This window comes from Mesorhizobium sp. WSM4308 (assembly GCF_002294905.1).
Lineage (GTDB): Bacteria > Pseudomonadota > Alphaproteobacteria > Rhizobiales > Rhizobiaceae > Mesorhizobium.
In genome coordinates this window covers 1-55,632 of sequence record NZ_NSFW01000015.1, presented here as the reverse complement: position 1 = coordinate 55,632, position 55,632 = coordinate 1, and the positions used below count along the sequence as shown (strand labels likewise).

General features: G+C 64.9%; 56 protein-coding genes and 1 tRNA gene (1 of these 57 only partly in view). 30 read left to right on the top strand and 27 right to left on the bottom strand.

The annotated features are described in order from the left end of the window. Positions 1-1,605, bottom strand: partial view of a glucan 1,4-alpha-glucosidase gene (locus CK227_RS25455; protein WP_095774737.1) — the 5' portion only. 813 nt of this gene lie to the left of the window's left edge; only the first 1,605 of its 2,418 coding nucleotides appear in the window; the start codon lies at positions 1,603-1,605; its stop codon lies off the left edge, out of view. Between the two features lie 209 nt (positions 1,606-1,814). Here CK227_RS25455 and CK227_RS25450 point away from each other — a divergent pair, with 209 nt between their 5' ends. The 5 genes from CK227_RS25450 (at position 1,815) to CK227_RS25430 (ending at position 8,501) form a co-directional block, all read left to right on the top strand. Continuing rightward, on the top strand, positions 1,815-2,828 hold the full coding sequence (locus CK227_RS25450) for an ABC transporter substrate-binding protein (protein WP_095774873.1): 1,014 nt from the start codon (positions 1,815-1,817) through the stop codon (positions 2,826-2,828). A 49-nt stretch (positions 2,829-2,877) separates the two neighbouring features. Continuing rightward, positions 2,878-4,347 carry a sugar ABC transporter ATP-binding protein gene (locus tag CK227_RS25445; RefSeq protein ID WP_095774736.1) on the top strand — a complete coding sequence of 490 codons (1,470 nt, stop codon included), beginning with the start codon at positions 2,878-2,880 and terminating at the stop codon, positions 4,345-4,347. Between the two features lies 1 nt (position 4,348). Continuing rightward, on the top strand, positions 4,349-5,329 hold the full coding sequence (locus tag CK227_RS25440) for an ABC transporter permease (protein ID WP_179296517.1): 981 nt from the start codon (positions 4,349-4,351) through the stop codon (positions 5,327-5,329). 3 nt (positions 5,330-5,332) lie between these two features. After that, on the top strand, positions 5,333-6,280 hold the full coding sequence (locus tag CK227_RS25435) for an ABC transporter permease (protein WP_095774734.1): 948 nt from the start codon (positions 5,333-5,335) through the stop codon (positions 6,278-6,280). 154 nt (positions 6,281-6,434) lie between these two features. Further along, positions 6,435-8,501: a 3-hydroxyacyl-CoA dehydrogenase NAD-binding domain-containing protein gene (locus CK227_RS25430; protein WP_095774733.1), complete on the top strand. Its 2,067-nt coding sequence runs from the start codon at positions 6,435-6,437 to the stop codon at positions 8,499-8,501. A gap of 37 nt (positions 8,502-8,538) precedes the next feature. On the opposite strand, the gene CK227_RS25425 is transcribed toward CK227_RS25430, so the two are convergent. The 9 genes from CK227_RS25425 to CK227_RS25385 form a co-directional block, all read right to left on the bottom strand. Beyond that, on the bottom strand, positions 8,539-10,047 hold the full coding sequence (locus CK227_RS25425; protein WP_095774872.1) for an aldehyde dehydrogenase family protein: 1,509 nt from the start codon (positions 10,045-10,047) through the stop codon (positions 8,539-8,541). Between the two features lie 20 nt (positions 10,048-10,067). Beyond that, a complete protein-coding gene (locus CK227_RS25420; RefSeq protein ID WP_095774732.1) occupies positions 10,068-10,412 on the bottom strand; it encodes a cupin domain-containing protein in 345 nt (114 codons plus the stop codon). Between the two features lie 22 nt (positions 10,413-10,434). Then, positions 10,435-10,776 carry a cupin domain-containing protein gene (locus tag CK227_RS25415; protein ID WP_095774731.1) on the bottom strand — a complete coding sequence of 114 codons (342 nt, stop codon included), beginning with the start codon at positions 10,774-10,776 and terminating at the stop codon, positions 10,435-10,437. Between the two features lie 23 nt (positions 10,777-10,799). Continuing rightward, entirely contained in the window at positions 10,800-11,150 is a 351-nt protein-coding gene (locus CK227_RS25410) for a cupin domain-containing protein (RefSeq protein ID WP_095774730.1), read from the bottom strand. After that, positions 11,147-12,421: a glycosyltransferase gene (locus CK227_RS25405; protein WP_095774729.1), complete on the bottom strand. Its 1,275-nt coding sequence runs from the start codon at positions 12,419-12,421 to the stop codon at positions 11,147-11,149. Before CK227_RS25405 ends, CK227_RS25410 begins: the two co-directional genes overlap by 4 nt. A 10-nt stretch (positions 12,422-12,431) precedes the next feature. Next, positions 12,432-13,505 (bottom strand): ABC transporter ATP-binding protein, encoded by a 1,074-nt coding sequence (locus CK227_RS25400; protein WP_095774728.1) that lies wholly within the window; start codon positions 13,503-13,505, stop codon positions 12,432-12,434. Further along, the gene (locus tag CK227_RS25395) at positions 13,502-14,296 is read right to left on the bottom strand and encodes an ABC transporter permease (RefSeq protein ID WP_095774727.1); all 795 of its coding nucleotides are present in this window, start codon (positions 14,294-14,296) and stop codon (positions 13,502-13,504) included. Before CK227_RS25395 ends, CK227_RS25400 begins: the two co-directional genes overlap by 4 nt. Beyond that, entirely contained in the window at positions 14,289-15,131 is an 843-nt protein-coding gene (locus tag CK227_RS25390; RefSeq protein ID WP_095774726.1) for an ABC transporter permease, read from the bottom strand. Before CK227_RS25390 ends, CK227_RS25395 begins: the two co-directional genes overlap by 8 nt. A 64-nt stretch (positions 15,132-15,195) precedes the next feature. Next, positions 15,196-16,260: a spermidine/putrescine ABC transporter substrate-binding protein gene (locus CK227_RS25385; RefSeq protein ID WP_095774725.1), complete on the bottom strand. Its 1,065-nt coding sequence runs from the start codon at positions 16,258-16,260 to the stop codon at positions 15,196-15,198. Between the two features lie 234 nt (positions 16,261-16,494). Between CK227_RS25385 and CK227_RS25380 the strand changes: the two genes are divergently transcribed. From CK227_RS25380 to CK227_RS25365, 4 genes are read left to right on the top strand one after another with little or no spacing between them, the layout of a single operon-like run. Continuing rightward, a complete protein-coding gene (locus tag CK227_RS25380) occupies positions 16,495-17,433 on the top strand; it encodes a GntR family transcriptional regulator (RefSeq protein ID WP_095774724.1) in 939 nt (312 codons plus the stop codon). A gap of 10 nt (positions 17,434-17,443) precedes the next feature. Beyond that, the gene (locus CK227_RS25375; RefSeq protein WP_095774723.1) at positions 17,444-18,727 is read left to right on the top strand and encodes a glycosyltransferase; all 1,284 of its coding nucleotides are present in this window, start codon (positions 17,444-17,446) and stop codon (positions 18,725-18,727) included. A 5-nt stretch (positions 18,728-18,732) separates the two neighbouring features. Beyond that, the gene (locus CK227_RS25370; protein WP_095774722.1) at positions 18,733-20,103 is read left to right on the top strand and encodes a glutamine synthetase family protein; all 1,371 of its coding nucleotides are present in this window, start codon (positions 18,733-18,735) and stop codon (positions 20,101-20,103) included. A gap of 2 nt (positions 20,104-20,105) precedes the next feature. Beyond that, on the top strand, positions 20,106-21,404 hold the full coding sequence (locus CK227_RS25365) for an FAD-binding oxidoreductase (RefSeq protein WP_179296516.1): 1,299 nt from the start codon (positions 20,106-20,108) through the stop codon (positions 21,402-21,404). A 41-nt stretch (positions 21,405-21,445) separates the two neighbouring features. Here CK227_RS25365 and CK227_RS25360 read toward each other — a convergent pair whose 3' ends face one another. Then, positions 21,446-22,216: an IclR family transcriptional regulator gene (locus tag CK227_RS25360; protein WP_095774721.1), complete on the bottom strand. Its 771-nt coding sequence runs from the start codon at positions 22,214-22,216 to the stop codon at positions 21,446-21,448. Between the two features lie 117 nt (positions 22,217-22,333). Here CK227_RS25360 and CK227_RS25355 point away from each other — a divergent pair, with 117 nt between their 5' ends. The 7 genes from CK227_RS25355 (at position 22,334) to CK227_RS25325 (ending at position 30,136) form a co-directional block, all read left to right on the top strand. Beyond that, positions 22,334-23,191 carry a CoA transferase subunit A gene (locus CK227_RS25355; protein ID WP_095774720.1) on the top strand — a complete coding sequence of 286 codons (858 nt, stop codon included), beginning with the start codon at positions 22,334-22,336 and terminating at the stop codon, positions 23,189-23,191. After that, entirely contained in the window at positions 23,188-23,985 is a 798-nt protein-coding gene (locus CK227_RS25350; RefSeq protein ID WP_095774719.1) for a CoA-transferase subunit beta, read from the top strand. The genes CK227_RS25355 and CK227_RS25350 overlap by 4 nt, the downstream gene beginning before the upstream one ends. A 1-nt stretch (position 23,986) precedes the next feature. After that, positions 23,987-25,192: a 3-oxoadipyl-CoA thiolase gene (pcaF, locus tag CK227_RS25345; protein WP_095774870.1), complete on the top strand. Its 1,206-nt coding sequence runs from the start codon at positions 23,987-23,989 to the stop codon at positions 25,190-25,192. Positions 25,193-25,346: 154 nt separating this feature from the next. Then, on the top strand, positions 25,347-26,378 hold the full coding sequence (locus tag CK227_RS25340; protein WP_095774718.1) for a BMP family protein: 1,032 nt from the start codon (positions 25,347-25,349) through the stop codon (positions 26,376-26,378). 271 nt (positions 26,379-26,649) lie between these two features. After that, positions 26,650-28,140, top strand: coding sequence for an ABC transporter ATP-binding protein (locus CK227_RS25335; protein ID WP_095774717.1), 1,491 nt, complete (start codon positions 26,650-26,652; stop codon positions 28,138-28,140). Continuing rightward, the gene (locus CK227_RS25330; RefSeq protein WP_095774716.1) at positions 28,140-29,195 is read left to right on the top strand and encodes an ABC transporter permease; all 1,056 of its coding nucleotides are present in this window, start codon (positions 28,140-28,142) and stop codon (positions 29,193-29,195) included. Before CK227_RS25335 ends, CK227_RS25330 begins: the two co-directional genes overlap by 1 nt. Next, entirely contained in the window at positions 29,192-30,136 is a 945-nt protein-coding gene (locus CK227_RS25325) for an ABC transporter permease (protein WP_095774715.1), read from the top strand. Before CK227_RS25330 ends, CK227_RS25325 begins: the two co-directional genes overlap by 4 nt. A gap of 22 nt (positions 30,137-30,158) precedes the next feature. On the opposite strand, the gene CK227_RS25320 is transcribed toward CK227_RS25325, so the two are convergent. Next, the gene (locus tag CK227_RS25320; protein WP_095774714.1) at positions 30,159-30,926 is read right to left on the bottom strand and encodes an SDR family oxidoreductase; all 768 of its coding nucleotides are present in this window, start codon (positions 30,924-30,926) and stop codon (positions 30,159-30,161) included. Positions 30,927-31,217: 291 nt separating this feature from the next. On the opposite strand from CK227_RS25320, the gene CK227_RS25315 reads away from it, so the two are divergent. Together CK227_RS25315 and CK227_RS25310 are read left to right on the top strand one after the other, a co-directional pair. Beyond that, the gene (locus tag CK227_RS25315; protein WP_010912229.1) at positions 31,218-31,373 is read left to right on the top strand and encodes a hypothetical protein; all 156 of its coding nucleotides are present in this window, start codon (positions 31,218-31,220) and stop codon (positions 31,371-31,373) included. A 137-nt stretch (positions 31,374-31,510) separates the two neighbouring features. Then, complete coding sequence (locus tag CK227_RS25310; RefSeq protein WP_095774869.1) at positions 31,511-32,452, top strand: LLM class flavin-dependent oxidoreductase; 942 nt, start codon at positions 31,511-31,513, stop codon at positions 32,450-32,452. 6 nt (positions 32,453-32,458) lie between these two features. Here CK227_RS25310 and CK227_RS25305 read toward each other — a convergent pair whose 3' ends face one another. Then, entirely contained in the window at positions 32,459-33,142 is a 684-nt protein-coding gene (locus CK227_RS25305; protein WP_095774713.1) for an isochorismatase family cysteine hydrolase, read from the bottom strand. A gap of 271 nt (positions 33,143-33,413) precedes the next feature. Here CK227_RS25305 and exbB point away from each other — a divergent pair, with 271 nt between their 5' ends. Genes exbB through CK227_RS25290 form a run of 3 tightly spaced genes read left to right on the top strand, consistent with a single transcriptional unit; the run spans position 33,414 to position 35,804 of the window. Continuing rightward, the gene (gene exbB / locus CK227_RS25300) at positions 33,414-34,382 is read left to right on the top strand and encodes a tonB-system energizer ExbB (RefSeq protein WP_095774868.1); all 969 of its coding nucleotides are present in this window, start codon (positions 33,414-33,416) and stop codon (positions 34,380-34,382) included. Between the two features lie 7 nt (positions 34,383-34,389). Continuing rightward, complete coding sequence (exbD, locus tag CK227_RS25295) at positions 34,390-34,857, top strand: TonB system transport protein ExbD (RefSeq protein ID WP_095774712.1); 468 nt, start codon at positions 34,390-34,392, stop codon at positions 34,855-34,857. Then, entirely contained in the window at positions 34,854-35,804 is a 951-nt protein-coding gene (locus CK227_RS25290; RefSeq protein WP_095774711.1) for an energy transducer TonB, read from the top strand. Before exbD ends, CK227_RS25290 begins: the two co-directional genes overlap by 4 nt. Positions 35,805-35,856: 52 nt before the next feature. Here the strand turns inward: CK227_RS25290 and CK227_RS25285 are convergent, their stop codons facing one another. The 5 genes from CK227_RS25285 to CK227_RS25260 all read right to left on the bottom strand — a co-directional run bounded on the left by CK227_RS25285 (position 35,857) and on the right by CK227_RS25260 (position 39,209). Then, the gene (locus CK227_RS25285; protein WP_095774710.1) at positions 35,857-36,177 is read right to left on the bottom strand and encodes a hypothetical protein; all 321 of its coding nucleotides are present in this window, start codon (positions 36,175-36,177) and stop codon (positions 35,857-35,859) included. A gap of 106 nt (positions 36,178-36,283) precedes the next feature. Next, positions 36,284-36,529, bottom strand: a complete 246-nt coding sequence (locus tag CK227_RS25280) for a hypothetical protein (protein ID WP_095774709.1) — start codon at positions 36,527-36,529, stop codon at positions 36,284-36,286. Positions 36,530-36,595: 66 nt separating this feature from the next. After that, positions 36,596-37,654 (bottom strand): SagB/ThcOx family dehydrogenase, encoded by a 1,059-nt coding sequence (locus CK227_RS25275; protein ID WP_245318251.1) that lies wholly within the window; start codon positions 37,652-37,654, stop codon positions 36,596-36,598. Positions 37,655-38,067: 413 nt separating this feature from the next. After that, positions 38,068-38,817 carry a helix-turn-helix transcriptional regulator gene (locus CK227_RS25265; protein ID WP_095774707.1) on the bottom strand — a complete coding sequence of 250 codons (750 nt, stop codon included), beginning with the start codon at positions 38,815-38,817 and terminating at the stop codon, positions 38,068-38,070. Positions 38,818-39,133: 316 nt separating this feature from the next. Further along, positions 39,134-39,209 (bottom strand) — tRNA-Ala (locus tag CK227_RS25260). Between the two features lie 145 nt (positions 39,210-39,354). Here CK227_RS25260 and CK227_RS25255 point away from each other — a divergent pair. Both CK227_RS25255 and CK227_RS25250 read left to right on the top strand, forming a co-directional pair. Then, on the top strand, positions 39,355-39,645 hold the full coding sequence (locus CK227_RS25255; RefSeq protein WP_027047523.1) for a YggT family protein: 291 nt from the start codon (positions 39,355-39,357) through the stop codon (positions 39,643-39,645). 13 nt (positions 39,646-39,658) lie between these two features. Continuing rightward, the gene (locus tag CK227_RS25250) at positions 39,659-39,979 is read left to right on the top strand and encodes a DUF167 family protein (RefSeq protein ID WP_095774706.1); all 321 of its coding nucleotides are present in this window, start codon (positions 39,659-39,661) and stop codon (positions 39,977-39,979) included. A 3-nt stretch (positions 39,980-39,982) separates the two neighbouring features. On the opposite strand, the gene CK227_RS25245 is transcribed toward CK227_RS25250, so the two are convergent. The 3 genes from CK227_RS25245 to CK227_RS25235 are packed head-to-tail and all read right to left on the bottom strand — an operon-like array spanning position 39,983 to position 42,747. After that, entirely contained in the window at positions 39,983-40,864 is an 882-nt protein-coding gene (locus CK227_RS25245) for a MurR/RpiR family transcriptional regulator (protein ID WP_095774705.1), read from the bottom strand. Positions 40,865-40,906: 42 nt separating this feature from the next. Continuing rightward, positions 40,907-41,974, bottom strand: coding sequence for a sn-glycerol-3-phosphate ABC transporter ATP-binding protein UgpC (gene ugpC / locus CK227_RS25240; protein WP_095774704.1), 1,068 nt, complete (start codon positions 41,972-41,974; stop codon positions 40,907-40,909). A 2-nt stretch (positions 41,975-41,976) separates the two neighbouring features. Continuing rightward, positions 41,977-42,747, bottom strand: coding sequence for an SDR family oxidoreductase (locus CK227_RS25235; RefSeq protein ID WP_095774703.1), 771 nt, complete (start codon positions 42,745-42,747; stop codon positions 41,977-41,979). Between the two features lie 181 nt (positions 42,748-42,928). Here CK227_RS25235 and CK227_RS25230 point away from each other — a divergent pair, with 181 nt between their 5' ends. The 4 genes from CK227_RS25230 (at position 42,929) to CK227_RS25215 (ending at position 47,835) form a co-directional block, all read left to right on the top strand. After that, positions 42,929-44,161 (top strand): sugar ABC transporter substrate-binding protein, encoded by a 1,233-nt coding sequence (locus CK227_RS25230; protein WP_095774702.1) that lies wholly within the window; start codon positions 42,929-42,931, stop codon positions 44,159-44,161. Positions 44,162-44,645: 484 nt separating this feature from the next. Next, complete coding sequence (locus tag CK227_RS25225; protein WP_010912213.1) at positions 44,646-45,515, top strand: sugar ABC transporter permease; 870 nt, start codon at positions 44,646-44,648, stop codon at positions 45,513-45,515. Further along, complete coding sequence (locus CK227_RS25220; protein ID WP_095774701.1) at positions 45,512-46,336, top strand: carbohydrate ABC transporter permease; 825 nt, start codon at positions 45,512-45,514, stop codon at positions 46,334-46,336. The genes CK227_RS25225 and CK227_RS25220 overlap by 4 nt, the downstream gene beginning before the upstream one ends. A 23-nt stretch (positions 46,337-46,359) precedes the next feature. Next, a complete protein-coding gene (locus CK227_RS25215) occupies positions 46,360-47,835 on the top strand; it encodes a M81 family metallopeptidase (protein ID WP_095774700.1) in 1,476 nt (491 codons plus the stop codon). Positions 47,836-47,994: 159 nt separating this feature from the next. Here CK227_RS25215 and CK227_RS25210 read toward each other — a convergent pair whose 3' ends face one another. The 6 genes from CK227_RS25210 to CK227_RS25185 form a co-directional block, all read right to left on the bottom strand. After that, positions 47,995-50,049, bottom strand: a complete 2,055-nt coding sequence (locus CK227_RS25210; RefSeq protein WP_095774699.1) for a M3 family metallopeptidase — start codon at positions 50,047-50,049, stop codon at positions 47,995-47,997. A gap of 92 nt (positions 50,050-50,141) precedes the next feature. Then, positions 50,142-50,576, bottom strand: a complete 435-nt coding sequence (locus tag CK227_RS25205; protein WP_095774698.1) for a nuclear transport factor 2 family protein — start codon at positions 50,574-50,576, stop codon at positions 50,142-50,144. Continuing rightward, positions 50,573-51,217 carry a carbonic anhydrase gene (locus CK227_RS25200; RefSeq protein WP_095774697.1) on the bottom strand — a complete coding sequence of 215 codons (645 nt, stop codon included), beginning with the start codon at positions 51,215-51,217 and terminating at the stop codon, positions 50,573-50,575. The genes CK227_RS25205 and CK227_RS25200 overlap by 4 nt, the downstream gene beginning before the upstream one ends. Before the next feature lie 147 nt (positions 51,218-51,364). Then, positions 51,365-52,135 carry a DUF429 domain-containing protein gene (locus CK227_RS25195; RefSeq protein WP_095774696.1) on the bottom strand — a complete coding sequence of 257 codons (771 nt, stop codon included), beginning with the start codon at positions 52,133-52,135 and terminating at the stop codon, positions 51,365-51,367. Next, the gene (gene pdxY / locus CK227_RS25190; RefSeq protein ID WP_095774695.1) at positions 52,132-53,016 is read right to left on the bottom strand and encodes a pyridoxal kinase PdxY; all 885 of its coding nucleotides are present in this window, start codon (positions 53,014-53,016) and stop codon (positions 52,132-52,134) included. Before pdxY ends, CK227_RS25195 begins: the two co-directional genes overlap by 4 nt. A gap of 13 nt (positions 53,017-53,029) precedes the next feature. Beyond that, on the bottom strand, positions 53,030-53,281 hold the full coding sequence (locus CK227_RS25185; RefSeq protein WP_095774867.1) for a hypothetical protein: 252 nt from the start codon (positions 53,279-53,281) through the stop codon (positions 53,030-53,032). Between the two features lie 163 nt (positions 53,282-53,444). On the opposite strand from CK227_RS25185, the gene CK227_RS25180 reads away from it, so the two are divergent. The 3 genes from CK227_RS25180 to CK227_RS25165 all read left to right on the top strand — a co-directional run. Further along, on the top strand, positions 53,445-54,083 hold the full coding sequence (locus CK227_RS25180; protein ID WP_095774694.1) for a LemA family protein: 639 nt from the start codon (positions 53,445-53,447) through the stop codon (positions 54,081-54,083). Positions 54,084-54,335: 252 nt separating this feature from the next. Continuing rightward, on the top strand, positions 54,336-55,103 hold the full coding sequence (locus CK227_RS25170) for a YgcG family protein (RefSeq protein WP_095774866.1): 768 nt from the start codon (positions 54,336-54,338) through the stop codon (positions 55,101-55,103). A gap of 4 nt (positions 55,104-55,107) precedes the next feature. Next, positions 55,108-55,632: YgcG family protein (locus CK227_RS25165; RefSeq protein ID WP_143750532.1), on the top strand; the 525-nt coding region annotated here is incomplete at its 3' end.

The window sequence follows — 55,632 nt, the reverse complement described above, 5'->3', positions numbered from 1 at the left end:
GTTTGTGTCACCGGGCGGCCGGTTCTTGATCGGTACATAGCCGTCCTTCGGCGAGGCGGCCTCGGCGCTGTCGGGCGGCGCGATGCGGACATAATAGCCTTTGACGCCGGCCGCCTTGCCGATGGCCGTGTCGGTGGCATAGGTCCAGCGTTCGACCTGGTCGTTCCAGCCATCCGATGTCTCGCGCAGATAGATTGCTTCGTCCTTCTTGCCGCAGGCATCGAGCAGGTCTGCAGCGGCAAGCAGCGCCGCGATCTCCACCGCCAGCGTGAACGGGCTGTAGCCGGCATCCTCTTCCCAGCGATCCTCGCCGGTGACCGGTCCATTGCGCACGACATAGGTCGCGGCGCGCTCGATCATCGGCAGGAAAGCGGCAAGCCTGGCGCGGGGCAGGTGTCCCGCGCGATGCAGGGCGTCGGCCAGAAGCAGCGGGAAGGCGCATTCGTCCATCTGGATGCCGGGCCAATAGGCCGACCCGTCGAGCCAGGCATTTTGCGGCCAATGTCCGTCCGGCTGCTGGATGGAGCGCAGATACTCGAGGATCTGCAGCGCCGAGCCGGCATCGCCGGCGGCGAGAAAGCCGCCCGCCGTCTCGACCAGATCGCGCGGCCAGACCAGATGGTAGCCGCCGAGATCGTCGTCGCCCTTGTTGAAGCCCCAGGGGATGGACAGGCTGGCGACCCCCGCGCCCGGCATGGCGGTGGAGCGGTGCGTCGCCAGAACCGCGGTCGAGGCGCGATAGGTGTTGATGCCGGATGCCGCGTGCCGGTCCAGCGGCAGCAGTCCCGCCTGCCATTTGCGCCAATTCTGGACATAGGCCTTGGCCGTGGGCTCAAAGCCCCTCTTCAGGCTGGCGAAGGCATTTTCGGCGGCCTCGTCCGCTGTCGCGCCGAAACCCAGCGCCAGAACGGCTTTTGTCTTGGTCGGCGAAAAGCCGACCTCGCCGGTCAGTGCGACATTGCCGTCTTCGGCGCGCTGGCAAGCCGGATCGAGGATGCCGGTATGGTTGAGTTGCTGCCAGCCGTCGAAGAAGCCGACGTAGCCGGCTGAACAATCCCGCCAGGGCAGCGACGAGGCCAGCGCCAGGCAAGAGCCGCGGCCCGAGGCGAACAGCACGGGCTGTCCCTTGTGGTCGCCGACCCAGGCGGTGTTGCCCATGCCGGCATTGACCAGATGCGGCGCCAGAAGCGCGTAGACGCGGTAATCGCCGGGCGCACCTTTAAGCGCCGTGAAGGTGATTTCCTGCAGCAGCACGGGTTGCGCCGGGTCGCAGAGGATGCGCTTCTCGATGCGGTAGGCGCCGTCGCCGGCGGTGTTGACCAGCCGGTAGGCGGGCACGCCGGCCTCGAAGGGCTCGATTTCATGCGCGGCATCGCGCTTCTCTTCCGAGAAATAGCCGCCGGGACCGGTGACGATCAGGCCGAGATCGCGCGTGCAGGCGCTGTCGAGCCGTGGATAGTAGACTTCGTTGAGGATGCCGTGGCTGATGGTGAACCAGATGTGGCCGGCCGGCGAAAGCGACGTCCCGACGCCGCTCTTGGCGCTCGACGTCCAGCGCGCCGGAATGCCCGGCGCGCCCGGGGGAACGATCGGCGTCACTGCCATCTCTGTTGGCCTCCTGTGCGCATGGCTTACCCATCCACCGACGCCATTTCAATTGGCGCACCGCAAGTTGATCGGCAGGCTTTGCGGATTGCAGTTGACAGGCCGCTATGCCATCTTCATTTGTCTGACAATCGATAAAAAACAGGAACGCAGGCGCGACTTTCCACCTAAAATCCGCACGACCAGCAACTCTTGGGAGGAGTATGAACATGAAGAAACTGTTAGCTCTGAGCGCTCTTGCCGCGATGCTCGCATCAGGCACGGCGCTTGCCGATACCAGCGGCAAGAAGATCGCATTCTCGAACAATTACGCCGGCAATTCGTGGCGGCAGGCGATGCTCGACAGCTACGGCATCGTCACCAAGAAGGCGGTCGCCGACAAGATCGTCGGCGCGGCCGACATCTTCACCACCGCCGACAAGGAAGTGCCGACGCAGGCAGCCCAGGTGCAGAACCTGATCCTGCAGGGCTATGACGCCATCGTCATCAACGCCGCCTCGCCGGATGCGCTCAACGGCGCCATCAAGCAGGCCTGCGACGCCGGTATCACGGTCGTCTCCTTCGACGGCACCGTGACCGAGCCCTGCGCCTACCGCGTCGTCGTCGACTTCAAGGACATGGGCAAGCAGGAAGTCGAGCAGATGGCCAAGTTCCAGCCCAAGGGCGGGAACCTTTTGGAAATCCGTGGCCTGGCCGGCACCTCGATCGACGATGCCATCCATGCCGGCATCCTCGAAGGCGTCGCCGCGCATCCCGAGTTCAAGATCGTCGGCTCGGTGACCGGCGACTGGGATCAGACGACGGCGCAGAAAGCGGTCGCGACCATCCTGCCCTCATTGCCCGATATCGTCGGCATCGTCGACCAGGGTGGTGACGGCTATGGCGCCGCACAGGCTTTCGCCGCCGCCGGCAAGCCGCGCCCGACCATCATCATGGGCAACCGGCAGGACGAGCTGAAGTGGTGGAAGGAACAGAAGGACAAGGACGGCTACAAGACCTGGTCGGCTTCGATCGCGCCCGGCGTGTCGTCGCTCGCCTTCTGGGTGGCGCAGCAGGTGCTCGATGGCCGCAAGGACATTCCGCACGACCTGCTGGTGCCGTATCTGGCCTTCACCCAGGACGACTTCGAGGCAGCCCTGCCGAAGATCAAGGAAGGCGGCGTCGCCACCCACGAATACACGCAGGAGGACGCCCTCGCGGCGATCAAGGCCAACATCAAGTGAATGTCGCGCTTGCGTTGCCCTTCGTACCATCGCGCGGATATATCTAGGCATGCCCGAAGGGAACGCTGACATCATCAGACTGAACGGCGCCGAAAAACATTTCGGCGCCGTTCGCGCGCTGGGCGGGGTGGACTTCCACGTCCGGCCCGGCGAATGCGTCGGCCTGGTCGGCCACAATGGCGCCGGCAAATCGACGCTGATGCACATGGTCGCGGGCACGCTCACGCCCGACAGCGGCCAGATCGGCGTGCATGGGGGCATCGAGGACAACTACTCGGTGTCGCGGGCGCAAAAGCTCGGCATACGCTGCGTGTTCCAGGAACTGTCGCTGTGCCCCAATCTCAGCGTCGCCGAAAACACGCGCATCAACCATGCCTCGCTCTCGGGCCTCGGCTGGCGGCGCAAGGCGGCCGCGCTGATCACCGCCAAGCTTGACGAGATCTTTCCCGATCACGGCATCTCGGCCTGGGATATTGTCGGCGACCTGTCGATCGGCCGGCGCCAGATGGTCGAGGTGGCGCGCGCCTTCACGGTGACGCAGGACAGGCTCGACCTCGTCATCCTCGACGAGCCAACATCATCGCTGGACGCGCACACGGCTGGCCAATTGCTGGCCTTCGTGCGCCGCTTCATCGCCGGCGGCAAGAGCTGCATCCTGATCTCGCATGTTCTGGGCGAGGTGCTCAGGAATGCCGACCGCATCGTGGTGATGCGCGACGGCAAGGTGGTGGTCGCCGACGCGGCGAATGCCTTCGACCGCGACCGGCTGGTGACCGCGATGGGCGGGGCGGAAGCGCGCCAGAAGATCGCCGCCGAGATTGCCGCGGCCAAGCCGGCTGGCGGTCCGTTGCGGGTGCGGGCGCGTCCCGCCGCGCAGAAGGACGGCGCCGACCTTGTCGCCCGCGCCGGCGAGATCATCGGCCTTGCCGGGCTGGCGGGACATGGCCAGACCGACCTGTTGCTGGCGATCTTCGCGGCCGCCTCCCGCGCCAGGACCGGCATCGAAGTAACCGCGCCGGTGGCGCTGGTCGCCGGCGACCGCCAGTCGGACGGGATCTTCCCGCAATGGTCGATCGCCGAGAACATAGGCATCCGCTCGCTGGCGCGCTTGCGCAACGGGCTGCTGATCTCGCCGCGGCGCGAGGCCGAGTTGGCCCAGTTCTGGCAGAAGAAGATCGGCATCCGCACGCCCGACATGAACAACAACATCTTCTCGCTTTCGGGCGGCAACCAGCAGAAGGCGCTGTTTGCCCGCGCGCTCGGCTCGGATGCCCAGATCGTGCTGATGGACGATCCGATGCGCGGCGTCGATATCGGCACCAAGCTGGAAGTCTACGACCTCGTGCGCGAGGAGGCTGGCCGCGGCCGCACCTTCCTCTGGTACACCACGGAAACCGAGGAACTCGACAATTGCGACCATGTCTATGTCTTCAAGAACGGCCGCATCGTCGCCAATCTGGGTCGCGACGAATTGACCGAGGAGAAGATCATCCAGTCCTCCTTCGGCGATGCGGCCTGAGATGACCGCCGCCAGCCTCGACGCCACTGCCAGGAGTTCCGCCGAGCGTGGCGCGCTGGCCCGTGCCCGCCTGCTGCGCGGGCTGCTGCCGGCGCTGTCGCTGGCATTGGTGCTGCTCGCCATCGCCTGGCTCAACCCACGCGCCATCAGCTATTTCGGCTTCAGCCTGATGCTGAACCTGGCGATCCCGATCGCGCTGGCGACGATCGCGCAGATGTTCGTCATTTCAGGCAATGAGCTCGACCTGTCGATCGGCACCTTCGTCGGTTTCGTCGGCTGCGTCACCGCGACCTGGCTGAAGGACGCGCCGCTCATCGGCGTCGCCATCCTGGTTGGCTCGATCGGCGTCTATGCGCTGCTCGGCGCGCTGATCCGCCTGCGCAATCTGCCGTCGATCGTGGTGACGCTCGGCATGAGTTTCGTCTGGCAGGGGCTCGCCATCCTCGTCCTGCCCAAGCCCGGCGGCAAGGCGCCGGACTGGCTGCTGGCGATCATGTCGTTCAAGCCGCCCTTCGTCCCGTTCCCGATCATCGCGGCGCTGCTGATAGGCCTCATCGTCCATTTCGGCCTGATGCGCACCTCCTATGGCGTAATCCTGCGCGGCTCCGGCGGCAATGCGGCCGCGCTCAAGCGCGCCGGCTGGTCGCTGCTCAAAACCAAGATCGTGCTGTTCGCGCTGGCAGGCGTGTTCGGTGTGCTGTCGGGCATGGCGCTGATCGGCATCACTACCTCGGCCGATGCCAATATCGGCAATGGCTATACGCTGCTGTCGATCGCCGGCGTCATCCTCGGCGGCGGTGAATTCGTCGGCGGCCGGGTGTCGCCGATCGGCGCGGTGATCGGCGCGCTGACACTGGCGCTGGCCGCCTCGCCGCTGCTCACCTTCATGCACATTCCGCCGGACTGGCAGGTGGCCGCCAACGGCGCCATCCTGATCATCGTGCTGGCGGCGCGGGTGCTGATCAGCCGCAGGGAGAGGTAAGCGATGATCCTTGTTAGATCGCTGGCCGGCAAGCCCTGGGTATGGTCGTTCCTCGGCGCGCTTGTCGTGTGGCTGGCGACGATCGCCTTCACCGGCGGCTACGGCGCCGGCGGCATGGTCACGGCGGCGTTGTCGCTCGCGGTGTTCACGGTCATCGTCGGCGTCGGCCAGATGTTCGTCATCACGCTTGGGCCCGGCAATGTCGACCTGTCGCTGCCGGCCAATATCGGGCTCGCCAGCGCGGTCGCCATGAAAGTGATGGCCGGCAGCGATTCCATGATCGTTGTAGGCCTTCTGGCGGCGCTCGCCTGCGGCGCTGCGATCGGCGCGGTCAACTATCTGCTGATCTGGGCGCTGCGCATTCCGCCGATCATCGCCACCTTGTCGGCGAGCTTCATCATCCAGTCGATCGACATCAGCTATGGGCGTGGGCTGCAGATCAAGCCGCCGCCCGGCTTTGCCGATTTCACCAACTGGCAGATCCTGGGCATTCCGGTGCTGGCGGTGCTGACCGTGCTGTTCACCATCGGCGCGGCCATCGCCCTGCAGCGCATGATCTATGGCCGCTCGGTGCTGGCGATCGGCCAGAACATCCGCGCCGCATGGCTCGCCGGCGTCAATGTCGGCCGCATCCGCTTCCTCACCTACACGCTGTCGGGCGCGCTCGGCGGCTTCGACGGCGCGCTGCTCGCCGGCTATTTCCGCGGCGCCAATGTCGATATCGGCAGTGAATATCTGCTCGCCTCGATCGCCGTCGTCGTCATCGGCGGCACGTCGGTGGCCGGCGGCAAGGCCAATGTGCCCGGTGTGTGGGGCGCGGCGCTGTTTCTGGTGCTGCTCTTGACCATGCTCAACACATTCGGGGTCAGCGCGGGCGTTCGCCTGCTTTTGACGGGGCTGATCATCGTCGGGGTGATTACGGCGGCAGGCGGGGAAAAGGCGGTGCGGTGATCGCCGTTCCCGAGCGTCCGGCGAGCATCGCCGCAAGCTTCTGGGGCAGCCCGTCGCGCCGCCAAACGTTGGGCCAGCCCAACAGCGGGTTCCCATTCGCGGCGCGGCCTAGTAAACCCTTCCGCGATCTCAGTCGGTCCCGGGAGGGCTCTGCTTGTCCAATTCTGTCAGCGTCGTGAACGACAATGGCGTCGCCATCGTCACCATCGACAATCCGCCGGTCAATGCACTGAGTTTCCATGTCCGCGAGCCGCTGATGCAGGCGCTTGTCGACTTGCGCGATGACGCTTCGGTCACGGCCATCGTGATTGCCTGCGCCGGGCGGACCTTTGTCGCCGGCGCCGACATCACCGAATTCGGCAAGCCGGTGCAGCAGCCTGATCTGCGCGCCACCGTTGCGATGCTGGAAACCATCGCCAAACCGACGGTCGCCGCCATCCACGGCACCGCGCTCGGCGGCGGGCTGGAACTGGCGCTCGGCTGTCATTTCCGCGTTGCCGATGCCGGCGCCAAACTCGGCCTGCCCGAAGTGAAGCTCGGCCTCTTGCCGGGCGGCGGCGGCACGGTGCGGCTGCCGCGCCTGGTCGGCGCGGTGAAGGCGCTGAAGATGATTGTCTCGGGTTCGCCGGTCGGTGCCGACGAGGCGCATGAAGCCGGGCTCGTTGACGCTGTCTTCGAAGGCGACCTCACCACGCATACCGTGAACTTCGCCCGGGAAATCGCCCGCAAGGGTGGTCCGTTCACGCCGGTGCGCGATCGCGATGACGGGCTTGGGGAAACCGATCTGGCGGCTTTCGACGCCGAGGCGGCGGACCTCGCCAGGAAAGCGCGCGGGCTGGAAGCGCCGGTCGCCTGCGCGCAAGCCGTGCGCAACGCCCTCACGCTACCCTTCGACGAGGCGCTGGCGGCGGAGCGCGCGCTGTTCGCGAAACTGGTCGCCAGCGACCAGTCGCGGGCGCAACGGCACCTGTTCTTCGCCGAACGCGAGGCGGCGAAGCTTCCGGGCAAGGACACGCCCAAGCGCAGGATTGCCCGCGTCGGCGTCATCGGCGCCGGCACCATGGGCGGCGGCATCGCCATGGCCTTCGCCAATGGCGGTTTTTCGGTCACCTTGCTGGAAACCAGCGCGGAAGCGCTGCAGCGCGGGCTGGGCATGATCGAGAAGAACTATGCCGTCTCCGTTTCGCGTGGTTCCCTGACCGAAGACGCCAGGCGTCAGCGGCTCGCCCAGTTCAAGGGCTCGACCGACTATGCCGATCTCGCCGATTGCGACCTGATCATCGAGGCGGTGTTCGAGGACATGGCGGTGAAGAAGCAGGTTTTCGGCAAGCTGGATGCTATCGCCAAGCCGGGCGCCATCCTCGCCACCAACACCTCCTATCTCGACATCAATGAAATCGCCGGCTCGATCTCGCGGCCGCAGGATGTGCTCGGCCTGCATTTCTTCTCGCCGGCCAATGTCATGAAGCTGCTGGAGATCGTGCGGGCCGACAAGACCGCGCCGGATGCGCTGGCGACGGTGGTCGATCTCGCGCGGCGGATCGGCAAGGTGGCGGTCGTCGTCGGCGTCTGCCACGGCTTCGTCGGCAACCGCATGCTGGCCGCACGCGGTTCGGAATCGGAAGCGCTGCTGCTGGAGGGCGCGACACCCAGCCAGATCGACAAGGCGTTCACCGATTTCGGCTGGCCGATGGGCCCGTTCCAGATGGGCGATCTCGCCGGCCTCGACATTGGCTGGCGCAACCGCAAGGCGCGTGGCCTGACGGCCGACATCGCCGACACGCTGTGCGAACTGGGACGTTTCGGCCAGAAGACCGGTCGGGGTTTCTATCTCTACGAAGCCGGCGCAAGGGCAGGCGTTCCAGATCCGGAGGTCGAGGCGCTGATCCGCGACAAGGCTGCTGAGAAGGGCATTGCGCCGCGCGCGATCAGCGCGGAAGAAATCATCGAGCGCACGCTCTATCCCCTGATCAACGAGGGAGCGAAAATCCTCGAAGAGAAGATCGCGGCCCGTGCCTCCGACATCGATGTCGTCTGGGCCAATGGCTACGGTTTTCCCATCGGCAAGGGCGGCCCGATGTTCTGGGCCGGTCTCGAAGGGCCGGCAAAGATCGTCGAACGGCTCGACCAGTGGCACAAGCGGACCGGCAAGGACGTGTTCAAGCCGGCTCCGCTGCTGAAGCGGACGGCCGAGACCGGCTCCTGGGAGGCGGAGGCGTAAACGTCGTCGAGCCGCGCGGTGTTGCCGCGCCATTCCCTCACACGTGCTTGCGGCCGCCGGTCTCGCGGAACCAGTTGTCGGGGTAGGGATACCACCAGTCCTGGATCGCCGGTCTGTGGTCTATGATGACCATCTTCGAGCGACGGAAGGCATCGAGCCCCTGCCGTCCCAGTTCGCGGCCGAGGCCTGACGCCTTCCAGCCGCCGAAGGGCAGGGCGTCATTGTCGATCAGCGGGTTGTTGACCCAGACCATGCCGGCCTCGAGCCGTTCGGCCGCCTCATGCGCTTCGGCGAGGTCGGTGGTGAACACCGAGGCGCCGAGCCCGAACGGGCTGTCATTGGCAAGCCGTATCGCCTCGTCGAAATCCTTCACCCGGCAGATGGCGGCGACCGGCCCAAAACACTCTTCGCGCACGATCGCCATGCCAGGGGTGACGCCAGTCAGGATCGTCGGCTCGTAGAACCAGCCGGTGTCGTGCGACGGCGGGATGCGCCCGCCGGTGACGGCCTCGGCGCCATGGGCAATGGCGTCATCGACAAGACGCATGACCTTGGCTCGAGCCGCTTCGCTGACCAGGGGGCCGATCTCGGCCTTGTCCATGCCGTTGCCGATGCGCAGCGCGCGTGTCCTTTCGGCAAACAACTCGACGAAGCGGTCATGCACGGCATCGACGACGAAGAAGCGCTCGGCCGAAGTGCAGACCTGGCCTGTGAGGTGGAAGGCGGCGGTGACGCTGCCGGCCGCGGCGACCTCCAGCGGCGCGTGTTCGCTGATGATCAACGGGTCGCTGCCGCCGGCCTCGATGACGCAAGGCTTCATGCGTTCGGCGCAGGCGACGGCCACCGCCTTGCCGGCGGCGACCGAGCCGGTGAAGGCAACCGCATGGGTGCGGTCGGACGTGATCAGCCCCTGGGCGGTCGCCGCTCCGCCGGGCAGGCAGGAGACCAGGCCTGCCGGCAGCGAGCGGAACACGGCCATGTAGTCCAGCGTCGACAGCGTCGTCGCCTCGGCCGGCTTGACGATGCAGGCATTGCCCGCGGCAAGCGATGCCGCCACCGTCCAGCACATCAACAGGATCGGAAAATTGTAGGGCATGATGTGGACGGAGACGCCATAGGGCTCGTAGCGCGCATATTGGAACGAGCCGGCCTGCGTCGTTCCGGCGATCTTGCCGGCGTCGTCGCGCGCCATCTCGGCATAGTAGCGGAAGATCGGCGCGCAATTGGCGATCTCGCCGATGGCTTCCGGATAGGGCTTGCCCATCTCGCGCACCATCAGCTCGGCGCAGCGGGTGAAATCGGCGGCCTCGATGGCGTTGGCTACGGCATGCAGGTGCTTCGCCCGGCTCTTGGCATCGAGCCTTTTCCAGGCGGCCTGCGCCCCGGTCGCGGCGGCGAGCACAGTATCGATCTCACCGTCGCTGGCCGCGGCGATGGCGCCGACCGTTTCCAGCGTGGCCGGATCGATCACCGGTTTGTTTGCACCGGCCATAGGCCGGTAGTCCGGATTGACGAAGAAGGTCGGCCGGTCAGCGGAGAAATGCATGGACATCCTCTCAGATCCGCTCAGCGGATCATGTAGACCTTCTTGATGGTCTCATGGACGGTGCAGACGCCCTTCCAGTCCTGTGGGAAGAAAGCCGCCGTGTCCGGCTCGATTTCGATCACCTCGCCCGATTCGTGCACATAGGTGCAGCGGCCTTCGAGGAAATGGCAGAACTCGTCGCGGGTGACGTGGCAGTGCCATTTGCCCGGCGTGCAGACCCACAACCCGCATTCGGAGCGGCCTTCCGGCCCCTTGTGGAGCAGCTTGCCCGAGGTGTGGGACTGGCCCTCGATCATTGTCGGGATGATGCCCCAGTCGACGAGGTCGGTGACGGCGAGCGGCGATTGCATGATGGGCGTGGTCATATGGATTTCCTTGAAATGATGCTCACCGGCACATGAAGGCCTTGGTCAGCGTTTGCGTGACGATGGAAATGCCGGTCCAGCCGGCCGGAAAGAACACCAGTGTGCCGGCCTCGACCGGAATCTGTTCGCCGTGCTCGTGGACATAGCTGCCGTGACCAGACAGGAAGTGGCAGAACTCGTCGGTGGCGAAGGTGACCTTGCGGGTGCCCGGCGTGCACGACCACAGGCCGCATTCGCTCGACCCGTCCGGATTCTGCGACAGGATCTTGCCGGAGGCGCGCGGCGCGCCGGCAAGCGTGTTGCTGCCCGCACCCCAATCCTCCAGTTCCACGCTCGAGGCCTGTGGCCAGTGCGGTGTCGACATGTCTTGCTCCCGGTGTCGCGGCGTCAGGCCAGCATGTAGACGTTGCGCATGGTCTCGTGCACCGTGCATTCGCCCGTCCAGCCGGCGGGGAACATGACCACGGTCCCGGCCGAGACTTCTATCACTTCGCCGACATCCGAGCGGTAGGTCGCACGGCCGACGACGAAATGGCACAATTCATCGCGCGGGATCGAGAGCCGCCAGCGGCCCGGCGTGCAGACCCAGATGCCGGATTCCGGCTGGTTGTTCGGGCCCTTGTGCAGCAGCCTGCCGGTGGAGTGCGACGCGCCGTCCAGTACGTCCGGCTGGGCGCCCCAGTCGACGAGATCGGTGCGGGTGGATGCCTGGTGAAGATGCGGAGCGGAGGAGGTCACAGCAACGCCTCCAGCAAACCGGCAGCCTTCTCAGGCCCGCTCTGCGCGTGCATCTGTGCCGATGTCCTCGCCAGCTCCGCCTTCATCTGGGGATCGGTCAGGCAGGCCTCGATCTTCGCGACCAGATCGGTATCGCTCCAGTCGTAGCGCGGCATGCCGAAGCCATGGCCGGTTTCCTCGACGCGGGTGGCGTTGTCGTGACCATCCCAGACATAGGGCATGATGATCGCCGGCTTGCCGAAATAGAGGCACTCGGTGAACGAGTTGTTGCCGCCATGGTGGATGACGGCATCGACCTGCGGGATCACCGAAGGCTGCGGGAACCAGCTCTCGACGATGACGTTGCCGGGCACGTCCGTATACTGATCCTTGTAGCCGCCGACATTGACCAGCGCGCGGTAGCGGGTCTTGCCCAGCGTGGCGATGATGCGCTTCAAGAGCTCGACATCGCCGGCGCCGAGGCTGCCGAAGGAGACATAGAGCAGCGGCCCGTCATTGTTCTTCGCGAAGGTGGGCACCGCATAGGGCTTCTCCTGCCGCACGCAGCCTTCGAGATACTGGAATTTCACCGGGTCGAGCGGATGGCGGCGCTTGAACTTCGCCGCTTCGGGATAGAGCAGCAAATTGAGATAGGGCGAGGCCTCGAAGAACTGGCCGATCGGGTAAGGCGCCTCGTTGTTGGCCTTCAGGAAGGCATTGAAGTCGTCATGGATCGGCTTGATCACCGCGTTGAAGTGGTCGCGGTAGCGCTGGTGGCCGGCATGGTCATTCTCGCCGCAGCCCGACAGATGCGGCGGGATGTCCTCGTCCTCGATCTCGTTTTCCGAGCAGGAGATGACGCGCACCCATGGCTTGCCGAACTGTTTTATGGCTGGGAACAGGATGACATTGTCGACGCAGATGACATCGGGCTTAATGGCGGCCAGCACGCCCGGCAGATCCTTCTGCGCCCATTTGGCGCTGTCGACGATCGCCGTCCAGCAATCCTTGACGTAATTGTCGACCTGGTCGTAGGGCGATTTGCGGAAATTCGGGATGTGGCCGTTGATGAAGTCCTCCCAGAATTTCGCCATCTGCTCGGGCGGCATCGGCTCGGACAGGTTCACCGGATGCGCCTCGAAGCCGTAGCCCCGATAGACCTCGACGAAGCCGGGATCGGACAGGAACACCGCCTTGTGGCCGCGCGCCTCGACGGCCTGGGCGATGCCGACGGAATTGAGCGCCGGGCCGTAGGCGGCTTCCGGGAAAAAGGCGATCGTCTTCTGCGCCATCAAGCTTCTCCTATTCTGCGAAAATTCTGACATCGGCGGCATCCCAGCCGAGTTCGACCTGGTCGCCCGACGACACCGGCCGGCGGGCGGCTGCGTCCGCGGTGACGCGCACCAGGAACGGCTTTGGCGACAGCGGTGTGCGGATATGCAGCTGCAGATCGAGGCCGTGATAGGCCAGCGCCTCGACCGTGCCGATGGTGCGGTTGGCGGTCTCGATCGATGGGAATAGCCGGATGCGTTCCGGCCGCACCGAAGCTACGGCCGAAGCACCGGGCGTGAGCGTTGCGGGAACCTTACCGGCAATGCGCGCGCCATTCACGGCCACCACACCATCGGCTGACGCCTTGCCCGGGATGAAATTCATCACGCCGATGAAGTCGGCGACGAAACGGTCGGCCGGATGCTCGTAGACCGTGTGCGGGGTGTCGCATTGCAACAGTTTGCCATCCTTGAGCACCGCCATGCGATCGGCCATGACGAGCGATTCTTCCTGGTCGTGGGTGACGATGACGAAGGTGATGCCGACCTCGTGCTGCAGGCGTTTCAATTCCAGTTGCATGGCGCCGCGCAGTTTCTTGTCGAGCGCGCCGAGCGGCTCGTCGAGCAGCAGCAGCCTTGGCCGCTTGACCAGGGCGCGGGCCAGCGCGACGCGCTGCTTCTGGCCGCCCGACAATTGCTCCGGCCTGCGGTCGGCGAAGGGGACGAGCTCGGTGGTCCCCAGGATGGCGTCGACGCGGGAACGGATTTCGTTAGCCGGCAAGCGCTCCATCTCCAGCCCATAGGAGACATTGGCGCGCACGCTCATATGCGGGAACAGCGCGTAGGACTGGAACATCAGGTTGACCGGCCGCTTGTTGGGCGGGGTCCTGGCGATGTCCTTGCCGTCGAGCAGGATGCGCCCGTCGCTCGGGGTCTCGAAACCGGCCAGCATGCGCAAGAGCGTGGTCTTGCCGCAGCCGGAGGGCCCAAGCAGCGCGAAGAACTCGTTCTCCCGGATATCGAGCGAGATGCCGTCAACGGCGGTGACCCGGCCGAAATTCTTCGACACATGATCGATGGCCAACAGCGTGCGCGGTTCGCTCATTGGCCGATCATTCCCCTGTTAAGCCGCTGCGACAGGGTCAGCGCGGTGATGCTTACGGCCATGACGATGGTCGCCAGCGCGTTGATCTCAGGTGTGATGCCGAAGCGGATCATGGCGTAGATCTGCATCGGCAGCGTGGTCGAGGCACGGCCGGCGCCAGCGGTGAAGAAGGCGATGATGAACTCGTCGACCGACAGCGTGAAGGCGAGCAGCGCGCCGGCGATCACGGCAGGCGCGATGACCGGCAAGGTCACGCGCCGAAAGGTGGTGAGCGCGGAGGCGCCGAGATCGGCGGAGGCCTCGACGATCGACCAGTCGAAGCTCTTCAGCCTTGCGCGCACCACCGAGCAGACGAAGGCGAGGTTGAAGACGACATGGGCGAGGATGATTGTGTGCAGGCCCATGGTCAAATTGAGCATGGAGAAGAACGACAGCAGCGCGATCGCCAGCACGATGTCGGGAATGATCATCGGCGCGAAGATCAGGGCTTCCAGCCCCTTGCCATACTGCCGGCGCATCTCGACGCCGATCGCCAGCAGCGTGCCGAGCAAGGTGGCGATGGCGGTGGAGACCAGCGCCACGATCAGCGTGTTGAGGCCGGCCGACAGGATCGCGGAATTGTTGGCCAGCGAGGCGTACCATTTCAGCGAGAAGCCGGACCAGGCCGTCGGCAGCCCGCCTTCGTTGAAGGAGAGTGCCACCAGCACGGCGATGGGGATGTAGAGGAAGGCGAAGACTAGGCTCAGCACGAGCCATAGCGTGCGCCGCGTCGCAGGGGGGCGCTCAGCCATCCGCGCCTCCCCCGGCCTGCATTGCCCGCCCCGAGGCGCGGTCGGCGGCGAGCGCCTGCGCCATCAGGACCAGAAGCATGATGGCGATCAGCGCCATCGCCAAGGCGGCACCGAAGGGCCAGTCATTGGCGGTGAGGAACTGGTCGTAGACAAGATTGCCGATCATCTGGAAACGACCGCCGCCAAGCAGCGCCGGGGTGACGAAATTGCCGATCGACAACACGAAGACGAAGACCGCGCCGGCGGCGATGCCGGGCACGGTCAGCGGCAGGATGACACGGCGGAATGTGGTGGCGGCCGAGGCGCCGAGATCGCGCGAGGCTTCGGCGAGTTCGGGGTTGAGCCGCGACAGCGGCGCGTAGCAGGCGAGGATGACGAAGGGCAGATAGTTGTAGACGAGGCCGGCGATGACCGCGCCTTCGGTATAGAGCATTGACGGCGGTTCGCCGGTATAGCCGAGCCAGCGCAGGAGCTGCGTGATCAGGCCTTCGCGGTTGAGCAGCACGATCCAGGCATAGGTGCGGATCAAATAGTTCGACCAGAACGGTAGCACGGCAAAGAACAGGAACACAGGCTGCCAGCGGCGCTGGGCAGCGGAGATGGCGTAGGCGGCGGCATAGCCGATCACCACCGCGATCAGGGTGGCGGTGCCGGCGATGCGCGCCGACTTCAGGAAAATGCCGGCATAGAGCGGGTCGAAGACCAGCCCGAAATTCTCCAGCGTGAAGGTGTAGTCGATGCCGCCATAAATGCCGCGGCGGAAGAAGGCGAGCGCCAGCACCAGCGCGCACGGCACCACCATCAGCGCCGTCAACCAGACCAGAGCCGGGGCCATCAGCAGGGAGGAGCGAGAGGGGACGGAACGCAAGCTTGCTTCCAAGACGCTGCTGGAATGCCGCCTACTGCGCGGCCTTGATCTCGCTGACGATCTTGGAATAGTCGCGCTGGGCTTCGCCCACGTCACGCAGCTGCTCGAACTTGACGAGATCGGCCACCGGCATCGCCATGTTGGGGAATTTGGCCAGGAAATCGGCCGGCAGGCTTTCCATCGCCGGCTTGTTCGGCACCTTGTAGTCGATGTTCTGCGCCGCCCAGGCGTGGTTCTTGGCGTCGAGCATGAAGTTGATGAACTTGAAGGCGTCGTCCTTGTGCTCGGAAGCCTTCATCACCACCATCGTGTCGACCCAGAGGTCCGAACCTTCCTTCGGAATGACGTATTTGATCTCCGGCTTCTCGGCGATGCCGTAATTGCACCAGCCGTCCCAGGCCTGCACCATCAGCGCCTCGCCCGAAACCAGTTTGGAATAGAAGGTGGTGTCGTCATAGGCGAGCAAGGTCTTCTTTGCCGAGATCAAGAGGTCCTTGACCTCGGCCATCTTGGTCGGATCGGTCTCGTTGACTGAAAAGCCCTTGTCGAGCTGGCCGGCCGCCAGCAGCCAGCGATCGGTCGCTAGCATGGTGGTCTTGCCCTTCAGCGCGTCTGAAGGCGCGAGCAGATCGCTCCAGCTCGTCGGCGCCGTCTTGACCAGGTCCGAGCGGTAGCAGAGGCCGGTCGTGCCCCAGGTGTAGGGCACGGAGAAGGAGTTGCCGACATCGTGCGGCAGCTTGGTCGCTTCCGGGTAGAGGTTGGCGAGATTGGGGATCTTGGCGTGGTCCATCGGCTCGATCAGGCCGAGCTTGTTCAGCACCTCGGCAAAGGGCGAGGAGACGAAGACCACGTCATAGCCCTTGCCGCTGGCGGCGATCAGCTTGCCCATGATCTCTTCATTGGTGGCGTGCACCACCACTTCGCCGGAGACGCCGGTGGCGGTCTTGAAGGCGGCCATGGCATCGGGCGCCATGTAGCCGTCCCAGTTGGAGATGACGAGGTCGGCGGCGATTGCCGGCGCCGACAGCGCCATGGCAAGGCCGAGAGCGATTGAAGAGACCTTGAGCGCATGGCGTCGTGGGCTGGTAGCGGTCATGGCAGACTCCCATTCCGGTTGATCGTCGAATTCTGTGCTGGACCGGGCGCGACCCATGCCGCTGCTTTCGATCCTGTTCCCTCGGTCTTTTTATCGCCGATTATCCTGACAGTACTATTGCAGAAAAAAGTACGTCAATCCATAATTTGCCAAGCGACCGAGGAATCTGGCCGATTGCGCTGTGCCGGCGATCAGCCAAACCAATGCGGTCATATCCATCCGCCGAGACAAGTCATGCAAGCCGCAGCCCGACGACCTCGCACCAACCATCTCGACCTGGCGCAGCGCATCCTGGATGTGGCGCGCCAGCGCGGCTTCGAGCCTGGCGCGCGCCTGCCCGAACAGCAGATCGCCTCGCTGTGCAATGTCTCGCGTACGCCGGTGCGGGCGGCACTCAGCCTGCTCGCGGAACGGGGCGTCGTGCGCTGGGAGGCCGATACCGGCTATCATCTGGCGGTCGACCTCGCGGCGCAGCCGGCCATCGCCGCCGAGCTTCCGAGCGCGGAGGAGGATGATCTGGCCGAGGCGATCCTGCGCGACCGGTCGGCGCGGCGGCTGGACCAGACAGTGACCGCCGCGGCGCTGATGCGACGCTACAGTGCTGATCGCAAGACGGTACTAAAAGCGCTTAATAAACTGACAGAGGAGAATCTGCTGGACCGCGCGCCCGGCCAATCCTGGCTTTTCCGGCGCACGCCCGACGATCCCGAGGCGCAAGGCGAAAGCTATGAGTTCCGCTTGCTGCTCGAGCCGGCGGCGATCCTGACGCCGGGATTCCGGCTGGACGGCGCGCGGGCGGCGGCGTTGCGCCAGGGCATGGACGCTCTGTCGGCGTTGCCGGATGCCGCCTTCGACACGCGTGAGTTCCAGCGGCTGGACATGGATTTCCACGGCATGATCGCCGAGGGCTGTGCCAACCGGTTCATCGCCGACGCGCTGGCCGATCATCTGCGCCTGCGCCGGCTGCCGGGCATCTATGCCGGGGTCAACGTCTTCCGGCTGCGGCAGTCCTTGCTGGAACACCTGAACATACTCGACCATCTCGAAAGCCGGCAGTATGAGGTGGCTGCCGATCTGCTTCGCATCCACCTGCGGCTCTCCCGCAACCAGCGACCGCAAGCGGCCAGCCGCGGGGCGCCCGCCCTGTTCGGCATGATCAGCCGGCCGGAATGAAGAGGATTAATTGACGCGTAGAGCCAGCCCGACCATCGCGCTGTTTCCCGAAGCAAGCTTCGGCGCCGCGTTGAATTGCGTCGGCATCGCGCAGGCCTTGCGGGCGCGGGGCGCCCGGCCCGTCTTCATCTGCCATGCCGGTTTCTCCGGCGTCTTTGCCGACTATGGTTTCCAGGAATACCAGCTGCCGACCGACGAGCCGCTGAGCGACAGCGAGCGCCAGAGCTACTGGCAGGCCTTCGTGCGCCGGCACCTGCCGCATTTTAGGCTCAGTCCGATCGACCAACTCGAAACCTATGTCGCGCCGACCTGGCAAGCGATTGTCGACACGGCGGTCAATGCCGAGGCGCCGCTGCGGCAATTGCTGGCGCGGCTGAAGCCCGACGCGGTGGTGCTCGACAACGTCATCATGTTTCCGGCGATCGCCGCCGCCGGCTGCCCCTGGGTACGCGTCGTCTCCTGCGCCGAGACCGAGCTGCCGGACGCCGAAGTACCGCCCTACCTTTCCGGCATGGCTGCCGATGACCCGCAACGCGCGGCGTTCGAGGCGCGCTATCTCTCGGCCTCGGCGCCGGCGCATGACCGCTTCAACCGCTTTCGCGTGGATGCCGGCCTGGCGCCATTGCCCAAGGGTCTGTTCCTGGAGGCTTCGCCCGACCTCAACCTGCTGCTGACGCCGTCGATCGTGCGGCGCGAGCGGGCCAAACCGCTCGATCCCGCCCGATTCGTCTATCTCGAAGGCTGCGTGCGCTCGGAAGGGCCGTTCGAGGTGCCGGTGTTTCCGCGCAATGGCGGGCCGCTGGTCTATGTCAGCTTCGGCAGTTTAGGGGCCATGGATGTCGGGCTGATCGAACGCATGCTTGCCGTGTTCGACAGGCTGCCGGCGCGCTTCATCGTCAATGTCGGCGGCCTGCGCGACGCCTATCGCGCGGTGCCGGACAATGTCTATCTCGACGCCTGGTTTCCGCAGCCTTCGGTGGTGGCGAAGTCGGACCTGTTCATCCACCACGGCGGCAACAACAGCTTTTGCGAGGCGCTGCGCTTCGGCGTGCCGTCGCTGATCATGCCCTATTGCTGGGACGGACATGACAATGCGCGCCGCGCCGGCGAGACCGGCACCGGCGATCATATCGGCCGGGATGCCTGGACTGAAGGAGTATTGGAGAGAGCCATTCTCGGCCTGCTGGCCGACGACGCCATGCGCGCCCGCCTGAGGGACAACGCAGCCCAAATGGCGCTGCAACCCGGAACGGAGGTGGCCGCGCAAGCCATACTCTCTCTGATACGGACTTGAACGACATGCTTGATAAGAACACGAACACCGCGACCAACGATCCCAGGGCCTGGCTGGCACAGCACGGCATCAACGAGGTCGAATGCCTGGTGCCGGACATGAACGGCGTGCTGCGCGGCAAGGCGCTGCCGACGGTCAAATTCCTCAAGGCGCTGGAAGACCGTGCGCTGTATCTGCCGAGCAGCGCTTTTCTCGTCAGCATCGACGGCCGCTATTCCGGCTCGATCGACGAGGGCTTTGCCTATTCGGATCCGGACATGCGCATGGTGCCTGACGTCTCGACGTTGTGCCTGGCGCCGGGCGCCGGGGCAGGGAAGGCCTATGTCTTCGCCGACGCCTTCCACATGGATGGCCAGCCATGGATGGCCTCGCCGCGGCATGTGTTGCGCGCCGTGCTCGATCTCTACCACCAGCGCGGCTGGCGCGCGGTGGTGGCGCCGGAGGTCGAATTCTATCTGACCGCGCCCAACCCGGATCCGGACAGGCCGCTGATCGCGCCGGTCGGGGCGAATGGCCGTGCCGAGGGCGTGCAGCATCCCTATGACATGGCGGCGCTGGAAGAATTCGAGCCGGTGATCCGGCGCGTCTACGACTATGCCGCGGCGGCCGGCCTGCCGCTCGATACGCTGATCCATGAATCGGGCACGGCGCAGTTGGAGATCAACCTCCTGCATGGCGACGCGCTGCCATTGGCCGACCAGGTGCTTTTGTTCAAGCGGCTGACGCGCCAGGCCGCGCAGCAATGCGGCATGCATGCCACCTTCATGGCCAAGCCGATCGCGGCCCAGGCGGGCAGCTCGATGCATCTGCACATGTCGGTTGCCGATGAGGCGGGCAATGCGCTGTTTGCCGGCGACGATGATGCCGACACCGAGATGTTCGGCCATTTCATCGGCGGCCTGCAGACATATGTGCCGGAAATCATGCCGCTGTTCGCGCCCAATGTGAATTCGTTCCGCCGCATAAGGCCGAACCACAGCGCGCCGGCCAACATCGAATGGTCGCATGACAACCGCTCTTGCGGCCTGCGCGTGCCGGCCGGTGGCCGTTCGGCGCGGCGCGTGGAGAACCGTTTGCCGGGCGCCGATTCCAATCCCTATCTGGCGATCGCCGGTTCGCTGCTCGCCGGTTATCTCGGCGTCGAGCAGAAACTCGCGCGCTCGGCCGAGGCTTCGGGCAATGCCTACAAGATCAAGAGCACGCTGCCCAAGACCATGGAGGAGGCGCTCGACCGCTTCACCGCCTGTGAGCCGGTGCGCAAACTGCTCGGCGAGGATTTCTTCCAGACCTATCTGCGCGTCAAGAGCGTCGAGCTCGACCTGTTCCAGAGCGTGGTGACGAGCTGGGAACGCGATCACCTGCTGCTGAAGGTGTGATCATGGCATCTTCAACAGGTTTCAATTCCGGTCTCGATATCGGCAAATCCTACTATGTCGCCACCGCCAATCCGGCGCCGGACCATCCGGCGCTTGCCGGCGATGTCGAAGCCGATCTGGTTGTCGTCGGCGGCGGCTGCACCGGCCTGTCGGCTGCCCTTCACGCCGCCGAGCGCGGCCTGAAGGTGGTGCTGCTCGAAGGCGGCAGGATCGGCTGGGGCGCATCGGGGCGCAATGGCGGCCAGATGATCCCCGGCCTGCGCAAGGGCGCCAAAGGCCTGGTCAAGCTTTTCGGGCCGGAGCGGGCGAAGGTGCTGTTCGACCTTGCCTTCGAGGCACGCGGCCTGGTGATGGATATCATCGAGCGCCACGCCATCGACTGCGATCTCAGGCTCACCGGCCATCTGGTCGGCGCCGTCAACGGCTCAGATCTCAAGGATTTGGAGGAAGAGGCCAAGTGCCTCGACAGCGTGATGAAGTTCCGCGATGTCGAGATCCTGTCGGCGGCGGAAGCCCGCGCCAAGGTCGACACCGCATATCATGGCGCGATGTACGAGCCGCTTGGCGGCCACATGCATCCGCTGAACTACACGCTCGGTCTTGCCGGGGCGGCGGTGGCCGCCGGCGTCACCATTCATGAGAATTCGGTGGCGGTGAAGCTGGAGCGCGAGCCTTCGATCCGGGTCTCGACATCGAAGGGCTCGGTGCGCGCAAAACATGTCGTGCTGGCCGGCGACGCGCTGCTCAATGGGCTGGAGCCGCGCGTCAACAGCCGCATCATGCCGGTCGGCAATTACATCGTCGCCACCGAGCCGCTGGAGGGCAAGCGCAACGTCATCCCGGCCAATGTCGCGGTGTCCGACACGCGCTTCGTCGTCAATTACTATCGCATGTCGGCGGATGGACGGCTGCTGTTCGGCGGCGGCGAGCGCTACACGCCGTCGCCGCCGGCCGACATTGCCGGCTTCGTGCGGCCGCATATGGAAGCCACCTTCCCGCAGCTCAGGGGCTGCCGCATCGATCATGCCTGGGGCGGGCTGGTGTCGGTGACGACATCGCGGCTGCCGCATGTCGGGCACTATGGCGAGGTCTATTTCGCGCATGGCTATTCCGGCAAGGGCGTCATCCTGTCGACGCTGTCGGGCAAGCTTTTGGCCGAAGCCATCACCGGCGACGCCTCGCGGCTCGACCTGTTCTCGACGCTGACGCCGCTGCCGTTCCCCGGCGGCACGGCGCTGCGCGGGCCGCTCTATGTGCTGGGCATGCTTTGGTACGCGATGCGAGACAGGATCAAGCACTGAGGGTGCAACTATCGGAGGCTGGCCCGCCGGCGTTCGACCTCTTAGACCACAAAAAAATCCTCGATGCGCTGTCTGGCTCCAAGCAGCGCCGGCAGGATTTCCCGCTCCATCTCGGCGACGGTGAACCGCGCCGACTGGGTCGAGACGTTGATGGCCGCGACCGTGTTGCCAGCGCGGTCGCGGATCGGCACGGCGATGGAGCGCAGGCCGAGTTCCAGCTCCTCGTCGACGATGGCAAAGCCGTTCGCCTTCGCCTTGCCGATGGCCCCGGCCAGCAGCCCGATGTCGGTGATCGTCTTCGGCGTCCGTCTCTCGATGGTCGCCTGGTGCAGAAATTCGTCGAGTTCCTGCGGCGCCAGGCCGGCGAGCAGCATGCGCCCCATCGAGGTGCAATAGGCGGGCAGCCTGGTGCCGACATCGAGCGAGACGCTGAGGATGCGGCGACCAGGAATGCGGGCGACATAGACGACATCCTGGCCCGACAGGATCGCCGCAGAGCAGGCCTCGTTCAGCTGCGCGGCGACCGCGCGCATGATCGGCGCGGCGAAGCTCCACAGCGAGCCGCCACCGAGCCATGTGCGGGCAACGGCCAGCAGGCGCGGCGACAGCGAGAACACACGGCCGTCCTGGGTGGCATAGCCTGATGCGACAAGCGTCAGCAGGAAACGGCGGGCGCCGGCCCGGGTCAGGCCGGCTTGCTGGGCCATTTCCGTTAGCGTCATGCCGGAGGGGTGGCGGGCGAGGATCTCCATGACCGCAAGGCCGCGCTCGAGCGAGCCGACATGATCACGGGAAGCGGCTTCTTCGCCCATCTCACCTCCGCCAAAGGGTATCGACGCCCGGATTGACTCCATGACCTTACCCGGCGTAGAAAGTTTCGCATACAAAACATAAGTTCGCAATACGAACTTTTGGACCGGGAGTCGACGATGGTCAAGTTCCTGCCGCTCAAACAGGCCGTGGCCGAGAATTTGAACGATGGCGACTCCGTCGCCTTCGAGGGCTTCACCCACCTGATCCCGACAGCCGCCGCGCATGAGGCGATTCGCCAGGGGTTTCGCGACCTGACCCTGATCCGCATGACGCCGGACCTGATCTACGACCAGATGATCGGCATGGGCATGGCGAAGAAGATCGTCTTCTCCTATGTCGGCAATCCCGGTGTCGGCCTGCTGCGGCGCGCCCGCGATTCCATCGAGAACGGTTTTCCCCGGACGATCGAGGTCGAGGAGCACAGCCATGCCGGCATGGCCAACGCCTATGAGGCGGGCGCGGCCGGCCTGCCCTGCGCGGTGTTCCGCGGCTATCGCGGCGCAGGCCTTGCCGCGGTCAACCCGAACATCAAGTCGGTCACCTGTCCGTTCACCGGCGAGGTGCTGGCGGCCGTTCCCTCAATTCGGCCTGACGTCACCTTCATCCATGCGCAGAAGGCCGACAGGAAAGGCAATGTGCTGGTCGAGGGCATCATCGGCATCCAGAAGGAGGCCGTGCTGGCGGCCAGGCGCGCCGTGGTGACGGTGGAGGAGGTGGTCGACAATTTCGACGATCTGCACCCCAATCTGACCGTGCTGCCGCGCTGGACGATCGCGGCGATCTCGGTGGTGCCCGGCGGCTCGCATCCGTCCTATGCCCATGGCTATTACGCGCGCGACAACGCCGCCTATCTCGAATGGGACGCGATCGCCGCCGACCGCGAGAAGTTCCATGCCTGGATGCAGGCGAATGTCATCGAAAAGAGCGCCGACGATTTCGCTGGCCGCGTCGAGCATCTGAGGAAAGCTGCATGAGCGACAATCCGGGCTTCACCCCCAACGAGATGATGACGATCGCCGCCAGCCGCGCGCTGCGCAATGACGATGTCTGCTTCGTCGGCATCGGCGCGCCGTCCGCCGCCTGCAACGTGGCGCGGCTGACGCATGCGCCTGACATCACGCTGATCTACGAGAGCGGCACGATCGGCACCGCGCCTGACGTGCTGCCGCTGTCGATCGGCGATGGCGAATTGTGCGAGACCGCCGTCACCACCGTCGCGGTGCCGGAAATGTTCCGCTACTGGCTGCAAGGCGGCCGCATCTCGATCGGTTTCCTCGGTGCCGCGCAGCTCGACAAGTTCGGCAACATCAACACCACGGTCATCGGCGACTATGTCCATCCCAAGACAAGGCTCCCCGGCGGCGGCGGCGCGCCGGAGATCGCGACCTCGTCGAAGGAGATCTACATCACCATGGCGCAAACCAGGCGCGGCATGGTCGAGAAGATCGACTTCTTCACCTCCTTCGGCCATGGCGAGGGCGGCGATCACCGCAAGCGGCTGGGCATCGACACCGCCGGGCCGACACTGCTGATCACCGATCTCGCCATCTGGAAGCCGGACCCGGTGACCAAGGAATTCACGGTCGTGTCGCTGCATCCCGGCGTCACCCGCCAGCAGGTGCAGGACAGCTGTGGCTGGGTGGTTAAGTTCGCCGAGGCGCTTGACGAAACACCGGCGCCAAGCGAACTCGAACTCAATACATTGCGCGACCTGCAGGCCCGCACCAAGGCGGCGCATGAGGGAACCGGAAAAGCAAAGGCTGCATGACATGGCCGAGGCCTATATCTGCGACTACATCCGCACGCCGATCGGCCGCTTCGGCGGTTCGCTGTCCTCGGTGCGATCAGACGATCTCGGCGCCATACCGCTGAAGGCGCTGGTCGAGCGCAATGCCGGCATCGACTGGCAGGCGGTGGACGACGTCGTCTATGGCTGCGCCAACCAGGCCGGCGAGGACAACCGCAACGTCGCACGCATGGCGCTGCTCTTGGCCGGCCTGCCGAAGGAAATCCCGGGTTCGACCGTCAATCGCCTGTGTGGTTCGGGCATGGATGCGCTGACCATTGCCGCGCGGGCCATCAAGGCCGGCGAGGCGGAGTTGATGATCGCCGGCGGCGTCGAATCGATGAGCCGGGCGCCCTTCGTCATGCCCAAGGCCGACACCGCGTTCTCGCGCAATGCCGAGATACACGACACCACCATCGGCTGGCGTTTCGTCAACCCGCTGATGAAGAAGCAGTATGGCGTCGATTCGATGCCGGAAACCGGCGAGAACGTGGCAGAAGAATTCGCCGTTACCCGCGCGGCCCAGGACGCCTTTGCCGTGCGCAGCCAGGACAAGGCTGTCGCGGCACAGACCAATGGCCGCCTGGCCAAGGAAATCACTCCGGTGACCATCCCGCAGCGCAAGGGCGATGCGGTGATGGTCTCGAAAGACGAACATCCACGCGCCGGCACGACGGTCGAGGCACTGGCCAAGCTGCCGACCCCGTTCCGGCAGGACGGCACGGTGACCGCCGGCAATGCCTCCGGCGTCAATGACGGCGCGGCGGCGCTGATCGTTGCTTCCGAGGCCGCGATAAAGAAATACGGCCTGGCGCCGATCGCCCGCATTCTCGGGGGCGCCGCCGCCGGCGTTGCGCCGCGCATCATGGGCATCGGCCCGGCGCCGGCGACGCAGAAACTTTGCGCGCGGCTTGGCCTGACGCCGCGACAGTTCGATGTCATCGAGCTCAACGAAGCCTTTGCCTCGCAAGGCATCGCCGTGCTGCGCCAGCTCGGCATTGCCGAGGATGCCGAACACGTCAACCCGAATGGCGGCGCCATCGCGCTCGGCCATCCGCTGGGCATGTCGGGCGCGCGCATCTCGGGCACGGCGGCGCTGGAGCTGCGTGAGCGCGGCGGCCGCTACGGCCTGGCGACGATGTGCATCGGCGTCGGCCAGGGCATCGCCATCGCGCTCGAACGGGCTTGACCGCCGCCTGCCGTTTGGCCAGCGAGAATCAGGGCTGGATTCGGCGTGTCGCCAAATTTGACCATGTGGACAAAAGTCCGGACCCGTTCCATAGTTCCCCGTCTGATTTTTAGAACGGCCGGCTCGACACGGCTGTCAAACAGAGGGGCCTGCAATGGAAAACCGGAAGAACAAATCTTCGTCGACACGCGAAGGGATTTCGCGGCGCAATGTGCTGGAGCTCGGCGCGCTTGGCCTGGCAGCGGCCATGCTGCCGGGTGCGGCCTTCGCCAAGGACAAGAAGCTGAAGGTGGCGGCGATCTTCGCCACGCCGATCGAGGAGCCGTGGGACAACCAGATCCATGTCGCCTTGCAGAAGGCGGAGAAGGAACTCGGCATCGAATACAAATGGTCGGAGAAGGTGCAGACCGCCGACTTCAGCCGCGTCATGCGCGAATATGCGCAAGGCGGCTACCAGCTGGTGCTGGGCGACGCCTTCGCCGCCGAACGTGAATCGCGCCGCACCGCAAAACAATTCCCGAAGACCGCCTGGCTGTTCGGTTCGGGCGCCGGTCCGGCCGAACCCAATTTCGGCGTCTTCGACAACTGGATCCATGAGCCCGCCTATCTCTCCGGGATGATCGCCGGCAAGATGTCGAAATCAGGCACGGTCGGCGCCGTCGCGGCGATGGGCATTCCGGAAGTGAACCGGCTGGTCAACGCCTTCTTTGCCGGCGCCAAGGAGGTCAATCCGAACGTCAAGAAGAAGGTCGCCTTCATCGGTTCCTTCTTCGATCCGCCCAAGGCCAAGGAAGCCGCGGTGGCGCAGATCGATGCCGGCGTCGACGTCATCTATGCCGAGCGCTTCGGCGTCATCGAGGCGGCGGTCGAGAAGAAAATCCTCGCCATCTCCAACATGTCGGACCAGTCGAGCCTGGGCCCCGACACGGTCATCACCGGCCCGGTCTGGGACATGTATCCGACGGTCGAACAGGCGATCAAACTGGTCAAGGCCGGCGTCTATACCGCGCAGGACTATGGCGATTTCTCGCGCATGGCCAAGGGCGGTTCGTATCTCGCCCCCTACCACAAGTTCGACAAGACGCTGCCGGCCGAGGTCAAGGATCTGGTCGAGAAGAAGAAGGCCGAGATCCTCGAAGGCAATTTCCGGGTGGATGTCGACGAGAACACGCCGGTTTCGGATTGAGGCTTGCTTTGAGGGGCGGTGCTAAGCGCCCCCCTCTGTCCTGCCGGACATCTCCCCCTCAAGGGGGGAGATTGGCAGCTTCACCCGAGTCACTTTTCTTTCGACCTAGAAAAACTGGCGAAAGCCGAAAGTGACATCCAATCTCCCCCCTTGAGGGGGAGATGGCCGGCAGGCCAGAGAGGGGTGCAGCGCCACCCGATCAGTCAAAGCTGAATCGTAAAGCCAATTCCGATCAGGAGTATCCTTGCCGACGCCCGCCCCACTCATCGAAATGCGCGGCATCACCAAGAGCTTCGGCGCCGTCAAGGCGAACGAGGCTGTCGACCTCAGCGTCGCGCCCGGTGAAATCCTCGGACTGCTGGGCGAGAACGGCGCCGGCAAGACGACGCTGATGAATGTGCTGTTCGGCGCCTACGCGCCGGACGCCGGGGAAATCCTCGTCCAGGGGCAGCCCGTGCGGATCACCAGTTCGGCCGATGCGCTGGCCGCCGGCATCGGCATGGTGCATCAGCATTTTCACCTGGCGCCACGGCTGACGGTACTGGAGAACCTCTTGATCGGCATTCCCGGAAAATCGGGACGGATCGACCGCGCCGGCGGGCTGGCGCGGCTGGCCGAAATCGGCCGCCAGCATGGACTGACGCTGGATCCCGACCTGCCGGTCTCGACGCTGTCGGTCGGCGAACAGCAGCGGCTCGAGATCGTCAAGGCGCTGTTTCGCGGCGCAAAGCTTTTGATCCTCGACGAGCCGACGGCGGTGCTGGCGCCGAGCGAGGTCGACGGGCTGTTTTCAGCGCTGCGCTCGATGGCGGCGCAAGGTCTCGGCATCATCTTCATCTCGCACAAGCTCAACGAGGTGCGGGCGCTCACCCATCGCTGCACGGTGCTGCGGCATGGCCGTGTCGCCGGCCGCGTCGACGATCCTGCCAACACCACGTCCGCCGCCATGGCGCAGCTGATGTGCGGCCACGAGATCGTGCCGCCGGCCAGGGGGCCTTCGACGCCGGGCGAAGCGGTGCTGACGCTCGACGCCATTTCCACCTCGACGCATTCGGGAACCGCGCTGCGCGATGTTTCGCTTGCCGTCCGCTCCGGCGAGATTCTTGGCATTGCCGGCGTGTCGGGCAATGGCCAGCGGGCGCTCGCCGAAGTGATCTCCGGCGTGCGCGCGCCCGATGCCGGCCGGATGACGATCGCCGGCCAGACGGTTTCACGGTTTTCGCCGCGCGAGGTGCAGGCGCTTGGGCTTGGCCGCATCCCGGAGGACCGCATGACCACGGGTCTGGTCACCAATTTGCCGCTTGCCGATTCGATGGTGCTGCCACGCATCGGTACCGCCGCATTCAGCAGCAAAGGCCTGCTCAAGCCGGACGCGATCCGCACCTTCGCCGAAGAACAGATCAAGGCCTATGACATCAGGTGCCCTGGACCGATGACGCGTGCCGGGGCGCTGTCCGGCGGCAATCTGCAGAAGGCGCTCCTGGCGCGCGAGCTTGCCTTCGACCCGAAGGTTTTGATCGTCTCTCAGCCGACGCGCGGCCTCGACATCGGGGCTGCCCGCTTCATCCACGAGAAGTTCCTCGACATGCGCGCCAAGGGCTGTGGCATCATCGTCATCGGCGAGGATCTCGAAGAGCTGCTGGTGCTCTGCGACCGCATCGCGGTGATGTATGAGGGCCGCATCGCCGGCACGCTCGACAGTGCTGATGCGACGATCGCGCGGCTCGGCCTGCTGATGACCGGGGCGGAGGGCCACGGCTGATGTTTCGCCTCGAAGTCCGCACCTCGACGCCAGCCTGGTTCAATCTTGCGCTTCCGTTGGTGGCCATCGGCGCCACGCTTGTCCTGTGCAGCGGGCTCATCGCGCTGGCTGGCGCTGGCGTGCTCGAATCTTACGGCGTGATGTTCACGGCCTCGCTCGGCGACAGCTACGCCATCACCGAAACGCTGGTGCGCGCCGCACCGATGATCTTCACCGGACTGGCGGTCGCCGTCGCCTTCCGCGCCAAATTCTGGAACATCGGCGCAGAGGGGCAATTGCTGGCCGGTGCCGTCGCCAGCTGCTTTGTCGGCGCCATTCCGATGCCGGGAGCGCTCGCCATGCTGTTGATGGCAATTGTCGGCGCCGCCGCCGGTGCCGCAGTCGCGTTGGTGCCGGCGACGCTGCGGGTCAAATTCAAGGTCGACGATGTCGTCAGCTCGCTGCTGCTCAACTCGGTCATCTACTACGCGCTGATGGCGCTGATCGAAGGGCCGTGGAAGGACAGCTTCAGCGGCTATCCGATCTCGCCGCCAATCGAGGATTCGGCCAATTTCCCGGTGCTGGTCGAAGGCACGCGGCTGCATCTGGGCGTCATCGTGGCGCTGATCGCAGCACCTCTGATCTGGTTCCTCATCGCGCGCACCACGCTTGGTTTCCGCATCAGGGTCACCGGCGAGAACCCGGAAGCCGCCCGCTACGGCGGCATCCCTGTCGAGCGTGTGCTGCTCTCGGCCGCGCTCATGTCCGGCGCGCTGGCGGGGCTCGCCGGCGTCGGCGAAGTCGGCGGCGTGCATTTCCAGGTGATGAGCGACATCTCGCCCGGCTACAGCTATTCCGGCATCGTCGTCGCCATGCTGGCGCGGCTCAATCCGCTGGGCGTGGTGCCGGCGGCGATCTTCCTCGCCGCCGTAATGACCGGCGCCGAGGCGATGTCGCGCGCGACCGGCGTGCCGGCGTTCCTCAGCGACGTCATCCAGGGCACCGCCCTGCTCGCCATGCTGGTGGCCCTGCTGTTTACCGCCTATCGCATTCGCAGTGTGGGGCCCGCCCGATGAGCGCGGTGCTGGAACAGATCTTCCAGGTCGGCTTTTTGGCCGCCATCGTCCGCATCGCCACGCCGCTGGCCTTCGCCACGCTCGGCGAAATGTTCTCCGAGCGCGCCGGCGTGCTCAATCTCGGCATCGAAGGCATCATGCTGCTCTGCGCCATGACTGGCTTCACCGCCACCAGCCTCAGCGGCAGCCTGTGGCTCGGCGTCCTGGTGGCGGTGCTGACCGGGATGCTGATGGGCGCGCTGCATGCGCTGTTCACCGTGGCACTGGGCCTGAGCCAGCATGTCTGCGGCATCGGCGTGACTTTGTTCTCGTCGGGCCTTGCCTATTTCCTCTACCGGCTGATCTTCGGTCAGCAATCGGTGCCGCCTGCCATCAAGGGCTTTCAGACGCTGCCGATCCCGGTTCTATCGGACATTCCGGTGCTCGGGCCGGCGGTGTTCAACCAGTTCGCGCTGGTCTACATGGCGATCATCGCCATACCGCTCGCGGCCTTCGTGCTTTACCGCACGCCCTGGGGCCTGTCGGTGCGCATGGTCGGTGAGAACCCGCGCGCCGCCGATTCGGCCGGCGTCAGCGTCATTGCCACGCGCTTCCAGGCCGTCATCCTCGGCGGCGCCCTGATGGGGCTGGCCGGCGCCTTCCTGTCGATGGCGCAGTTCAACGCCTTCACCTTCGGTGTCGTCTCCGGACGCGGCTGGGTGGCGATCGCGCTGGTGGTGTTCGGCCGCTGGGACCCGTGGCGCTCGGCGGGCGCGGCACTGCTGTTCGCCTTTGTCGATGCTCTGCAACTGCGCATGCAGGCGAGCGGGCTCGGGCACATCCCCTACGAAGCGTTCCTGATGCTGCCGTTCATCTTCACCATCGTCGCCATGGCGGTGATGTCGCGCAACGCGGTGGCGCCGTCGGCGTTGTTGAAGCCGTTTCGCAGGGAAGAGCGGTAGCGAGGCCCTTCTCCTGGAAAGCTCACATCGCCGTAAAACCATTGTCGACGAACAGATGCGCGCCGTTGACGAAGCTCGATTCGTCGCTGGCCAAATACAGCGCGGCCTTGGCCACCTCTTCCGGCTCGCCGATGCGGCCCTGCTGCGCAGCCAGTGCCGCGTCGGAGACGTCGACGCCGAGCTTGCCGAGGTCGGCGACCTCGCGCAGGCCGTGCGGTGTCCTGATAAAGCCGGGGCAGACGGCGTTGCAGCGGATGTTGCGGTCGCGGAACTCGACGGCAATGGCGCGGGCGAACATGTGGCAGGCGCCCTTGGTGGTGTCGTAGAGCACTTCGTTCGGTGTCGCCGCCACCGCCGAGATCGACGAGGTGCAGACGATCGAGCCGCCGCCCGCCGCGATCATGCCGGGCAGCACGGCGCGCGTCATCAGGAACATCGAACGCACATTGACGGCATGCAGCCAGTCCCATTCCTGCACGGTCGTCTCCAGGAACGGCTTTATCACGATGGTGCCGGCGTGATTGAACAGCACCGTGACCGGGCCGAGTTTTTCGGTCGCGCCCTTCACTGCCGCCTGAACCTGCGCCTCGTCGGACACGTCGGCGACAAAATGCTCGGCGACATGGCCGCGTGCACGGATTGCCGTCGCGGTGGCGGCGGCTGCCTCGCCATTGCGGTCGATGATCGCCACCTTGGCGCCTTCAGCCGCGAACAGTTCCGAGGCCGCTCCGCCCATTCCCGTCGCGCCGCCCGAAATGATGGCAACCTTGCCCGCCAGTCTTTCGCCCATTTCTATTCCCCTGTTCGACCCAGTTCGCATTTGCTTGTCGGGGGATGCTACCGCGCCCGCACAAGGCGGCCAATGGACCAATTGGGTGCAGCGGGAACAAGGCCATAGGTCCGTTCGGACGCGCCCGGAGGAAGGCTCATGCCCTGCCGATCAATTGCGCCGGCAAGCGATCCCAGCAATTCATAACCAACTTATCCCCTGGAGGGAGAAAATTATTCTGCCTACAGCGCAAAAATAGCAATCGACAAAGTCTACAAGTTTTATAGATTAACCGGCGAGACGGAGGTCGATATGTCCTATATCCAGAACGCTCAGACTGACAGCAGCGGCCAGAGGCTGGCCAATGCCCAGACCTTTCGCCCGGCCTATGCCGGAGCTTTCGCCTATCTCGTCTTTGCCCTTGCGTTCGTGTTCACCGGGGCCGTCGTTCTGGGCCTTATTCCCTAGGGCACCGGATCGACAGGGGCCGGCCGCCCCGCTGTATCAGGCAATCGGAGTTGAATGAACCGGATCCCGGTGCGTTTGCGCGCGGCCGCGATTCGAATTTCAGCGCATCCATGATTCCAGCGATGGAGGAGATGACAATGCCGATCGAATTCACCCATGTCCCCGGCAAGACCGCCGATGCCGCCATTCCGTTTTTCTATGATTTTGCCGAGACGGCGACCAAGCTAGGACTGATCGAGGATGGCGGGTTTCAGAAGATCGTCGTCGACGATTCGGCCGGGCTGCTGACCAATATGGATCTTGCCGCTCAGGCGCTCGACCGCACCGCCGCGCTCGAGGTCGTGCTGACCCACTGGGCAGGTGTCGTCGAGCCAACCGTGGCGGCCCGTCAGCTGGCATCGATAGATCGAAAAAGCGGCGGCCGGCTGGCGCTCCGGATGATCAGCGAGCCGTTGAACGATGACGATGCCGAGTCACGGCCGGTCGGGCACAGCGTCGTCTGGCAGCGCATCGACGAATATCTCGTGCTTTTGAAGCGGCTGTGGTCGAATGACCGACCCTTCGATCATGAAGGCGCCTTCTACAGTATCAGGGGCGGCTACGTGCCGCGCAAAGGCCCGCACGGCGCCGACCTGACCATCCGCATGGGCGGGCAATCAGGAACGGCGCTGAAAGTGGCCGGCCGGCATGCCGATGTCTTCGAACTGGCGCCGGGCTCGATCGACGATGTCAGGCAGTTGATGGAGCGGGTGCGTGGCGCCGCGGCCGAACATGGCCGGGCCGGCAAACTGCGCTTCGCGCTTCCGGTGCGGATCCACCAGGGCGCTTCCGCCACCGGCCACAAGGCAGTCGACCTGTCCGGGCCGCCCGCCCAGGTCGCGTTGTCGCTGCTTGCCTATGCCGGGCTCGGGATCGATGAGTTCATGATCATCGGCGTCGACACGCCGCGCGAGATCGCGACGGCCGGCCGGGAAACGATCGCGCTGCTGCGCAACTCGCTGGCGCGCCGCGAACATGATGCTTTCCAGCCGGGGGCCTACGCGCCTCGCACGGGGCTGGAGACGCGTGCGGCAGGGTGAAGCCGATCAATCGTCTGCGTGATGCCTGTCGCCAAGCCGCGACAGACCATTGATGACGGCGGCCGAATCGGCCAGGACGCCGAAGACGCCGTCCTCGACCGTCACCATGTGCAGCGCCGCCTCGTGGGCTTGTCTGTCGCCGCTGGCGCAGGCGTCCGAGATCGTCAGGCACTGGAAGTTGCGGTCGCAGGCCTCGCGCAGCGTGGTGTGGACGCAGACGTCGGTCGTGCAGCCGGAAAACATGAGATGCGTGATGCCTTGCGCGCGCAGCACAAGCTCGAAATCCGTATAGGTGAAGGCGCTGTTGCAGGTCTTGTCGACGATGATGTCATCAGGCGCGACATCGATCTCCGGAACGATCTGGAACCCCGCGCCCGAGCGCAGCAGTATGTCTGTGCCGTCGAGACCGGAGCGCTTGCGGCGCCATTTCTCATAGGGCGTCATGTCGGCCATGTCGGCGCGATAGCCCTGCCTGGTGTGGATGACCGTGACGCCGGCTTTGCGCGCGGCTGATATCAGCCGGTTCACCGTGGGCAGGATCGCCCGCAGCGGCGAGGGGTCATATCCTTTTCTGGCGAAATAGCCCGTGGTCGACAGGAAATCCTGCTGCAGGTCGATGACGACAAGCGCCGTGTTTTCGGCCGCCAGCCTGCGGTCATACGGGAAGTCGAAGGGCGTTGCCTTGATCATCCGAGGGTGTCTCCTTGCCGATCGTGAGGGCCATCCTGACTGGCGAAGCTCAACTCGTCCACTCAGGCCGCGGCTCTGACGCGAAGAAGCAGGATGTTCGGGCATCGTGCTGCCGCCGGCGAACGTCATCGGTCGTCCCGACGAATTGTTGACTGTTGCACTCATCTTCAATGTTGACTAGTAGAGCCATGTTTCATGCCCGGAGATCGGACCGCCGGGGTGGCGGAATAGGAAGGGGCCGACCGTTGTGAGGACAAGGAAGAAGCTGTTGTTGTCTAGAACCAGTTTGCTTGCAGCGTTGGTCGCATCCGTCATCCTGTCGGTCGGCATTGTATCGGCCCAGCAACAGCCGGCCGGCGCTGCCCCTGCGGTAGACGCCGGCGCGGCCTCCGCCGCAGGGGCAGCGCCGGCGTCTACCGCACCGGCACCCGCCGCAACGGCCCCGGCCACATCAGCGCCCGCGACACCGCCGCCCGGCGCGCCAGCAGCTGTGGCGCCCGTCGCAGCAGCGCCGACGGGGGCGATGGAGCTGACCCTGCCGCACGATCTGTCGCCATGGGGCATGTTCATGGCGGCCGACATCATCGTGAAGGCGGTGATGATCGGACTGGCCTTCGCCTCGCTCGTCACCTGGACGATATGGCTGGCCAAATCGCTGGAGATTTTTGGCGGCAAGCTGCGCGTCCGCCGTGCCGTTCGCGCGATCGGTGATGCCGCGACGCTGACGCAGGCGAGCCGCGCGCTCGATCGCAGCGGCGGCCCCGGCGCGCTTCTGGTCAAGGCGGCGGAAGAAGAGACCGCACTCTCGGCCGCCGCGCTCGACCATGTCGGCGGCGACGGGTTGAAGGAACGGGTCACCTCGCGCCTGTCGCGCATCGAGGCGGCGGCGTCGCGGCGCATGTCGCGCGGCACAGGCGTGCTGGCGACGATTGGCTCCACGGCACCTTTCGTCGGCCTGTTCGGCACGGTCTGGGGCATCATGAACGCCTTCGTCGGCATTTCGCAGGCGCAAACCACCAATCTGGCAGTGGTCGCGCCGGGCATCGCCGAAGCGCTGCTGGCCACGGCGATGGGCCTCGTCGCGGCAATTCCAGCAGTGGTGGTCTACAATGTCTTCGCCCGCTCGATTGCCGGCTACCGGCAGATCCTCGCCGATGCCTCGGCGGGCGTCGAGAGGCTGGTCAGCCGAGACCTGGATTTCCGCACGGTCGCGCCGGCGACGGCGCTGGCGGCGGAGTAGCGACGCCATGGCAAGCAGAATCCGCCAGACCCTGGACGAGGATCTCGAGGAGAGCCACGAGATCAACGTCACGCCCTTCATCGACGTCATCCTGGTGCTGCTGATCATCTTCATGGTCGCCGCGCCGCTGGCGACGGTGGACGTCAATGTCGACCTGCCGGGCTCGACGGCGACGCCCGCGCCGCGACCCGAAACGCCGCTGTTCCTGACCTTGAAAGATGATCTTACGCTGGCTATCGGCAATGACAGCGTGCCGCGTCCGGCCTTCGCGGCCACGTTGGACAGCAGGACCAGGGGCGACAAGCAGACGCGCATCTTCCTGCGCGCCGACAAGGCGGTCGCCTATGGCGACCTGATGGGGACCATGAACCTGCTGCGCCGCGCCGGCTATCTGAAGATCGCGCTGGTCGGCCTGGAGACGGCGCCCGCGAGCGATGCGCCGGCACCCGCTCCCGCGGGAACGGCGGCGCCATGACGCAGGCGGCGGCCCTGCCGACGACTTACCCGACGCGCTTCGGCTGGCGCGACCTTGGCTTGTGGACGGGTGCGGCGGCGCTGGTGCTTGGCGCCCATGTCGCGGTCGCCTATGCGGTGCAGAGCTTCAGTCCGATCGAGATGGATGGCGGACCGCCGCCGGCTCCGGTGATCGAAATGGTGCCGATGGCGGTGATGCCGGCCGTGCCCGAACAGGCCGCGATGCTGGAAGCGGCGATGCCCGACCAGGCCGAACCAGCCGAGGAGGCCGAGAGGGTCGCCGAAGCCGAACCCGAGAAAATGACCGAACAGACCGAACCGACAGCCGAGCAACCGGAAACGGTGCCGCCCGACGGGACCGAGCCGACCACGACAGCCGACGCCGAACCGATCGACCAGCCGCCGCCGGATCAGGTCGTTCCCGAAATCGTCGAAGCCGTGACGCCAGAGGTCGTCATTGCGTTGCCGCAGCCGAAGCCGGTCAAGAAAATCAAGGAAAAGAAACCGGCCCAGGCCAAGGCGAAAAAACCGGCCGAAAAGCCGAAGCCGCGGCCAAGGAAGGAAAAGGCCGAGCCGGCAAGGACGGTTGCCACCGCAAGCGCACAGACAAGGCCGGCGGCCGGGGCGGCCGCGCCGAAATCGGCGGCAGGGGTCTCGGGCATGGATCCGGCCAAGTGGGAATCCCGGCTGGCGTCGTGGATCAATCGGCACAAGCGTTATCCAAGTGCCGCGAAATCCAAGGGAGCGCAGGGCAATGTGAACGTGGCCTTCGCGGTGGACGCATCGGGCAGGGTGGTGTCGGCGCGCGTGGCCCGTTCTTCCGGCGATCCCGACCTCGACCGCGCCGCGCTCGCCGTGCTGCAGGGCGCAACGGTGCCGGCACCGCCGCCGGGACTCGGCTCGCGCGTCAGCCGCACGGCGCCGTTCGTGTTCAATTTGCGGGATTAGAGCAGAGGCCCGGCCCGATACTGGTACCGTCCGATCTTTGTGAGAACCGCGGTCAGTGGCTCATCGAATGGCACAGCGCTTCGACCTGCTCCAGATAGAAGCGGCATTTCACGCGCAGTGTCCTGAGGTTCGGATCGTCGGCGCCGTTGATCTCGATGGTCTGCATCATGAAGTCGAAATGGGCGTGGAAGGCGTCCGCCGCGCCCCATAGGCTGTCTGCCTGCCAGGTGTCGGCCATCGCCAGGGAAATCATTTGCCGGGCCTCGGCGCGTGCGGCATCTGGCGATGCCGGCCGACGGGCGATCAGGGTCTGGAGCCGGCCGAAGACGCTGTCCGTGGCGTCGGCGCTCCTGATGGGTGCGATCATGTTCATTGGCGGATCCCCCTCGAATCTCTATGCATGAAGTCCATTTGCGGGCCGCGGGCGATCAAGGCGGGGGTCGCGGTACCAGAGCGCGCAGGGCTGAGTGTTGCATCCGCTACGCTCTCCTTTGCTGAGCGTGGTTGTCCTTCGGCCTGGCATGCATCGGGTTGCCGCTGAGCTGCGCATGCCTTGCCGGCTGCGCGCCGCGCAGGACGTCGAAGGCTTCGGCATAGGCCATGCCGAGCAGGTAGGAGATCATGGGAAAACGGCTTGCTTCGGCCATCTGTACGAGCTCATTGCTCATCGTCGCGATATATTGAAGGCTATCGATTTCTGACTGACGTAGGGACTGATTGGCCACGTGCTTCTCCTGTCATCTGGTGGAACTCAGGGAACGCGTATTGGCTACACGGACATACTAAGACGGCTAATTAATGGACTGGCCCGCCGAATGCGGGTTTGGTTCCGGGGTCGAAAGGGTCAACGCATAGATGGGTGCATCGGTGAGGCGGTCGAGGCCGAGAAGACGCTTGATCGCCGAATGGCTGAGCGCTGCCGTGGGGCAGGCCGACAGACCATGCCTGGTCGCCGCCAGCATCATGTTCTGGCCGATATGGCCGGCCTCGATCAGCACGACGCGGTAGGCGTTGGCATCCTCATATTTCCACATGGTGCGGTCGAGCTTGGCGCAAAGCAGGATCAGGCAAGGCATGGCATCAGCCCATTCCTGCCCGCCGACCAGTTCGGAAATCCTCGGCAGATGGTTGGCCGAGATCCTGCCGAGGTCGTGATCGGCGGCGGAATAGTGGTAGACGCCGGGCTCCAGGCTCTCGACGCCAAGCGCAACCACATAGGCCTCGTAAGGATTGCGTGCGCCGCCCGAGGGGGTCATGCCCAGCGGCAGGGCGCCGACGCAGTTGCTGGTCTCGCCGGTGATGCCCATGCCCGCGAACAGGCAGTCGGAAAGCTGCCGCGCGGTGATCGTGGGGGCGGCCGCGGTGCGGTTGGTGCGGCGCCGCGCCATCAGGGTCAGGAGTTCGTTGTCGTCGAGCGCGTTCGGCAGCCGAATGGCGTCGGCGGCATTCTTGAGCATGAGGTCGGGCTGCGCGACATGGCCGGCGCGTTCGATTTGGCGGGCCTCGGCTTGCTCAATGGTCATGAACTCCGAGTCCTGGACGCAGAAATGCATCAGCGCGGTCGGGATGCCCCAGTTCCACTGTCCGGAGAATTTTGTTTCCTGTTCGGCCAGCGGCGAACCGGCGGTGACCAGGGCGGAAAAATCGAGCAGTTGCGGGACGACGGCGTTCAGGTCGGACCTCGACCATCCGTGAGCGCGCGCGATTTCCGCGGGGGAGGCCCATTCGTCCCAGGATGCGAGAAGACCGATCACCTCGGGGCTGCATTCGAAGACGCTTCGGGTCAGGAAATTGCAGGCCGTGACCTTGTTGGTCCCGGGATACAGGACGAGCGTTTTTGAAGAGCGCATTTTCATGATGCTGAATGCCGTTTTGCCAATGTGAGGCGCCGACAGGCGAACCGCCCATCGGCGCCGAACGACCTCAGCGCTTGTTGTAGTGCATGCCCTGCGAGAAGAAGACAGTCTGCGTGCCCGCCGCAACCGTCAGCTTCGGGGCATTGTTCACTTTCTTGGCCATTTTCGTCCCTTTTCCCGACCCCCAATGGGATCTGTTGAAAGATCCCCACAGCGGGATCCGCGTGAAGAAAGGTAAGGTCGAAAGAGTTAATGGTTTGTTAAAATTGTAGTAAAGCCGACGTGGTCTAAAATATCTTTCTTGGCGGTAAAGTCTAAAATATCGATTTTGCTCAGATACGGAGTAGGCAATCGCTAGCATACGCTTTTTTGGGATATTCTTATTCTTATTTAGCGTAACCGATCGACTAACCCAGCCCGTCTCGGGCGAGGCTGACGACGAGTTGATCGATGCCGGGATCGTCGAGCCCGACGACATGCGCCATGCGGATGGCATGCCGTGGCCGGATGCCGGACATATCCTGCCGCATGATGACCGATACGAATGCCGGCCCGGCCTCTGTCAGAAGCATGGCCTTGCCCGTCAGCACCGGTTCGGAGATCGGAGCCCATTGCACGGAGATCAGCGACGGTTCGCCGGTCTGGCGACGGTTGACGCCGCTGAAATAGATCCAGTTCAGGCGCGAGATCGCCACACCATAGTGGTTGCCGCGCGCCCGCGCCCATGTCGAGCCACGGCGCTCCGACCACCCGGTGACCCGGCGGAATGTGACCAGCTCGGCCTCGCGACGCACGAAGGTCACCGAACGCATCAAGAGGTCGGGACGGGTGGGGATCGAAAAGTAGGTGAAATAGGTACCGCCCGCGATCGACGGGGCGGGCGGGCGGATCATCTGGTTGAACAGACTTTCGGAAATCGGCGGCAGACCGGGAGCCCTGTGCTCGGGTGCGCCAGGGTCCTGGTAGAGTTCGGGCTCGTTGATGCGGAAGTAGTCGCAGATCAGCTTGGCGGTGGCCTTGTTCGGAACGGTCTGCCCTTGCAGGTACCGCTCGAACTGCGTGCGGTTGATACCCAACTCACGGCATACCGCACTAACGGAGGCATGGTTCTTGCAGAGCCGTCTGAGATTTGCAGCGAGGTTCTCGCGAATGGACACGTCTTTGCTTTCGCAGGCGAATTCTTCATTTCAACTCGGAATCCGTATAGCGCCTTCGGTCGCCCCCGCCGAAACGCCTTGTCACAACACACAGAAAAAACGATTTGAGAACGCCACTCTAATAGGGCGGCTTCCAAAAAAAATAGCGGCGATCCGGCAACGGCCATCGCCATAAGTCCAATTGACAATTGCCTGGCCCCGGAGGTCGCGAAATTGCTTGCGGCCTGCTTTGGGGTGACATTGGCGCGCGGCGCTGCATGGGACGACCATGCGTCCCGGCGGCGCGGCAGAAAAAGTGGAGAACCGACGACTTTGCTGGTGGAGCTGAGGGGGATCGAACCCCTGACCTCATCATTGCGAACGATGCGCTCTCCCAGCTGAGCTACAGCCCCGTTCCAGCAAGTGGCGCATTTATCGGGCGCGGCTGATTTCTGTCAAGGCTGCGTTGCCGAAATCCTCGTTGCCTGGCGCTTCGGTTGCCGGCCCTTGCCGGTTTGGCGTGCAATGGCTACATGTCGGCAACAATTGGAGACCGGCATGCTCGCCCTCATTCAAACCATCGTCATGGCGCTTGACCTCTACTGGTGGATCATCATCGCCTCGGCGATCTTTTCCTGGCTCTATGCCTTCAACGTCGTCAATTCGCGCAACCAGTTCGTCGGCAGCATCGGCAATATGCTCTACCGGCTGACCGAGCCGGCGCTGCGGCCGATCCGCCGCTTCATGCCGGACCTTGGCGGTATCGACATTTCGCCGATCATCCTGCTCTTGATCCTGTTCTTCGTCAGGCAGTTCATTCTCACCACGGTAGCACCGCTGGTGCTGTGAGTTTGCCGATCCTATGAGCGCGCCGTTCCGCATCCGTGAGAACGGCATCGACCTGTTCGTGCGGCTGACACCAAAATCTTCCGGGGACAGGTTGGAAGGTGTCGAAACGGCAGCGGACGGGCGAAGCCATTTCAAGGCGCGGGTCCGCGCCGTGCCGGAAAACGGCGCCGCCAATCACGCGCTGGAGAGGTTGGTGGCCAAGACGCTGGGTGTGCCGGCGTCGGCCGTTTCGGTGGTCGCCGGCGGCGCGGCACGGCTCAAGACGCTGCGCATAGCCGGTGATCCGAAGGTGCTGGCACGGAGCGTCGAAGCACTCGGTCAATCCTCTGGCTGACGTTCAATCCCCCAATGGGAGCCTTGGATCGTCGACCTTCAGCGTGTTCACGCTCTGCTTGATGCGGCGCAAGTTCTCCAGCACCTTCGGACCGCGCGTCTCGGCAACCGATGTCACGATCATGTCGACGATCGCCAGCAGCGCGTAACGCGACGATGTCGGCTTGTAGATGTTGCCGTCCTCGAGCGGCTGCAAATGGATGACCGTGTCGGCGACCTTGGCCAGCGCCGAATCGGGCGCGGTGATGGCGACCGTGGTGGCGCCATATTGCTGGGCCACCTGCACCGCCTCGATGACCGAGCGCGCATAGCCGGACACCGAAAAGGCGACCAGGGTGGTTTCCGATGTGGCTACGGCGGCATACATGCGCTGCAACTGGCCATCGATCTGCGCCAGCACCGGCAGGCCAAGGCGGAACAGCCGATTCTGCATCTCGGTCGCCATCATCGAGGAGATGCCGCCAGAGCCGATGCACAGCACATTGCCTGACGTCGCAAGCCGCTCGGCGACGGCGACCAGCGTCGTCATGTCGAGGTTCTCGCTGGCGCGCTGGATGGCCGAGATCGCCGCTTCGGTGATGGCCGAGGCGATGCGCTGTTCACGCGCGTCGCGGCTCAACGGTTCGGGCGACAGATACTGGCCGCCAATGGCGATGGCCTGGGCCAGGTAGAATTTGAAGTCGCGCAGGCCCTCGCAGCCGAGATTGCGGCAGAAGCGCGTCACCGTCGGTTCGCTAACGCCAACGCGCGCGGCAATCTCCGAGATTGCCGCCTTGGAAGCGAAATCGAGATCCGACAGCACAAGGCCGGCCAGCCGGCGATCCGACTTGGTGCCGTCCTGCGACACCAGCTGCAGCCGCGTGATGATGTCTGCCGGCGTCTTCATGTCTGTCGTTTCGTCTTCATGCCGTTGCCCTCGGGGCAGGCCTTATAGCGGCAGGCCGGTCGCCTTGTCGAACAGATGGATGTTGCCGGGATCGACCGAGACCGGCAGCAGGTCGCCCGGCTTGACCGGCACCCTGTCGCGGAACACGGCGCGCACCGTATCGGTGCCGATGGCGCCATAGACATGGGTCTCGGAGCCCGTCGGCTCGACGACATCCACCTTGAGCGCCATGGCGTCGGCGGCCTCGCCGATGATGAAGTGCTCAGGCCGGATGCCGGCCTCCACCGCATTGCCAGCCGGTGCCGCCTTGCCGGCAAGCGCAAGCCGTCCGCCGCCGGCCGATTCGAACCAGCTTTTCTCGGGCGTCGCCTTGAGGGCGCCGGAGACAAAGCTCATCGAGGGGGAGCCAAGAAAGCCGGCGACGAACTTGTTGGCCGGCCGGTCATAGAGCTCAAGCGGGGCGCCGACCTGCTGGATCCGGCCGCGGTCCATCACGACGATGCGGTCGGCCATGGTCATGGCTTCGATCTGGTCGTGGGTGACATAGACGATGGTCGATTTCAGCCGCTGGTGCAGCGCCTTGATCTCGGTGCGCATCTGGACGCGCAACTGCGCGTCGAGATTGCTGAGCGGCTCGTCGAACAGGAACACCGAGGGTTCGCGCACAATGGCGCGGCCCATGGCGACGCGCTGACGCTGGCCGCCTGAGAGCTGGCGGGGATAGCGGTCGAGATAGGAGAAGAGGTTGAGCACCCCGGAGGCCTTCTTGACCTTGTCGTCGATGGCGGCACGGTTCTCGCCACGGATCTTCGGGCCGAAGCCGATATTGTCGGAGGCCTTCAAATGCGGGAACAGCGCATAGGACTGGAACACCATGGCGATGTTGCGCTGCTGTGGCGGCAGATCGTTGGCGCGCGTGCCGCCGATCATGAGGTCTCCGGAACTGATCGTCTCCAGGCCGGCCAGCATGCGCAGCAAGGTCGACTTGCCGCAGCCGGACGGGCCGACCAGCACCACGAACTCGCCGCTCCTGATGTCGAGGTTGATGTCCTCGAGGATCTTATGCTGGCCAAAGGATTTCGACAGGTTGCGAAACAGGACGTCGGTCATGGTCACGCTCCCAATATGTCGTCGATGAACGGCAGGCAGCCGGCGGTCAGTCCGGCATCCACGGGCATCACCACGCCTGTTACGCCCGATGCGCGGTCCGAGGCAAGGAAAGCCACGGCTTCAGCCACTTCCGCCGCGTCGACGATGCGGCCGAGCGGATAGAGGCGCTTGAGCTTGCCCAGGATTTCCGGGTCCTTGGCCAGGCGATGGTCCCAGGCGGCGGTGCGGATCGATCCGGGACAGACGACATTGGCGCGCACGCCGCTGCGGCCGAGTTCGACGGCGATCGATTTGGCATAGGCGTTGATGCCGGCCTTGGCCGCGGCGTAGGCCGGATTGCCGAAATGCGCGATGGCGTTGACGGAGGAGATGAAGACGACGCTGCCTGACCCGCGCGCCGCCATCGCCTTGACGATGGGGTCGGCGAAAGTCATCACCCCGGTCAGATTGAGGTCGAGCTCGTGCTCGATCCTGTCGGCATCGAGCGCGGAAATCGTCTCGGCGCGCGTCCAGCCGGCATTGTTGATCAGGATATCGGGCACGCCGTCTCTGTCCAGCACAGCGGCGATCCCCGCCTCGATCGAAGCCCGGTCGAGAAGGTTGAAGACATGGCGCGAGGCAAGGTGCGGGCTTGCCAGCGCCTCCTGCGACTGGTCGCAGCCGACCACCCGCGCCCCCCTTTCGGCCAGCAATGCGACGATCGCCGAGCCAAGGCCGCCGCCGGCACCGGTGACGACGACAGAGCGGCCTTCGAATTCGGCTTTCGAAACCACGGCGCTTGCTCCTCCCGCATGTCAGGCAGATGCCGGCAGGTTACTGAAATGAATGTAATTAAGCAACATGATAATCCACTTGCATGCGCTGAATTCCTCGATAATGTAGGAAAGTCACATAAATCTTGTGCCCGTCGTCGGCACAAGGAGCGCAAATGCGCGGAACAATGGGAGAGATCAGATGAGCCTTGCCAAATGGACTGTCGGCCTGATGGCCGGAATGAGCATGCTGGCCTTCGCGGCGCAGGCGAATGCGGGTGAAGTGCGCGTCACCGTCGCCGAATACAGCGCCAAGACCGGTCCGTATTTCGAAGCGGTCAAGAAGGAATTCGAGGCCAAGAACCCCGGCATCACCATCAAGTTCGAGGTCGTGCCGTGGGATGTGCTGTTGCAGAAGCTGACCACCGACATCACCGCCGGCACCAATGCGGACCTGTCGATCATCGGCACGCGCTGGCTGATCGACTTCGTCCAGCAGGACGTCGCCGAACCGCTCGACAGCTACATCACGCCCGACTTCAAGGGCCGCTTCATCGACACCTTCCTGTCGCCCTCGATCATGGACGGCAAGACCTACGGCCTGCCGATCGCCGCTTCGGCGCGCGCGCTCTATTACAACAAGGAGCTGTTCGAGAAGGCCGGCATCGCCAAGCCGCCGGCGACCTGGACCGAACTGCAGGACGATGCGCGCAAGATCAAGGCGCTGGGGTCCGGCACCTTCGGCTTCGGCCTGCAGGGCAAGGAGATCGAGACCGACGTCTATTACTACTACGCCATGTGGTCGCAAGGCACCGAGATCCTCAACAAGGACGGCACGTCGGGCCTCGGCACGCGGGGCGCGCTCGAAGCCGCCAAGCTCTACAAGTCGATGATCGACGAGGGGCTGACCGAGCCAGGCGTGACCTCCAACAACCGCGAGGACGTGCAGAACCTGTTCAAGCAGGGCAAGGTCGGCATGATGATCACCGCACCCTTCCTGTCCAACCAGATCAAGGACGAGGCGCCGAAGCTGAAATACGGCGTGGCGGCCATTCCGGCCGGCCCGACCGGGGCGCGCGGGACCTATGGCGTCACCGATTCCATCATCATGTTCAAGAACTCCAAGAACAAGGATGAGGCCTGGAAGCTGCTCGACTTCCTGTTCACCACGGAACAGCGCGCCAAGTTCACGCAAGGCGAAGGCTTCCTGCCGGTGAACAAGGAAGAGGCCAAGATGGATTATTACGTCAACAATGCCGATCTCGCCGCCTTCACCGCGCTGCTGCCCGACGCTCGTTTCGCGCCGGTCATTCCGGGCTGGGAAGAGATCGCCCAGATCACGTCCGACGCCATGCAGAAGATCTATCTCGGCGGCGACCCCGAGGCAGGCCTGAAGGACGCGGCGGCGAAGGCCAACGCCGTGCTGAAGAAATAGGGGCCGTGCTGAAGAAATAGGGCGTATCTCCCTGCGCCCCGTGGCGCGCCCCAGACTCAGGCGGGGCGCGCCACACCCTTGCCGACTTGAGAAGAAGGACAGTTCGTCGGTGTCAGCGCCGCCCTGCCAGGCTCCTTCCTCTCCCTCCGGAGGGGGGAGAGGTGGCTCGGCGGAGCCGAGACGGAGTGGGGGAACCACCTGGCAACCGCCGCGAACGGGCACGGGAAAGGCGCAAATGTCGCCTTGCCTTGCGCCCAAGGGTCGACCCCCACTCCGTCGAGCTTCGCTCGACACCTCTCCCCCGATCGACGGGGGAGAGGAAAGGCCCCTTCCGCAACGGCTGCGGAGGACGGGCAGACAGGTGATGGGCAGCGCCGATGCTTGCAAGGAATCCTGAAGGCCCTGAGAAGAACGAGGCGGGATAAAGTAATCTGTTAAGCCAGCGCAATCCAATCTCCACCCGCAACGCGGTACGAACCAGCCGATGCAAAATCGTTTCCTGCCCTATCTCCTGACCTTGCCCAGCCTGTTCCTGGCGGCGGTCGTCATCTTCTGGCCGGTCTGGGACCTGATCCAGATCTCGACGCATGACGTCAACCGCTTCGGCCAGCTGCGCGAGTTCAGCGGCCTTGCCAATTTCGCCTCGCTTGCCGCCGATCCCGACTTCGTCGCGGCACTCTGGCGCACCGGTGTGTGGACCGTGCTGGTGGTCGGCGGCGCGCTGCTGCTGTCGGTGCCGGTGGCGATGATCCTCAACACCGATTTCTACGGCCGTGGCCTTGCCCGCGTCATCATCATGCTGCCCTGGGCGGTGTCGCTGACCATGACGGCGGTGGTCTGGCGCTGGGCGCTCAGCGGCGAAAGCGGCATGCTGAATTCGGCGCTGCTTGGCCTTGGCCTGATCGACCACAACATCCAGTGGCTGGCCAGCGCCGAGACGGCGTTCCCGATGCAGGTGCTGATCGGCATATTGGTGACGGTGCCGTTCACCACGACGATCTTCCTCGGCGGCCTGTCGTCGATCCCGGACGATCTCTACGAGGCGGCGGCGCTCGAGGGCGCCACGCCGCTGCAGCAGTTCCGCGAGATCACCTTTCCGCTGCTGAAGCCGTTCATAAACATCGCCATCGTGCTCAACACCATCTACGTCTTCAACTCCTTCCCGATCATCTGGGTGATGACGCAGGGCGGGCCGGCCAACTCGACCGACATCCTGGTCACCCACCTCTACAAGCTTGCCTTCCGCATCGGCAAACTGGGCGAGGCCTCGGCGGTGTCGCTGGTGATGTTCGCCATATTGCTGGTCTTCACCATGATCTATGTGCGGTTGGCGATGCGGGAGCAGCGCGCATGACCAGCAAACTCAAACGCACCATCGTCGCCTGGCTGCTTTTGGCGCCGCTGATCGTGGTGACGCTGTTTCCCTTCGCGGTGATGTTGCTCACCGCGGTCAAGCCGCGACAGGAGGTGCTGTCGCCGACATGGTGGCCAAGCGAGTTCCGCTGGTCGAATTTTGCCGACATGTGGGTGGCGACCGGCTTTGGCCAGGCACTGGCCAATTCGCTCTATGTCTCGGTCATCGCCACGGTCGGCGCCATCCTCATCTCCGTTCCCGCTGCCTACGCCATGTCGCGCTTTCGCTTTGCCGGCTACGGCGCCTTCCGCCAGTTCCTGCTGATCTCGCAGATGATCTCGCCGATCGTGCTGGTGCTCGGCCTGTTCCGGCTGATGGCCGCCTGGGGGCTGGTCGAATCGACGACGGCGCTCGGCTTCATCTACATGGCCTTCAACGTCGCCTTCACCGTCTGGATGCTGCAGAGCTATTTCGACACCATTCCGCGCGACCTTGAGGAGGCCGCCTGGATGGAAGGCGCCGGTCGCTGGCTGACCCTGCGCAAAGTGTTCCTGCCGCTCTGCCTGCCGGCCATCGCGGTCACCGCCATCTTCACCTTCATCAACGCCTGGAACGAGTTCGTCGTGGCGTTGACCATGCTGCGCAGCCAGGAAAGCTATACGCTGCCGATCCAGGTCTTTTCTCTCGTCGCCGGCCGCTACACGATCGAGTGGCATCACGTCATGGCGGCGACACTGCTGGCGACATTGCCGGTGGCGATCCTGTTCATCTGGCTGCAGCGCTACCTCGTGCGCGGGCTGGCGCTCGGGGCCGTCAAATAGAATTTGCATTCCACGGAGCCTACATGCGCATCTTCACCGCCTCGCTGGCGACGGAAACCAACACCTTTTCGCCGGTGCCGACGGACCGGGCATCGTTCGAGATGGCCTTCTATGCCGGACCGGGCAAGCATCCGGAGACGCCGACGCTGTGCTCGTCGCCGATCGTCGCCTTGCGCCGGCGCGCGGCCAAGGAAGGGCTGACCGTGATCGAAGGCACCGCGACCTGGGCCGAGCCCGGCGGCCTGGTGCAGCGGCAGACCTTCGAGGCGCTGCGCGACGAGATCCTCGATCAGTTGAAGGCGGCGCTGCCGGTCGACGCGGTCATTCTCGGACTGCACGGCGCCATGGTGGCGCAAGGCTATGACGATTGCGAAGGCGACCTGCTGGGACGTGTGCGCGGGATTGTCGGGCCCGACGTGGTGATCGCCTGCGAGTTCGATCCGCACAGCCATCTGACGCCCAAGCGCGTGGCGGCATCCGACATCATGGCCTATTTCCTCGAATTCCCGCACACCGATTTCTACGAACGCGGCGAGCATGTCGTCGAGCTGGGGCTGGCCGCCGCGCGCGGCGAGATCAAGCCCGTCATCTCGACCTTCGACTGCCGGATGATCCAGGTGCTGCCGACCAGCCGCGAGCCGATGCGCTCCTTCGTCGACCGCATCAAGGCGCTGCACGGCAAGGACGGCGTGCTGTCGGTTTCAGTGATCCACGGCTTCATGGCCGCCGACGTGCCGGAAATGGGCACGCGCATCCTCGTCGTCACCGACAATGACAAGGCCGGGGGCGACGCGCTGGCGGAGCGGCTGGGACGGGAACTCTATGCCATGCGCGAAAAGACGGCGATGACGATGCTCGATACCGCCGACGGCATCGACCGTGCGCTGGCGGTGCGCGCCGAGAACCCCGGCAAGCCGGTGGTCATCGCCGACATATGGGACAATCCCGGCGGCGGCGTTCCCGGCGACGGCACCTTCGTGCTGCGTCAGATGCTGGTGCGTGGCCTCGACAGATTCGGCGTGGCGACGATCTGGGATCCGATCGCCGTCACCTTCTGCCTGGCGGCCGGCGAGGGCGCGGTCATCGACCTGCGTTTTGGCGGCAAGGCAGGGCCGCAGGCGGGTGAACCGATCGACGCCCGCGTCAAGGTGCTGAAGGCCGTTGCCGAGGGCTGGCAGAGTTTCGGGCCGAGCCGGGTGACGCTCGGTCCAACCGCGCTGGTGCGCATCGAAGGCACCGAGGTCGACATCATCCTCAACACCAACCGAACCCAGACTTTCGAGCCGGACATTTTCTCCAATATTGGCGTCGATCCGCTGGGCAAGGATATGCTGCTGATCAAGTCGACCAACCATTTCTACGCCGGCTTCGAGCCGATCGCGGCGGAGATCATCTACGTCACGGCGCCAAGTTCGTATCCCAGCAATCCTGCGGTGACCGATTACAGGAAGCTGACGCGCAAGATATGGCCAAGGGTTGCGGATCCTTGGAAGGCGTAAGGTTCTCCCTTCTCCCCTTGTGGGAGAAGGTGTCGCCGAAGGCGACGGATGAGGGGTGCTCCAGCGGAGTGAGGCGTTGGTGTTCCCTGGAATACCCCTCATCCGTCTCGGCGCTGCGCGCCGATCCACCTTCTCCCACAAGGGGAGAAGGAAGAGGTGCTACACCAATCCGCGCTTCACCATCATCGCTTCCGGCGAAGGCATCTTGCCGCGAAACGCCGTGTAAAGCTCCTCGGGGTCCTTCGAGCCGCCAGCGGCGTAGATGTTCTTGCGCAGCCTTTCGGCCAGTGCCGGGTTGAAGGGATCGCCAGTCTCCTCGAAGGCGGCGAAGGCGTCGGCGTCCAGCACTTCCGACCACATGTAGGAATAGTAGCCGGCCGAATAGCCGTCGCCCGAGAAGACATGGCCGAAATGCGGGGTACGGTGGCGCATCGCAATGGTGTCGGGCATGTCGAGTTCTTCCAACGTTTCGGCTTCGAAACGAAGCGGTTCCGCCGGCGCCTCGGGCCGGGCGTGATAGGCCATGTCCATCAAGGCGGAAGACGTGAATTCCACCGTGGCGAAGCCGGCGCCGAAAGTACGCGTGGCCAGCATCTTGCCGAGCAGCGCCTTCGGCATCGGCTTGCCGGTCTTGACGTGCAGCGCGTGCTTTTCAAGCACGGCCGGCACCGTCAGCCAGTGCTCGTAGAGCTGGGAGGGCAGTTCGACGAAATCGCGGCTGACCGAAGTGCCTGCAACTGACGGCCAGGTGACGTCGGTCAGCATGCCGTGCAGCGCATGGCCGAATTCGTGGAACAGTGTCTTCGCCTCGTCGACCGAGAGCAGGGCCGGCTCGCCGGCCGGCGGCTTGGCGAAGTTCATGATGTTGTAGATAACCGGCTTCGAGCCGTGGCCGAGTTTATAGCCGGACTTCAGCGCGCTCATCCAGGCGCCGGAACGCTTCGAGGGCCGCGCGAAATAATCGGCGAGGAACAAGGCACGCTCTGTGCCATCGGCATTTTTCACCACGAAGACGCGCGCGTCGGGGTGCCAGGCGGTGATGCCCTTCTTCTCCTCGAAGGTGATGCCGAACAGTTTGGTCGCGACGTCGAAGCAGGCGTCGATCACCCGGTCGAGCTGCAGATAGGGTTTCAGCTCCGCCTCGTCGAAAGCAAATTTTTCCGCGCGCAGCTTCTCCTGGTAGAAGCGCCAGTCCCAGGCGGCGAATTTCTCGTTGCTGCCGGCTTGCGCCGCCAGCCGCTCCAATTCCTTCTGGTCGGCGGCGGCCTTTTCCAGCGCCTTTTCCCAGACGGGATCGAGCAGGTCGTGCACCGCCTTCGGCGTCTTAGCCATGGTGTCGTCGAGCTTCAGCGCGGCGAAGGAGGCGTAGCCGAGCAGCCCGGCCTTTTCGGCGCGCAGTTTCAGCATGTCGCGCACCACTTCGGTGTTGTCGCTGGCGCCGCCATTCTGGCCGCGCATGGTGAAGGCTTTGAAGGCGATCTCGCGCAGGTCGCGGCGTTCCGAGAAGGTCGTGAACGGCTCATAGATCGAGCGCGACAAAGTGACGGCGTAGCGCCCCTTCTGGCCGCGCATCTCGGCCGCCTCGGCCATCGAGCTCTTCAGGAAATCCGGCAGGCCGGCAAGGTCGCCCTCGTCGAGGAACAGCGCCCAGTCGCGCTCGTCGGCCAGCACGTTCTGGCCGAAAGCGGTGCCGAGCGACGACAGCTCCTCATTGATCTTGGCGAGCCGCTTCTTGCCTTCGGCGTCGAGCTTGGCGCCGGAGCGGACAAAACCTTTCCAGGTCTTCTCCAGCACCCGCAGCGTCTCGGCGTCGAGGCCAAGGCTTTCGCGGCGCTGGTAGAGGTCGTCAATGCGGGCAAACAGCTTCTCGTTCATCGAGATCGCTGAAAAGTGCCTGGACATCTTCGGCGAGATGTCGCGCTCCAGCGCCTGGATGGTCTCGTTGGTGTAGGCGCCGGCGCGGCACCAGAAGATCGACGAGACATGATCGAGCGCCTCGCCGCCGAGCTCCAGCGCGGCAAGCGTGTTGTCGATGGTCGGCGCATCCTTGTTGCCGGCGATCGCGTCGATCTCCGCCTCATGCGCCTTCAGCGCCGCGTCGAAGACCGCGGAAAAATCACCGTCGCCGATATGGGCGAAATCGGGCAGGCCGAGCGGTCCCTGCCACGCGGTCAGCGGATGGGCGGCGAGGTCGACGGCTTTCGTGGAGGGCATGGAGGGTCTTTCGCTGGCATCAAGAAGGAGGGAGTGTCACCGATGTAGGGCGCGGCCCACGAGGCCGCAATATGGCAGCTGGCCGATCCGCCTCAATAGGCTTCGCAGTTTTCGGCGATGGCCGCCTGCGAGCTGGCGGTGATGCGATTGCCGGCCACCGCGAAGGTTTCCTGCATCAGCATGTCATTGTCCGGGAAGTCGTAGCAGGCGATCACCGTGGTGATGCCGCCCTCGCTCTTCTCGATGCGGTGGCGGATCTCAGCGCCAGCAACCGCGCCTTTCCATTCGTCGAGCGCGGCGATGAATTCCTGCTTGCTCTGGACGACGCCAAGGTCTCCGAGCTTGATGCGGACGTCGTCGGCAAGCAGGTCGGCGAGTTCGGTGCGGTCGGCGACCAGCAGCGCCGAATACCAGCGGCTGATGATGGCGCCGTCATCGGCCCGCGCGGCAATGATCGCTATCAGGAGTGCGGCGGCGGTGAAGACGGCCGACCGGACGTTGCTCACCGGGCGCGCCTTACCGCTCATTCCGGCACCGGCCGCTCGAAATCGCCGGTTTCCTTGTTCATCACCCAGAGCTCACCGGTCGAAATGTCGAACCAGGCCCCGTGCAGCGACAGCCGCCCCTTGCCCTCGAGGATCGAGACACAAGGAAAAGTCCGGAGGTTGGCGATGGAATAGCGGATCGAGATGCGTTCAAGCGCTGTCTGGCGCTCCACCGCCGTCATGAAGGTGCTGGAGGAGACCGTTTCGGCGGCAGGCGCGATCAGGCTCATCCATTTGCCGATGAAGTCGCCGGGCGACAGCGGCGCGGCATTGGGGTCGAGCGCGGCGCGGATGCCGCCACAGCGGCCATGGCCCATGACGACGATGTTCTTGACCTTGAGGCTCTGCACCGCGAATTCGAGCGCCGCCGAGGTCGAATGGAACTCGCCGTCCGGCTCGTAGGGCGGAACCAGATTGCCGACATTGCGCAGCACGAAGAGTTCGCCCGGCCCGGCGTCGAAGATCGCTTCGGGGGCCGAGCGGGAGTCGCAACAGGCGACGATCATCGTCTCGGGGGCCTGCCCCTCGCGCGCGAGCTCGCGGTAGCGGCCGCTCTCGGTGAGGTAGCGGCCATTCATGAAATTGCGATAGCCGGCGAGGAGGTGATCGGGGAGATGAGGCATGGGCGGCTAAGGCCTTTCCGGGGTTGGAGGCGGCAGCTCGTTGCGGTCGAGAAAGCCTCTAGCGGCAAAAGCCCGTTGCGAGCAATGCAGAATTGTTGGGGCTGGTCATAAACGCCATGCACATAAGCGGGACGTCCGCCGACATTGTCATGCCCAGATGGCGACCGGTATGCCAAAACCGTCAGCGAGTGGCGGGTTGGGAAATGGCTTCGCGCTGCCGCTGGCAATGCGCCCGGCGGTCAGCATCATGACCGCCGCATCGAGGAAATCGTCGGCGGCCGCGCCACGCGGCGGTGGCTGGTCGAGAAAGTCGATGGCATAGCCGTGCCGGCACAGCAGCGCCTTGCGCTCCGCCATGCCGGCCGGATTGACGCTGCCCTTGATCTTCTTCGGCAGCAGCATGGCCCGGTCGTCATTCAGGCGGCAGAAGGCGACTTCCGGATGCGATTCGAAGACGCGGCCGCGCAGATCGGGCCGCGCGATCAGCAGGGCGTCGATCTCGCGGATCTTCGAGAAGATGCCGAAGGCCTGGATGGAAACGCCGCGCGGCGGGTCGGATGTGGCCCTTGCCACCTCGCTTGCCCTGCGATGCGCGGCATACCAGGCTTCGATAGTGGTGAAGTCGCTGGTGTCGGCATAGAGCGCTGCACGGGACGGGATCGAAAAGACGCTGGACTGGCGCGCGCCAAGCTGCGGCCTGACCAGCGCCTCCGGTCCGCGGCCGCCCTTGCTGGAGAATTCGGGCAGGCCGATCGGCATGTCGACGGCGACAATCGCATCGTCGGGAGTTGCCGCGAGCAGCGCCGCGAAACTGGGGAAGATTTCAACCGAGGGCGCTGAACCGGGCCCGCGCCGCACGGCGATCCAACCGGCCTTGCAGCCGTCGGCGCCGACTAGCACCGCCCCGGCCGAATTCACGCCCGGCGGTCCCGCCCCGGATGCGTGAGATGGCGCAGCTGCACCATGGCCATCGGGTGCGACAGGCTCTGGGCGTCGGTTTCGAGCTGCAGCTCGTCGCCGCCGCGCTTTGCCGTGCGCGCCAGGATCTCGTAGACCGCCGCGGTGGTCGATTGCAGCGCCTTGATCGGCGGCTGGCCGGAAAGGATGCGGGCGAGGTAGACGGCCGCCGTGAGATCACCCAGGCCGTTCGGCGGCTTGTCGATCAGGCGATGTTCGGCCAGCAGCACCTGGGTGCCGTCGAGCAGCAGATTGCCGGTGCCGCCAATCATCATCGATTGTGCCGAAGTGACCAGCATCGTCGACGGGCCGGCATGGAGTGCTGCCGCGATCACCGATTTCAGATCGGGCAGCGGCGCGCCGGCCATCCATTCCAGCTCGTAGCGGTTGGGGGTGGCGATGTCGGCGATCGGCAACAGCCGGTCGCGCATGGCGGCGGCGGTGGGCTCGGGCACATAGAGGCCGCCGGAATCGCCCATCACCGGATCGCAGATATAGACGGCATCGGACGTCCTGGCCTTGACGGCGGCGACCAGCGAGGCGACGGCTTCGGCCTGGCCGGCCTCGCCGAGATAGCCCGACAGCACCGCGCCGACCTCGCCCAGCCATGGCGCGCGCTCCAGATCGGCCATCAGCGCCTTGAACTGGTCGAGCGGCGGCACGATACGCGTCGCCCGCCCATGGCCGGGATGCCAGGGCAGGATGACCGTCGGCACCGCCCAGACCGGAAAGCCCAGGGTCTCCAGCGCAAAGACGGCGGCACGATTGCCGACCGAGCCACGGGCGACATGGCTGGAAATGACGATGACCGCACGCGGCGCGTCGGGTTTTTCGGCGCTCATTGTTTTTTGATTCCTAGCTGCCCCGGATGAGGAAAAGCACGAGCCAGACCATCAGGCCCAGCGCCAGAAGCAGGCCGAGTATCCTGCCAATGCGTGTGCCCCAGACCTCGATCGGATCGGTGCGGTCGGCATCGGCGGCGGAGACATGGTCGCGCACGCCTTTCGTCGTCCGCGCCACCAAGGAGGTACCGGCTGGATCGGTCTCCCGCGCGACGCGCTCGAGGATGCGGCGCGATTCCCTGTCGCTGTCCTGGCGTTGCGCCATGATGATATCCCGTTTTGACCGGACCTTATCGCGTTCGCGCGGCCAATCACAGGGCCTTGCGGCAAGGCGATGGATGCCGTCGCTGGCCCGGAGGCCGAGGCCGTTTTCTTGCGCGCCGATTGTGGTAATGCTTCGCATGCAACTTCTATCGAGGGACCCCATCATGCTCGCCCAGCGCCTTGCTCGACCATCGCCATTCCGCACGCTGCCCGCCTTCCTGATGATGGCAATCGTGCTGCCGCTGCTTGCCGGCTGCGGCTACAACACGATCCCGACAGCGGAGGAAAACGCCAGGGCGGCCTGGAGCGAGGTGCTGAACCAGTATCAGCGCCGCGCCGACCTTATCCCCAATCTGGTCGAGACGGTCAAAGGCTATGCCTCGCATGAAAAGGACACGCTGGATGCGGTGGTCGAGGCGCGCGCCAAGGCCACGCAGATCACGGTGACGCCGGAAACGCTGAAGGATCCCGAGGCCCTCAAGAAGTTCCAGGATGCCCAGGCCGGGCTGACCAGCGCGCTGTCGCGGCTGATCGCGGTGTCGGAGGCCTATCCCGACCTCAAGGCCAACCAGAATTTTCTGGCGCTGCAGGCCCAACTCGAGGGCACCGAGAACCGCATCGCGGTGGCACGGCGCGACTACATCCAGGCGGTCAGGGACTACAATCTGACGCTGAAGACCTTCCCGTCGGTGCTGTGGGCGACCTTCTGGTTCCGCGGCAACGAGCCCTTCGCCAACTTCACCGTCGACGAAGACAAGATGCAGCCGCCGAAGGTCGATTTTGGCACGAAGCAGGGCGGATAATTCGCGAAATCGGCTGAGCGTCTCTTTGCCACAAGACGGACCGCTGGCGTGCAAACACCCCCCTCTGTCCTGCCGGACATCTCTCCCCCAAAGGGGGAGATCAGTCGTGGTCCAGGCTTTCGCCAATGTTCAGCCTCTCAAAGTGAGACCCGGCAACGAAGCTGCCAATCTCCCGCCTCGAGGGGGAGATGTCCGGTAGGACAGAGAGGGGGGCCTCGCGCTTACCTCGCCCTTCTTGGCCTTCTTGCCAGCCTGCTTTTTCTCCCCCTGGCCGCCCGCGCCGCGGACCTGCCGGCGCTTACCGGCCGCGTCGTCGACAATGCCGGCATCATCGATGCCGGCACAAAAGCGGCCCTGACACAGAAGCTCGCCGATTTCGAGACAAAGGGCTCCGACCAGATCGTCGTCGCCACCATCCCCAGCCTCGACGGCGAGGAGATCGAGCCCTACGCCAACCGGCTGTTCCGCTTCTGGAAGCTTGGCCAGGCCAAGGAGAACAATGGCGTGCTTCTGCTGGTCGCCAAGAACGACCGCAAGATGCGCATCGAGGTCGGCTACGGGCTGGAAGGCACGCTGACCGACCTGCACACCAAGCTGATCATCGAAAACGACATGGTGCCGGCGTTCCGCGCCGGCGATTTCTCCGGCGGCATCTCCAAGGCCGTCGACGACATGGTCATGGTGCTGGAAGGCAATCCGGAGGAGCTGGAAGCGCGCGGCAAGCGCAACCAGCAGGCGCCGTTCAATTCCGACGACCTGTTCTTCGCCATTTTCATCAGCATCTGGGCGATCATCTTCTTCGGCAGCATCGCCGCCTCCATCCTGCCGCCGATCTTCGGCAAGAAGCTTGGACCCGGCCGCTATCGCTGGCTCGGCATGACGTTCGAGCCCGGCCGGCGCTCCTCCTCGGGTGGCGGCTGGTCCTCCGGCAGTTCCGGCGGCGGCTGGTCTTCGGGCGGCGGTGGCTTTTCCGGCGGCGGCGGTTCGTCCGGCGGCGGCGGCTCCTCGGGAAGTTGGTGAAGGCATGACGACGCGCCGCTTGCCGAGGCCCGGCCGTTTCAACACGACGATCCACGTTGTCCTGGCCGTTCTGGCGCTGCTGTTGTCCTGCTTCGCGGTTTTTGCCGCCGAATTGCCAGCGCTGACCGGCCGCGTCGTCGACAATGCCGGCATCATCGATGCCGGCACAAAAGCGGCGCTGACACAGAAGCTCGCCGATTTCGAGACAAAGGGCTCCGACCAGATCGTCGTCGCCACCATTCCCAGCCTCGACGGCGAGGAGATCGAGCCCTACGCCAACCGGCTGTTCCGCTTCTGGAAGCTTGGCCAGGCCGGCGAGAACAACGGCGTGCTTCTGCTGGTCGCCAAGAACGACCACAAGATGCGCATCGAGGTCGGCTACGGGCTGGAAGGCACGCTGACCGACCTGCACACCAAGCTGATCATCGAAAACGACATGGTGCCGGCGTTCCGCGCCGGCGATTTCTCCGGCGGCATCTCCAAGGCCGTCGACGACATGGTCATGGTGCTGGAAGGCAATCCGGAGGAG

Bases quoted from the DNA above. Each gene is read 5' to 3' on its own strand.
- CK227_RS25340 (WP_095774718.1), top strand. From the start codon at position 25,347: ATGGAAAACCGGAAGAACAAATCTTCGTCGACACGCGAAGGGATTTCG.
- CK227_RS25380 (WP_095774724.1), top strand. From the start codon at position 16,495: ATGCAAGCCGCAGCCCGACGACCTCGCACCAACCATCTCGACCTGGCG.
- pdxY (WP_095774695.1), bottom strand. From the start codon at position 53,016: ATGAGCGCCGAAAAACCCGACGCGCCGCGTGCGGTCATCGTCATTTCC.
- CK227_RS25400 (WP_095774728.1), bottom strand. From the start codon at position 13,505: ATGAGCGAACCGCGCACGCTGTTGGCCATCGATCATGTGTCGAAGAAT.
- ugpC (WP_095774704.1), bottom strand. From the start codon at position 41,974: ATGACCGACGTCCTGTTTCGCAACCTGTCGAAATCCTTTGGCCAGCAT.
- CK227_RS25250 (WP_095774706.1), top strand. From the start codon at position 39,659: ATGAGCGCGCCGTTCCGCATCCGTGAGAACGGCATCGACCTGTTCGTG.
- CK227_RS25370 (WP_095774722.1), top strand. From the start codon at position 18,733: ATGCTTGATAAGAACACGAACACCGCGACCAACGATCCCAGGGCCTGG.
- CK227_RS25405 (WP_095774729.1), bottom strand. From the start codon at position 12,421: ATGGCGCAGAAGACGATCGCCTTTTTCCCGGAAGCCGCCTACGGCCCG.
- exbD (WP_095774712.1), top strand. From the start codon at position 34,390: ATGGCAAGCAGAATCCGCCAGACCCTGGACGAGGATCTCGAGGAGAGC.
- CK227_RS25415 (WP_095774731.1), bottom strand. From the start codon at position 10,776: ATGTCGACACCGCACTGGCCACAGGCCTCGAGCGTGGAACTGGAGGAT.
- CK227_RS25310 (WP_095774869.1), top strand. From the start codon at position 31,511: ATGCCGATCGAATTCACCCATGTCCCCGGCAAGACCGCCGATGCCGCC.
- CK227_RS25385 (WP_095774725.1), bottom strand. From the start codon at position 16,260: ATGACCGCTACCAGCCCACGACGCCATGCGCTCAAGGTCTCTTCAATC.
- CK227_RS25200 (WP_095774697.1), bottom strand. From the start codon at position 51,217: ATGCCTCATCTCCCCGATCACCTCCTCGCCGGCTATCGCAATTTCATG.
- CK227_RS25335 (WP_095774717.1), top strand. From the start codon at position 26,650: ATGCGCGGCATCACCAAGAGCTTCGGCGCCGTCAAGGCGAACGAGGCT.
- CK227_RS25360 (WP_095774721.1), bottom strand. From the start codon at position 22,216: ATGGGCGAAGAAGCCGCTTCCCGTGATCATGTCGGCTCGCTCGAGCGC.
- CK227_RS25180 (WP_095774694.1), top strand. From the start codon at position 53,445: ATGCTCGCCCAGCGCCTTGCTCGACCATCGCCATTCCGCACGCTGCCC.
- CK227_RS25285 (WP_095774710.1), bottom strand. From the start codon at position 36,177: ATGAACATGATCGCACCCATCAGGAGCGCCGACGCCACGGACAGCGTC.
- CK227_RS25245 (WP_095774705.1), bottom strand. From the start codon at position 40,864: ATGAAGACGCCGGCAGACATCATCACGCGGCTGCAGCTGGTGTCGCAG.
- CK227_RS25275 (WP_245318251.1), bottom strand. From the start codon at position 37,654: ATGCGCTCTTCAAAAACGCTCGTCCTGTATCCCGGGACCAACAAGGTC.
- CK227_RS25220 (WP_095774701.1), top strand. From the start codon at position 45,512: ATGACCAGCAAACTCAAACGCACCATCGTCGCCTGGCTGCTTTTGGCG.
- CK227_RS25445 (WP_095774736.1), top strand. From the start codon at position 2,878: ATGCCCGAAGGGAACGCTGACATCATCAGACTGAACGGCGCCGAAAAA.
- CK227_RS25365 (WP_179296516.1), top strand. From the start codon at position 20,106: ATGGCATCTTCAACAGGTTTCAATTCCGGTCTCGATATCGGCAAATCC.
- CK227_RS25330 (WP_095774716.1), top strand. From the start codon at position 28,140: ATGTTTCGCCTCGAAGTCCGCACCTCGACGCCAGCCTGGTTCAATCTT.
- CK227_RS25305 (WP_095774713.1), bottom strand. From the start codon at position 33,142: ATGATCAAGGCAACGCCCTTCGACTTCCCGTATGACCGCAGGCTGGCG.
- CK227_RS25230 (WP_095774702.1), top strand. From the start codon at position 42,929: ATGAGCCTTGCCAAATGGACTGTCGGCCTGATGGCCGGAATGAGCATG.
- CK227_RS25325 (WP_095774715.1), top strand. From the start codon at position 29,192: ATGAGCGCGGTGCTGGAACAGATCTTCCAGGTCGGCTTTTTGGCCGCC.
- CK227_RS25215 (WP_095774700.1), top strand. From the start codon at position 46,360: ATGCGCATCTTCACCGCCTCGCTGGCGACGGAAACCAACACCTTTTCG.
- CK227_RS25355 (WP_095774720.1), top strand. From the start codon at position 22,334: ATGGTCAAGTTCCTGCCGCTCAAACAGGCCGTGGCCGAGAATTTGAAC.
- CK227_RS25390 (WP_095774726.1), bottom strand. From the start codon at position 15,131: ATGGCCCCGGCTCTGGTCTGGTTGACGGCGCTGATGGTGGTGCCGTGC.
- CK227_RS25290 (WP_095774711.1), top strand. From the start codon at position 34,854: ATGACGCAGGCGGCGGCCCTGCCGACGACTTACCCGACGCGCTTCGGC.
- CK227_RS25350 (WP_095774719.1), top strand. From the start codon at position 23,188: ATGAGCGACAATCCGGGCTTCACCCCCAACGAGATGATGACGATCGCC.
- CK227_RS25425 (WP_095774872.1), bottom strand. From the start codon at position 10,047: ATGCATTTCTCCGCTGACCGGCCGACCTTCTTCGTCAATCCGGACTAC.
- CK227_RS25395 (WP_095774727.1), bottom strand. From the start codon at position 14,296: ATGGCTGAGCGCCCCCCTGCGACGCGGCGCACGCTATGGCTCGTGCTG.
- CK227_RS25255 (WP_027047523.1), top strand. From the start codon at position 39,355: ATGCTCGCCCTCATTCAAACCATCGTCATGGCGCTTGACCTCTACTGG.
- CK227_RS25435 (WP_095774734.1), top strand. From the start codon at position 5,333: ATGATCCTTGTTAGATCGCTGGCCGGCAAGCCCTGGGTATGGTCGTTC.
- CK227_RS25315 (WP_010912229.1), top strand. From the start codon at position 31,218: ATGTCCTATATCCAGAACGCTCAGACTGACAGCAGCGGCCAGAGGCTG.
- CK227_RS25225 (WP_010912213.1), top strand. From the start codon at position 44,646: ATGCAAAATCGTTTCCTGCCCTATCTCCTGACCTTGCCCAGCCTGTTC.
- CK227_RS25320 (WP_095774714.1), bottom strand. From the start codon at position 30,926: ATGGGCGAAAGACTGGCGGGCAAGGTTGCCATCATTTCGGGCGGCGCG.
- CK227_RS25185 (WP_095774867.1), bottom strand. From the start codon at position 53,281: ATGGCGCAACGCCAGGACAGCGACAGGGAATCGCGCCGCATCCTCGAG.
- pcaF (WP_095774870.1), top strand. From the start codon at position 23,987: ATGGCCGAGGCCTATATCTGCGACTACATCCGCACGCCGATCGGCCGC.
- CK227_RS25450 (WP_095774873.1), top strand. From the start codon at position 1,815: ATGAAGAAACTGTTAGCTCTGAGCGCTCTTGCCGCGATGCTCGCATCA.
- CK227_RS25210 (WP_095774699.1), bottom strand. From the start codon at position 50,049: ATGCCCTCCACGAAAGCCGTCGACCTCGCCGCCCATCCGCTGACCGCG.
- CK227_RS25440 (WP_179296517.1), top strand. From the start codon at position 4,349: ATGACCGCCGCCAGCCTCGACGCCACTGCCAGGAGTTCCGCCGAGCGT.
- CK227_RS25420 (WP_095774732.1), bottom strand. From the start codon at position 10,412: ATGACCACGCCCATCATGCAATCGCCGCTCGCCGTCACCGACCTCGTC.
- CK227_RS25205 (WP_095774698.1), bottom strand. From the start codon at position 50,576: ATGAGCGGTAAGGCGCGCCCGGTGAGCAACGTCCGGTCGGCCGTCTTC.